This is a genomic window from Pseudomonas sp. RA_5y_Pfl1_P24 (genome assembly GCF_963970945.1).
Lineage (GTDB): Bacteria > Pseudomonadota > Gammaproteobacteria > Pseudomonadales > Pseudomonadaceae > Aquipseudomonas > Aquipseudomonas tritici.
The window spans coordinates 1-56,698 of the sequence record NZ_CAXAOJ010000012.1 but is presented as its reverse complement, the minus strand read 5'-3'; the positions used below and the strand labels follow the sequence as shown (position 1 = coordinate 56,698).

Sequence of the window (56,698 nt, the reverse complement as noted above, 5' to 3'; positions counted from 1 at the left end):
CAGTCCTGCGACATCCTTAAGCCGCCCATCGGTGATCACCAACAAGCGCTGCTGCTCAGTCGGAAACCGCTTACGCCGCACCGCCAGCCAATTCCCAGCCTCAGTCAGCGCAGCGAGCAACGGCGTGCCCCCGCCCGCCCCCAACGGGTCCAACCATCCGGCCAAACCCTTCGCAGCTTTCAGTCCCTGTACCTGCCATTTGGGCGATTGCCCACTGGCCGTCAACAAGGCCATCCGCACGCGTTGGCGGTAGGCGTCATCAAACAACTGGGCCAGCAAACCTTTGGCATCGGTGAGCGCACGATGGCGCCGGGTTGACGCCGACGCATCGACAATCACCAGCCACAACTCATGGGCCGAGCGACTGCGCAGGTGAAACCGTAGATCCTCTCGCGATTGCGGCCGGCCATCGAGCAGAGTGCCGGGCCAATTGATCGAACCCTGTTTCGCACTCCGGACCTTACCGTGCCTGCCTCTATCCAGTCGTCCTGCCTTGGGCCGGGCATCCGCCCCCGCGTCAGGTCGAGGGCGAATGCCTAGGGCTTTTTTGGCCAGGTGGGTACATCCCGGCGTGCGCCCGTGGGCAGGGCCGGTGCGGGCATGTCACCCCATTGGCCTTGACCCGGCGACGTGTCGGAGGACGTTGGCGACTGCCCTTTACTCGGCGCATTGGACGGCGGCGATGGTTCCTGGCGGCGATGGCGCAGGGCAAACTCGGCGACGGCTTCGATGTCTTCCTCGGCGATCGCATCCGCCCCGCGCCATGCCGCGTGCGCCCTGGCGCCGCGCAGCCAAACCAGATCCGCACGCAAGCCATCGACACCGGCGGCAAAGCACCGCTCTGTGATCTGCGCCAGTGCCTGGTCATCCAGTGCGATGGTGTCGAGTCGCGCCCGCGCCTGGGTACAGCGCTCGCGCAGAGCGGCTTGGGGCTCTGCCCAATGCGCGCAGAACGCCGCCGGTTCGCTGTCAAAGTCCAGGCGACGACGGATGATTTGCCCACGCTCGACCGGCAGGGTCTGCCCACTCAAGGCCACGTTGAAACCGAAGCGGTCGAGCAGTTGCGGGCGTAACTCGCCCTCCTCCGGGTTCATGGTGCCGATCAGTACAAAACGCGCCGAATGGCGATGGGAGATGCCGTCACGCTCGATCAGGTTGGTGCCGCTGGCCGCCACGTCGAGCAGCAGGTCCACCAGGTGATCGGCCAGCAAGTTGACTTCATCGACATACAGCACGCCGCCGTCAGCCTTGGCCAAGACGCCGGGGGAAAACTGCGCGCGGCCTTCGCCCAATGCGGCGTCCAGGTCCAGCGTCCCCACCAGCCGCTCTTCGGTAGCGCCCAAGGGCAAGGTGACGAATTGACCACTGGCCAGCAGGTCCGCCAACCCCCGCGCCAAGGTGGACTTGGCCATGCCACGCGGGCCTTCGATCAGCACGCCGCCGATCTTCGGGTCGATGGCAGTCAGGCACAGGGCCAATTTCAAGTCGTCGGCGCCGACCACGGCGGACAGCGGAAAATGCGGAGTATCAGTCATCAGCTGTCTTCTTCTATATCCAGCAACAGGTTTTCCAACGCTTCTTTATAAGCCCCCGGCGCCTGCCACTGGCCACGTTGCTGCGCTTCCAGCATGCGCTCGGTCATGTCACGCAGGGCGTCGGGATTGTGCTCTTGCACAAAGGCCCGTGTGTCAGGGTCCAGCAGGTAAGCGTCGGCGAGCAAGGCGTATTGATGATCGTCGATCAACGCGGTGGTGGCATCGAACGCGAACAGATTGTCCACGGTCGCGGCCATTTCAAACGCACCTTTATAACCATGGCGCTTCACGCCGTCGATCCACTTGGGGTTGGCGGCGCGGGAACGGATCACCCGGTTCAGCTCTTCCTTCAGCGTTCGGATCTTCGGCAGGTCCGGCTGGCTGTGGTCACCGTGGTAACTGGCGGCCTTTTCGCCACTCAGTGTTTCCACGGCGGCGAGCATGCCGCCCTGGAATTGGTAGTAATCATTGGAGTCGAGCAGGTCGTGCTCGCGGTTGTCCTGGTTCTGCAACACCGCCTGCACCTGGCTCAAGCGCTGGGCGAATTGCTCGCGGGCGGCGGTGCCCTCATCGGAGCCGCCATAGGCGTAGCCGCCCCAGTTCAAATAGACCTCGGCCAAGTCTTCGCGGCTTTGCCACAGGCGACCATCGATCGCGCCTTGCACACCCGCACCATAGGCGCCGGGTTTCGCGCCGAAGATGCGCCAGCCGGCCTGTTTCGCTGCGGCCTCTGCGTCCAGGCCCGACTTGAACAACGCCTCACGTTCACTGCGCACTTTGGCCGCCAGCGGGTTCATGTCGTCTGGTTCGTCCAGCGCGGCCACCGCCTGCACCGCCGCGTCGAACAGGCGGATCAGGTTGGCAAAGGCGTCACGGAAAAAGCCGGACACGCGCAACGTCACGTCAACGCGCGGACGGTCCAACAGGCTGATCGGCAGGATTTCAAAGTCATCCACGCGCTGGCTGCCGGTCGCCCACACCGGCCTCACGCCCATCAGCGCCATGGCCTGGGCGATATCGTCGCCGCCAGTGCGCATGGTCGCGGTGCCCCACACCGACAGGCCGAGCTGGCGCAGGTGGTCGCCATGGTCTTGCAGGTGCCGCTCAAGAATCAGGTTGGCCGACTGGAAGCCAATGCGCCAGGCCGTGGTGGTCGGCAAGTTGCGCACGTCGACGGTGAAAAAATTGCGCCCGGTCGGCAGCACGTCCAAACGCCCGCGACTCGGTGCGCCACTGGGGCCGGCAGGCACGAAGCGGCCGCTCAAGGCGTCCAGCAACCCGCGCATTTCTGCCGGGCCACAGGCGTCCAGGCATGGCGCCACGACTCTGCGCAGGCTCTCGATCACCGCCTTCACCTCCTCCCAACCAGGCGCGTCCAATTGTTCAAGCGGCCCTTCCAACGCCTGTTCGATCAGCCGCGCTGCATACAACTCCAGGCGCTCACGGGTATCGCCGGCGGTGCGCCACAACTGCTCATCGATTTTCAGCAACACGTCGGGCCGGCGCCCTGTCCAGGGTTCGGCCAGGGCGCAGTCGAGTGGGTCGAAGTCCAGCTCGAAAGCCTTGGCCAACACTCGCAGCACACTCGATTGCGGACCTCGGCCGTCACCACGCGGGATGCGCAGTAAGGCGAGCAAGGTGTCGATACGCAAGCGGCCTTCAGGCGACTCGCCAAAGATGTGCAGGCCGTCGCGGATCTGCGATTCCTTTAAGTCGCACAGGTAGGTATCGAGGCGCGGCAGCCAGATGGCGGCGTCGGCGTCCTTGTCCAGCTCAAGCTCCTGGTCGATATGGGTTTCGCGCACCAGCGTGAGGATGTCTTTCTGCAACTCCAGGGCGCGGCGTGGGTCGAGCAGTTGCGCCTCGTAATACTCGTCGGCCAACAACTCCAGGTCACGTAACGGGCCATAGGTTTCGGCGCGGGTCAGCGGCGGCATCAAGTGGTCGATGATCACCGCCTGGGTACGCCGTTTGGCCTGGGCGCCCTCACCTGGGTCGTTGACGATAAACGGATAGATATTCGGCAGCGGCCCCAGCAGCGCATCGGGCCAGCAGTTTTCCGAGAGGCCCACGCCCTTGCCCGGCAGCCATTCGAGGTTGCCGTGCTTACCCACGTGAATCACAGCGTGGGCGCCGTAGGTATGGCGCAGCCAGAAATAGAACGCCAGATAGCCATGGGGTGGCACCAGGTCCGGGTCGTGGTACACCGCGTTGGCGTCGACCTGATAACCCCGCGCCGGTTGGATACCGACGAAGGTCAGTCCCAGGCGCAGGCCGGCGATCATCATCCGGCCGTCGCGGCACATCGGATCGTTATGAGGCGTGCCCCAGCGTTCCATCACGGCTCGACGATTAGCCTCGGGCAAGCGACTGAACAGTGTCTCGTAGTCGTCCAGGCCCAGGCTTTGATGGCACGGACGCAGGTCGAGACTGTCCAGGTCGTTGGTGACACCGCCCAGCAGTTGATGAATCAGCGCAGTGCCGCTGTCGGGCAACGTGTCCGGCAGCGGATAGCCTTCGGCCTGCAGGGCACGCAGGATATTCAGCGCCGCTGCGGGCGTATCCAGGCCTACGCCGTTACCGATACGGCCATCGCGAGTTGGGTAGTTGGCGAGGATCAATGCGATACGCTTGTGCGCGTTCGGCACCCGCGCGAGTTCGACCCAGCGCCGCGCCAGCTCAGCCACGAAATCCATCCGCTCGGGCGCTGCTCGATAGCACACCACATCCGACTGGCTGCGCTCGCTGCGCCAGGCCAGGTCCTTGAAGCTGATCGGCCGGCTGATGATGCGCCCGTCCAGCTCCGGCAACGCGATGTGCATCGCCAGATCGCGCGGGCCGAGGCCTTGCTCGCTGGCCTCCCAGCCGGGCTGATTGTCCTGGGCGCAGATCGCCTGGATCACCGGGATATTGCGGCGAAACGGCCGCAAATGCGGCGCTTCGGGGCTGGATTGGGCAAAACCGGTTGTGTTGAGGATCACCGCCGCGCCGACCTCATCCAGCAAGTCCTCGACCACCGTCAGGCAGCCGGGCTCTTTAAGACTGGCCACCGCCATCGGCAACGGGTTCAACCCCGCCGCCTGCAAGCGCTCGCAGAACACATCAATAAAGCCGGTATTGGCGGCCTGCAAATGCGAGCGGTAGAACAGCACCGCCGCCACCGGCCAATCAGCGTTCCAATCCGCCTGCCAATCATTCAGGCGGGCAGTGGCGTTGCGCGGGTGATAAATCGCCGTGCGCGGCAGGGTTTGCGGTTCGGCCCAGGCGTAGTCTTGGCCTAGGTAGGCACTGGCCAGGCAGCGGTAAAAATCCAGCGCGTTAGCCAGGCCGCCCTGGCGCAGAAAGTGCCACAGGCGGTCACGCTCCTGTGCGCCAACAGTGCTCAAGCCGCTGAGCTCAGGGTCCGGGCGATCACACCCCGGCACCAGGATCAGTTGCACGCCGCGTTCCGCCAACGCCACCAGACGCTCGATACCGTAACGCCAATAACCAATGCCACCATGCAGCGAAATCAGGATGACCTTGGCGTGGCGCAGCACCTCATCGACGTACAGGTCGACCGAGGCATGGTTCTGCACTTGCATCGGGTTGGCCAGGCGAAACGTCGGGTAATCGTCCGGCAAGTGCTGGGCGGCTTCGGCCAGCAGTGCGAGGCTCGAATCACCGCTGCACAAGATCACCAGTTCAGCGGGGGTTTGGCCAAGGTCGGCAATATTGTCGTCTGAGACGAAACCACCGGGCTGGGTCCTGAGCAGGTGCATGGGTTAAACGCTGAGGGCAGCGCGCAGTTGCGCTTCAAGGCCCGCTGCGTCCAGTGCCTGGCCGATCAGCACCAGTCGCGTTATGCGGGCTTCGTCGGCGCCCCAGGCGCGGTCAAAGTGTTTGTCGAAACGCGTGCCCACGCCCTGGATCAGCAGGCGCATCGGCTTGTTCGGGATGGCAGCGAAGCCTTTGACGCGCAGGATGCCGTGTTGCACGACCAATTGGTTCAGCGCATCGAGCAGCAGCGCTTCGTCAGCCTGCGGCAGGTCGATGGAAATGGAGTCGAAGGCATCGTGGTCATGATCGTCCTCGCCCTCGTGATGGTGATCGTGATGGCTGTGACGACCGTCGATGTGTTCTTCAGAGCCAGCGCCCAGGCCAATCAGCACGTCCAACGGCACGCGACCGCTGCTGGCTTCAATGATCTTCACCGCTGGCGGCAGCTCTTCGGCGACTTCAAGGCGCACGCGGGCCAGGTCTTCAGGGCTGATCAGGTCGGATTTATTGAGGATAACGAGGTCGGCGCTGGCCAATTGGTCAGCGAACAGTTCGTGCAGTGGCGATTCGTGGTCCAGGTTCGGATCGAGTTTGCGCTGGGCATCCACTTGATCCGGGAATGCCGCGAACGTGCCAGCGGCCACGGCCGGGCTGTCGACCACGGTAATCACCGCATCAACGGTGCAGGCGCTGCGAATCTCCGGCCACTGGAAGGCTTGTACCAACGGCTTTGGCAGGGCCAGCCCGGAGGTTTCGATAAGGATATGGTCAAGGTCACCGCGACGCGCGACCAGTTCGCGCATCACTGGGAAGAATTCTTCTTGCACGGTGCAGCACAGGCAGCCGTTCGCCAGTTCGTAAACACGGCCGTTGGCTTCTTCTTCGGTGCAACCGATGGAGCACTGTTTGAGGATTTCACCGTCGATGCCCAGCTCGCCGAATTCGTTGACGATCACGGCAATACGACGGCCCTGGGCGTTGTCGAGCATATGGCGCAGCAAGGTGGTTTTGCCCGAGCCGAGAAAGCCGGTAACGATGGTGACGGGGAGTTTGGCCAGTGTTTTCATCGGATGCCCTTTGGGGCGGGCATACGGGACGATAGGCCCTGCGACGGCGCGCAGCAGCGGTTTTCGTCACCGGATCACCCCGCCCGGTTGAATTGAAAATCGGTTGCGAGGCAGGTCTCCTGGCTTGGGGCTTGCGGGTCTTGCGACCGGCGCTGGCTGCGCCTTCCCGCCGTATCGGCAGTGGCGTGGCAGTCAGATAAACCCTTCACAGTTGCGGGGGCAGCCGCGGCTTGGACCGCGTTCCCTTCTTAGCTTTGGCCTGGGCCGAAGAACCTCGAGGGTGCAAGGCTACGCAGTGCTTGGGGGATGGTCAATGATGGGGTTGGGTTGGTGTACATATCCGTTTCTGCGGTTACGGCTGCTATTGGTTCCGCCCTTACGGCGGAACCAATAGCAGCCATTACCCAAATAACGGATATGCCCTCCCCAATTGACTCCCCTCCCACCCCCATGCTCTCCTACACACCTTGTTTCGGGTGCCCTTCACAGGGTGAAACGGGAAACCGGTGAGCCATAACATATGGCAAGTCCGGTGCTGCCCCCGCAACGGTAAGCGAGTGAAGCGTCAGATCCACTGTGCCTCTAAGGCATGGGAAGGCGATGCTTAATTAGGCACAATGCCCCTCGCAAGCCCGGAGACCGGCCCGAAATATCAGATAACAAACCCGCGGTGGGCGGGCGCTGTTCAAAACCCTGCGAGCCTGGCTCGCGGGGTGTTCATGCGCTCGTTTCACCCTGATACCTGAAAGGGACGCGCCATGTCGATCATCAGCAGCACTTCGCACTCCGCCAGCAGCACCTCTACCTTGAGCCAACGCCTGACCGCCGCAATCGGCGCGTCGATCCTGGGCGCGTGCCTGGTGTATTTCGCCGGTTTCTCGCACATCGAGGCGGTGCACAACGCTGCCCACGATACCCGCCACAGCGCCGCGTTCCCGTGCCACTGAGACCTGCCGACATGATCAAGCGTATTGCGCAAACTGCCGGTTTCACCGGTCTTCTGGCTGCCCTGCTGCTGACCCTGCTGCAAAGCTTCTGGGTCGCTCCGTTAATTCTGCAGGCGGAAACCTTTGAAAAGGCCCCGGCAGCGACTGAAGTGATGCATGAGCACGCAGCCGGTGCTGCCGCGCATACCCATGACCTCGAAGCCTGGGAGCCGGAAGACGGCTGGCAGCGCGTGCTGTCTACCACCGGCGGTAATCTGGTGGTCGCTGTCGGTTTCGCGCTGATGCTCGCCGGTCTCTATACCCTGCGCGCACCAACCCGCACTGCCCAGGGACTGCTCTGGGGGTTGGCCGGCTACGCAACCTTCGTGTTGGCGCCGACAATGGGCCTGCCGCCTGAGCTGCCAGGCACTGCTGCCGCTGATCTCGCACAACGGCAGATCTGGTGGGTAGGCACCGCCGCCTCAACCGCTGCGGGCATAGCGCTGATCGTGTTCGGCCGCAATTGGCTGCTCAAAACGCTAGGCGTAGCGATTCTGGTCGTGCCACACGTGATCGGCGCGCCCCAGCCGCAAGTGCATTCGATGCTAGCCCCCGAAGCCTTGGAAGCGCAGTTCAAGGTTGCTTCGCAGTTGACCAATGTCGCCTTCTGGCTAGCGCTGGGCCTGATCAGCGCTTGGCTGTTCCGCCGCAATCGTGATGATCAATACCCAGCATGATTTTAGTGGTCGGCCTGGGGTGCCAGCGGGGTTGTGACGTTCACACCCTGCTGGCCCTGCTCGAGAGCGCCCTCGCCGAGGGCGGTATCGAGCCCCAACGGATCACCGCGCTGGCCAGTATCGACCGCAAGCGCGATGAACCTGGCCTTCGAGCCCTGGCCGATCTGTTGAACGTGCCGTTCCAGTGTTTCGACGCTGATCAGTTGGCGGGCTATGCAGAACAGCTGAGCCACAAATCCGCGATCGCGTTTGCCCATACGGGCTGCTACGGCATTGCCGAAAGCGCCGCCCTGGCCCTGGCTGAACACCTCGCCAACGCCCCTGCCCGGCTATTGATTACCCGCAAGCAAACCGCCCAGGCCACCTTCGCATTGGCTTGCGCCGGCTGAAAACCTGATAATCGCCCGTTCCGATCATGAGCGCTCTTCATGCTCGTGCGTTTTTTCATAGGATATTCCCATGACCGTCTACTTCATCGGCGCAGGCCCCGGCGACCCGGAATTGATCACCGTCAAAGGCCAGCGGCTGATCCGCAGTTGCCCGGTGATCATCTATGCCGGCTCGCTGGTGCCGACGGCAGTGCTCGAAGGCCACCAGGCAGAACAGCTGGTCAACAGTGCCGAATTGCACCTTGAACAGATCATCGACCTGATCAAGACCGCCCATGCGAAAGGCCAGGACGTGGCACGCGTACATTCTGGCGACCCGAGCCTGTACGGGGCGATTGGCGAGCAGATCCGTCATTTGCGTGAGCTGGGCATCCCATTCCAGATCATTCCCGGCGTCACGGCAGTGGCGGCTTGCGCAGCGTTATTGGAAACCGAGCTGACCCTGCCGGACATCGCCCAGAGTGTGATCCTGACCCGTTATGCAGATAAAACCAGCATGCCGGATGGCGAGGACTTCGACAGCCTGGCGCGACATGGCACCACCATGGCGATCCATCTGGGGGTCAATCACTTGGAGAAAATCGTCGCTCAACTGCTGCCGCACTATGGCGCGGACTGCCCGATTGCCGTTGTGCACCGCGCGACGTGGCCGGATCAGGATTGGGTGGTGGGGGCGCTGAGCGATATTGCCGGGAAAGTGGCGGCGAAGGGATTTCGGCGAACGGCGTTGATTGTGGTGGGTCGGGTGTTGGGCAGTGAGGGTTTCAGTGAGTCTTCGCTGTATCGCGCAGGGCATGCGCACCTTTATCGATCTTAATAACCTGAATTAGCCTACAGATTCAAAGCACTGATTTAATTGAATAAATTATGATAAGCCCGCGAGAGCGGGTTTGCTCCCACAGTTGATCTGCTTTCTTAGCTAAGTATCTCAAGCCATTGAATTTAAACAATAAAAAACGGCGCTCACGGGGCGCCGTTTTTTTGTCCGCAGTGAACACCTTACTCAGTAGTAGGCGTTTTCTTTCTGCGTGTGGTCGGTCACGTCACGTACACCCTTGAGCTCTGGAATACGCTCCAGCAGGGTCCGCTCGATGCCTTCGCGCAGGGTCACGTCCGCCTGGCCGCAGCCTTGGCAGCCGCCGCCAAACTTGAGCACGGCAATGCCGTCATCCACCACGTCGATCAGGCTGACCTGACCGCCGTGGCTGGCCAGGCCCGGGTTGATCTCGGTTTGCAGGTAGTAGTTGATGCGCTCGTTCACCGGACTGTCGGCGTTGACGTTCGGCACCTTGGCATTCGGCGCCTTGATGGTCAGTTGGCCGCCCATGCGATCGGTGGCGTAGTCGACCACGGCGTCGTCGAGGAAGGCTTCGCTGAAGGCGTCGATGTACGCGGTGAAGCTTTTCAGCCCCAAGGCGGTGTCTTCAGGCTTCTCTTCCCCTGGCTTGCAGTAGGCAATGCAAGTCTCGGCGTATTGGGTGCCGGGTTGGGTGATAAAGACGCGAATACCGATACCTGGGGTGTTCTGCTTGGACAGCAGGTCAGCCAGGTAATCGTGGGCGGCGTCGGTAATGGTTATGGCAGTCATGGAAACTCCTCACAGGCTTGCCGGCAGTTTACGCCAAATCATTACAGAGGTACAAAGTCCTAGTATTTTTGTCGGGAAAGAGCTGCGGGATCATCAATGCCAAACCAACGCTTAAGCGTGCGATAGGTCGGCTTTTCCAGCCATTGGTAGCTCGCAAAGGCGCAAAGCGCCGTTAATACGATGCAAACAGGCAGCATCGCATAGGGATCTATTCCCGTACGCTTGACCACCCACAGGCCAGCGCACAGAGCCAGCACGTGGATCAGATACACCGAGTAAGAGCAGTCCCCCATCAGCTTCAACACGCGTGAGCCTTGGAAGTAAGGCTCCAGTGCCACGCAACTGATGACCAGGATCGCGCTGGGCACGCCCCATTCAAACGCACGGGGCAGATCCGCCCCGCGATAAAACGCCATTGATGCCGCCACAATCCCCAACAACGGCACCCACGCCCTGGCCCGACACAGGCCGCGGCGATACAGCATGCCGATAACCATGCCCATCAGAAACTCCAGGACAATATCATTGCTGTAAAAACCGTCGGCCAAGTCAAGGGCGGGAGCGATGAGGCAGCACACCAGGTACAACAGCACGGCCACCACCCACAACCGATAGTCCCCACGAACCCACAAGGCGACGGCGAACAGGCCATAGAACAGCATTTCGAAGTTCAGGGTCCAGCCGACATCCAGCAGCGGATAGACGCCGTAGCCTGCCGGGTGCTGGGCAGGGATAAAGAGCATCGACAGGAGCACATGGCCCAGCGCGAGTTGAACATCGGGAAACATCGACGGCACAGCCAGGGTCAGGAGGGCCAGCAGCAAGGTATAGAACCAGTACGCCGGAGCGATCCGTGCCACGCGCATGAGCATGAAGCGCCGAGGTGTCAGGGCGTTGTCTGCGGTCGCAAGGAATATCACCAGGCCGCTGATGACAAAGAACACATCCACCCCTGCGCCGCCTTTTTCGACGAACAGATACTCCAGCGCGTTGTGCACCTCAAAGTTGAAAAACAGCTGCATGACATGGTGACCCACCACCAGCCATGCAGCCAAGGCGCGGAGAAACTGCACTGAAATCAACATTATCGGAGTACCTTTTCGAGCGCCGCGCACTGGATATCCGACTGCTTCAACTTCCGCCTGGAGAGATGACTGGATCAATGAGCGTCGTTATAGGTTCTCATAGCGGTTCATGTCCAATACCCCCTCTTCCACGGGCGCGACTTCGTGGAGGTACTGCGACAGATCGTGGAAGTATTGCCAGAACAACGGATGACTGCGCCGCACGCCCCAGCGGTCGACGATCTTTTCGAAACGATCGGCATCTTTGGCCCGCTCCATTTCAGCCACGAACTCGGGCACTTCCTGGGCGGGTATATTGAACATGAAGTTCGGGTAACTGCTTAGTACGCCGGGGTAAAGGGTCAAGGTGTCGAGTCTCGGCTGGTAGCGATAGGCTTCGCCCAGCAAAAACGCGACATTACTGTGGGCGCGGTTGCGCAGCAGGCTGTAGATCTCGCGCTTGCCGCTGGCAGTTTGAATGCGCAACATCGTGGCTTCGGGCAATTGATCGATCACCTTGAGCCCGGCGGCCGGGCGTGAGGTCAAGCGGCTCAACGCCTGCTCCGCATCCTGCAAGACCGGATCAATACCGCTGCGCGAGCAATACGCACTCACACAACGGTTAAATGGGTCCGGGCTGGCGTTCAAGCTGGCATAACGGGTCAACAATTGGTTGGCGAAATCGCGCTTCGGGTCGTTTTGGTTCAGGTGCAAACCCGTGGGTTTTTCATCATCAATGGCCTCATAGTCCAGCCAGAGCTTGATCTTGCCGCTGTTCTGGTACCAGTCGTCGAGGAAGTCTTCACGGGTATCGGCGGGCATCAGGCGCAGGAAGTTCTGCTCGGCGCCGTTACGGATCAGGTCGAAGTACAACCGGGTCTGGGCCTGGTGCGAGACATTGCCGAACACGTCGAAATTCACCGCCAATTGGTAGTACGTACGCTCCAGCAGCGGATAGTCGAACAACCACATCGTCTGCGGCACATCGCCGATCAGGCCTTTGGTCACCGAGGCGCTGTCGAAGTGGCGGAAAATGCTCAGCAAGGCATCGTCATTGCCCGCCCACAGGCTCGACCAGCTTGGCGGCGGCAGGTCAGCATAGCTGTCACGGCGCAGGGCCTCGTATTCATTGCGTTTATCGCGGTAGGCCCGCCACAGGCTGAGCACGCTGCCCACATCGTCATTCTGTCCCGGCATGGCCAGTAATGGCGTGGCCTGGCCGCGATAGCGCGCATCGGTGATGTAGAGGTCGTGGTCCGGGTCTTGGAACAGGGTCCAGAAGTTATCGCGGATCACATCCGTGGCAATCTGCCCGCGGCACACCGGCCCACGAATGAAAGTGCGTACGAAGTATTCGGCGTTATCCAGCATGAACTGGTAACGCGCCTTGGCGGGGATGGCCTCGAAGGTTTCGAATGGATTGGCGCGACGGGCTGGGCCGTAGCCCGGCAAGGCGCTGACCTGCCAGTCGCCGGCGTAGAACAGCGCCTTGATGCGCGCCATTTTCACAGCACTGAAGGGGTAAGTGATGTGGGTTTTGTGCACGATCACGCCCTGCACTGGCCACAGGCGGTAATACACCTGGGTACCAGGGTCATCGTTAGGGCGACGGGTAGTGATCAGATCAATCGGCTGCCCGCTCGGGGTGCGCGACCGCACCCACTGGAAGAAATGCCCCGGCTCGCCATTCTCGAAGTAAATATGCGCCAGGTACAAATGCTCAAATAACCAGCGTGCCACCAAGCTTTCGCGGGCGCCTGGCTTGTTGAACAGGTTCTCCCACTGCTGCACCTGCACGGCTTCGCTGGCAATCGGCGCCAGGCTTTGTTCATCTATAGGCGCGCCGGACGCGAGCCAGCGTTGCAGCGTCTGGTACTGCTGCTCGGTCAGGCCGGTGACGGCGAGTGGCATGCCTTCCTTGGGGTGGGCGCCGGCGTAGGCGTTGAATTCGCCGGGTATTGCGCACATGTTCGCGCGGTTCAGGCCCAGGACGATGCCTTCAGGCAACTTGGCATTGGGTGCCAGTGCAGCGTTGTGCCCCAATTCGAGCATGCGCGCCATCAATGCAGCCTGGCTGCCCTGCGCGTCCAACACCGAGTAAAAGCCCTTCTGCTGCCAGGCCGCCTTGCCAGAAGCATCTATAAACAGGCGGGTGGTCGGCGCCGCCTGGCTGCGCTCGCCATCATACACCGGCATTTTGCTCGCACCGCGCACCGCGCCTTCGGCACTGCCCAGGTTGAGCTGGCAGGCGGAGTCGTAGCAGGCATGACAGGCCACGCATTTCTCGGTGAAGATCGGTTGAATGTCGCGGGTATACGAAATCGCCGGGGCGGATCCGTCGGCCTGAGCAGTGCAGGTAACCAGTGCCAGGACGGCGCTGGCGATGAGGCGAAATGACATGGATCCGGTCCCGATTCAATGCGTGCGGCGAAAAGTGCCGGTGATTCTACCGGGCCATGCCCCCAGCCAACATGAACGATATTCATGTAAAACCCGTACATGCTCCAAATCGGCACAGGTTTGCTATGATTCACGCCCTCCGAAATGCCTGACCAGAGTAGTCCCATGTCCGATCGTAGCGCTCGTCTGCAAGCCCTTCACCAAGCCCTCAAGGACCGCATCCTGATCCTCGACGGCGGTATGGGCACGATGATCCAGAGCTACAAGCTTGAAGAACAGGACTACCGTGGCAAACGCTTCGCCGACTGGCCAAGTGACGTCAAGGGAAACAACGACTTGCTGGTGCTCACCCGTCCGGACGTGATCGGCGGTATTGAAAAGGCCTACCTGGATGCCGGTGCCGACATCCTCGAAACCAACACCTTCAATGCCACCCGCGTTTCCATGGCCGATTACGGCATGGAAGAACTGGCCTACGAGCTCAACGTAGAAGGCGCACGCCTGGCGCGCAAGGTCGCTGACGCCAAGACCCTGGAGACACCCGCCAAGCCGCGTTTCGTTGCTGGCGTGCTCGGCCCGACCAGCCGTACCTGCTCGCTGTCGCCCGACGTGAACAACCCCGGCTACCGCAACGTGACCTTTGATGAACTGGTGGAAAACTACACCGAAGCCACCAAAGGCCTGATCGAAGGCGGCGCTGACCTGATCCTGATCGAAACCATCTTCGACACCCTCAACGCCAAGGCGGCGATCTTCGCCGTGCAGGGTGTGTTTGAAGAGCTGAATATCGAACTGCCGATCATGATCTCCGGCACCATCACCGACGCCTCCGGCCGCACGCTGTCGGGCCAGACCACTGAAGCGTTCTGGAACTCCGTCAGCCACGCCAAGCCGATTTCCGTGGGCCTCAACTGCGCCCTGGGCGCCAGCGAACTGCGCCCGTACCTGGAAGAATTGTCGAATAAAGCCAGCACCCATGTGTCCGCGCACCCCAATGCTGGCCTGCCCAACGAATTCGGCGAGTACGATGAACTGCCATCGGAAACCGCCAAGGTTATCGAGGAGTTTGCCCAGAGCGGCTTCCTGAACATCGTCGGCGGCTGCTGCGGCACCACGCCGGGTCATATCGAAGCCATCGCCAAGGCTGTGGCCGGTTATGCGCCGCGCCAGATCCCGGACATCCCCAAGGCCTGCCGCCTGTCGGGCCTGGAGCCCTTCACGATTGATCGCAGCTCATTGTTCGTCAACGTCGGCGAGCGCACCAACATCACCGGCTCCGCGCGTTTCGCGCGCCTGATCCGTGAAGACAACTACACCGAAGCCCTGGAAGTCGCCTTGCAGCAGGTGGAAGCCGGCGCCCAGGTGATCGATATCAACATGGACGAGGGCATGCTCGATTCGAAGAAGGCCATGGTGACCTTCCTCAATCTGATTGCCGGCGAGCCGGACATCTCCCGCGTGCCGATCATGATCGACTCCTCCAAGTGGGAAGTGATCGAGGCCGGCCTGAAGTGCATCCAGGGCAAGGGCATCGTCAACTCCATCAGCATGAAGGAAGGCGTCGAGCAGTTCATTCACCACGCCAAGCTGTGCAAGCGCTATGGCGCCGCCGTGGTGGTGATGGCGTTTGACGAAGCCGGCCAGGCCGACACCGAAGCGCGCAAGAAAGAGATCTGCAAACGCTCCTACGACATCCTGGTGAATGAAGTCGGCTTCCCGCCGGAAGACATCATCTTCGACCCGAACATTTTCGCGGTCGCCACCGGTATCGAAGAGCACAACAACTACGCCGTCGACTTTATCAACGCCTGTGCCTATATCCGTGACGAACTGCCGTATGCGCTGACCTCCGGCGGCGTGTCCAACGTGTCGTTCTCGTTTCGTGGCAACAACCCGGTGCGTGAGGCAATCCACTCGGTGTTCCTGCTGTACGCGATCCGCAACGGCCTGACCATGGGTATCGTCAACGCCGGCCAGTTGGAGATCTACGACCAGATCCCGGCCGAGCTGCGTGACGCCGTGGAAGACGTGGTGCTCAACCGCACCCCGGAAGGCACCGACGCCCTCCTCGCCATCGCCGACAAGTACAAAGGCGACGGCAGCGTCAAGGAAGCCGAGACCGAAGAATGGCGCGGCTGGCCGGTCAACAAACGTCTGGAACATGCGCTGGTCAAGGGCATCACCACCCACATCGTCGACGACACCGAGGAATCCCGGCAGTCATTCGCGCGCCCGATCGAAGTGATCGAAGGCCCGTTGATGTCCGGCATGAACATCGTTGGCGACCTGTTCGGCGCCGGCAAAATGTTCCTGCCCCAGGTGGTGAAGTCCGCCCGTGTGATGAAGCAGGCCGTGGCCCACTTGATTCCGTTCATCGAACTGGAAAAAGGCGACAAGCCGGAAGCCAAGGGCAAGATCCTGATGGCCACTGTGAAAGGCGACGTGCACGACATCGGCAAGAACATCGTCGGCGTGGTGCTGGGGTGCAACGGCTATGACATCGTCGACCTCGGCGTGATGGTGCCGGCGGAGAAGATCCTGCAGGTGGCCAAGGAGCAGAAGTGCGACATCATCGGGCTGTCCGGCCTGATCACCCCGTCCCTGGACGAGATGGTGCATGTCGCCCGTGAGATGCAGCGCCAGGACTTCCACCTGCCCTTGATGATCGGTGGCGCCACCACGTCCAAGGCGCACACGGCGGTAAAAATCGAGCCCAAGTACAGCAACGATGCGGTGATCTACGTGACCGACGCCTCGCGCGCCGTGGGCGTGGCCACGCAATTGCTGTCCAAGGAACTCAAGGCCGGTTTCGTCGAGAAAACCCGCCTGGAATACATCGACGTGCGCGAACGGACCTCCAACCGTAGCGCCCGCACCGAACGCCTGAGCTACCCGGCCGCCATCGCGAAGAAGCCGCAGTTCGACTGGAGCAGCTACACGCCGGTGGTGCCGACCTTTACCGGCGCCAAGGTGCTGGACAATATCGACCTCAAGGTGCTGGCCGAGTACATCGACTGGACACCGTTCTTTATCTCCTGGGACCTGGCCGGCAAATTCCCACGCATCCTTACCGATGAAGTCGTGGGTGAAGCGGCCACCGCGCTGTACGCCGACGCCCAGGAAATGCTCGCCAAGCTGATCGACGAAAAACTCATCAGCGCCCGCGCGGTATTCGGTTTCTGGCCGACCAACCAGGTGCAGGACGATGACCTGGAAGTCTACGGCGACGACGGCCAACCGATCGCGAAGCTGCACCACCTGCGCCAGCAGATCATCAAGACTGACGGCAAGCCGAATTTCTCCCTGGCCGACTTCGTGGCACCCAAAGACAGCGGTGTAACCGACTACATCGGTGGTTTCATCACCACCGCCGGCATCGGTGCCGAAGAAGTCGCCAAGGCCTATCAGGACGCTGGCGACGACTACAACTCAATCATGGTCAAGGCCCTGGCCGACCGCCTGGCCGAAGCCTGCGCCGAGTGGCTGCACCAGCAAGTCCGTAAGGACTACTGGGGTTACGCCAGGGACGAGCAACTGGATAACGAAGCGCTGATCAAGGAGCAATACAGCGGTATCCGCCCTGCCCCGGGCTACCCGGCGTGCCCGGATCACACCGAAAAAGCCCAACTGTTCCAACTGCTCGATCCCGAGGCCCGCGAAATGCAGGCCGGGCGTAGTGGCGTATTCCTCACCGAGCACTACGCGATGTTTCCGGCGGCGGCCGTCAGCGGCTGGTACTTCGCCCATCCGCAGGCGCAATACTTCGCTGTGGGCAAAGTCGACAAAGACCAGGTGGCGAGCTACACCGCCCGCAAAGGCCAGGACCTGGCCGTGACCGAGCGTTGGCTGGCGCCGAACCTGGGTTACGACAACTAATTGACCGCCCCCCAGGTTCTGTAGTAGCGGGCTTTCCCCGCGCGGGGCAAGCCCGTTCACTACACATCAAAACATCGTCAGCTATGCTGTCCCTCACACACCTTGTGTCGAGGGATTTATGGACGATCCAGTCAACAACAAGCCCCCTACTTTCTGGCAGATGCTGCACAGCGTCTTGGCGGCCGCCTTTGGCGTGCAGAGTGGCAAGAACCGCGCCCGCGACTTTACCCACGGCAAACCCAGCCACTTTGTGCTGCTGGGCATTCTGTTCACAGCGGTGTTTGCCTTGGCGTTGTTCGGCATCGTCAAGCTGGTGCTGCTGCTGGCCGGGGTCTAGCGCAGCAGCAGTTGCAAGCTGAAGGGATAACGGTAGGACGCCGGCTTGCCGACGGCAGACAGCGCACGAAAGTCAACGAGCGCAGTAGCGCCCAGTAAGCGCTGCGCCTGGGCGGCGTCAATCAGCTGGAATAACGCTTCCTGGCGATCACGTCCGCCGAAGGTGCCAATGTCCACACCCTTGGCATCATCATGAATCAACACCATCGCCCACCCGCCCAGGGTGAAATGCCCGGCGACCAGCGTACTCAGCCGATCGTCCAACCGCGCCTGCAAGATCTCCGGCGAACTGTTGGCCGCACTGAACAACACGTGCTTGCCAGGCATTTGCCCGCTGCCCTGCAGCGCCTGCATCGCACCCAGTGCCATCTCATCGTTGGCCGACCACACCAGCGCCGTCTTCGGGTAGCGCTTGAACAGTTGCGTGGCTTGCTCGAACGCGCGCTGACGGCTCCATTCGCCATAGACCAACTGGCGCAGCCGCACCTCGGGGTGCTCGGCCAGGGCGCGATGCAGGCCCTGTTCACGCAGCTGCGCGGCCGGGGTGTTCTTGACGCCGGAGAAGGCCAACAAATCAATGCTCTCGCCAGGCGCGACAGGGCCGTGCTGGCGCAGTAGATCGCTGAACATCAGGTACCCGGCCTGCTCGTCGTCGGGAACGATGCTGCCGAGCCAATCGACGTCGTGGCCGAGCATTTGCACTTGGTCGGCAGTCAGCGCGTTATTCACGATCAGCAGCTTGACCCCACTGCCCTGGGCCATGCGCAGAATCTGTGGGGCAACGTATTGTTCATTCACCAGCACCAGGTAATCCGGCCGCTCGTTGCCTTGCAGCGCCTCACGGGCCTGGATCAGGGTGATTTGGGTATCGCGCTCGGAATAGCGCACGCGTAAATGCAGGCCGAGGTCCTTGGCACCGGCCTGCATGAATTGCGCGTAGCTGACCCAGAAGGTTTCCGTCGACATGCCCGGGTTGAGAAACACCACCGACGTGGCATGGGCCGTTGCCCCATACGCCGACCCCATCAACCAGACACACGCAATCAACACCTTCAACATGGTTATCAAACCTTGAATATTGACCGCCACAATAGTGGCAATGCGACAGTCAATCGAAGCCGTTTACTGGTGGCTCACCCAGAATACGGCAGTTCCCACCACCAGTATGATCAAAAACAGAATGGCCCAGGCATCAACGGTACTGTCGGGTTTACGGGCTTTTGTAGGATTGCTCATCGCATCGCCTCTTGTCGGTTTTATAGGTGATTGCTAGGGGGCGTTCTCATCGATTTTCCCCGCGGTGCCGGGTCTGCTGCTGTGCAGGGCAAGGCGCGAGAAGCATAGTTTGGTCATTCCAAATAAGCTTCGAGCAACGCAGCCCTGCACAGCGGCGGGGAAAATCGATGAGAACGCCCCCTAAACATGCTCACAGTAAAGTTGACGATTGCCCGCATGACAAATGTGGGTATCGCGATAACGGCTCTCATTAGGCAATTTGGTTATTTGCATATACTCAAACATCACTTTTGCGCATAAACGCAAACTGGTATCGTGCGCCGGCTCCGTTGGGAGTGCGCGGCCGTGCGCGCAGATTTGCCGAGAACAGGACCTATATGTACGTATACGACGAATACGATCAGCGCATCATCGAGGACCGCGTCAAGCAGTTCCGTGATCAGACCCGACGCTACTTAGCAGGTGAACTGAGCGAAGAAGAGTTCCGCCCTCTGCGCCTGCAAAATGGCCTTTATGTGCAGCGCTTTGCGCCGATGCTGAGGGTGGCCGTGCCCTATGGCCAACTGACGTCACGCCAGACGCGCATGATGGCCAAGATTGCCCGCGACTTCGACAAAGGCTACGCCCACATCAGTACCCGCCAGAACGTCCAGTTCAACTGGCCGGCACTGGAAGATGTGCCGGACATCCTGGCTGAATTGGCGACCGTGCAAATGCACGCGATTCAGACCAGCGGTAACTGCCTGCGTAACGTGACCACCGACCAATTCGCCGGCGTGGCCGCTGACGAACTGATCGATCCACGCCCTTGGTGCGAAATCGTCCGTCAGTGGACCACCTTCCACCCGGAATTCGCCTACTTGCCACGCAAGTTCAAGATCGCCATCAATGGCTCGACCTCGGACCGCGCGGCCATCGAAGTGCACGATATCGGCCTGGAGCCAGTGCACAACGCGGCCGGCGAACTGGGCTTCCGCGTACTGGTGGGTGGTGGCCTTGGCCGGACCCCGGTAGTCGGCGCCTTCATCAACGAGTTCCTGCCGTGGCAGGACCTGTTGAGCTACCTCGACGCGATCCTGCGGGTCTACAACCGCTATGGCCGTCGTGACAACAAATACAAGGCCCGGATCAAGATCCTGGTCAAGGCGCTGACCCCTGAGGTGTTTGCCCAGAAAGTCGACGCTGAAATGGAACACCTGCGCGGCGGCCAGACCACCCTGACCGAAGCCGAAGTGCACCGCGTGGCCAAACACTTCGTTGATCCCGAGTACAAGGCCCTGACCAATCAGGACGCCGAGCTCGCGGCACTCGACCAGCAGCACCCAGGTTTCGCCCGTTGGCGTACCCGCAACACCCTGGCGCACAAGAAGCCGGGTTATGTCGCGGTGACCCTGTCGCTGAAACCTACCGGCGTTGCTCCGGGCGATATCACCGACAAGCAGCTGGACGCCGTCGCCGACCTGGCCGAGCGCTACAGCTTTGGCCAACTGCGCACCTCCCACGAGCAGAACATCATTCTCGCGGACGTTGAGCAGAGCCAATTGTTTATCCTGTGGGGTGAGCTGCGCGAAGGCGGTTTCGCCACGCCGAACATCGGCCTGCTGACCGACATCATCTGCTGCCCGGGTGGCGATTTCTGCTCCCTGGCCAACGCCAAGTCGATCCCGATTGCCGAATCGATCCAGCGTCGCTTCGAAGACCTGGACTACCTGTTCGACATCGGCGAGCTGGACCTGAACATCTCCGGCTGCATGAATGCCTGTGGTCACCACCACGTCGGCCACATCGGCATCCTGGGCGTGGACAAGAAAGGCGAAGAATTCTACCAAGTGTCCCTGGGTGGCAGCGCCAGCCGCGATGCGAGCCTGGGCAAGATCCTCGGCCCGTCTTTCGCCCAGGAAGCCATGCCCGAGGTGATCGGCAAACTGATCGATGTGTACATCGAACAGCGCACCGAAGATGAGCGTTTTATCGACACCTACCAGCGCATCGGCATTGACCTGTTCAAGGAGCGCGTCTATGCAGCGAATCATTAAGAACAACGAAGTCCTCGACGAAACCTGGCACCTGCTGCCCAAGGACGCGAGCTTCGACGGCATCTCCAATTGCGACGACCTGATCGTGCCGTTGGCGCTGTGGCGCGAACACGGCCACGCCCTAAAGGCCCGCGACGGCGGCCTGGGTGTGTGGCTGGACGCCGATGAAGAAGCCGAAGAGATCGGCGACGACGTGGAACACTTCCAAGTCATCGCCCTGAACTTCCCGGCCTTCACCGACGGTCGCAACTACTCCAACGCGCGCCTGTTGCGTGACCGTTACGGTTACAAGGGCGAGTTGCGCGCCATTGGCGACGTACTGCGCGACCAGTTGTTCTACTTGCGCCGCTGCGGGTTCGATGCCTTCGCCCTGCGCGCCGACAAAGATCCGTACGAAGCGCTGGAAAGCCTCAAGGACTTCTCCGTGACGTACCAGGCTGCAACGGATGAACCGTTGCCGTTGTTTCGTCGTCGCTGAGTCTTAGCGAAAGAAGAAGCCCTGGCATGCCAGGGCTTTTTTATGGATTGTGCTTAATCGACGCCAGCACCTGCTTCTGCCCCATCGAACATGGCACCCCTTCCGGCTGCGCCCGCACCGCTTCGATCACGCCCAGCAACTGCGCCTTGCTGTGGGCCAGTTGCGCCTGCATCGCTTCGATCTGTGCCACTTTGCGCTCCAGCGCGTCGACCAATTCCTCACGCTTGTGCTCCCCCGGCGCCGGCATTAGCGCTTTGAGTTCCTGCAAGCTGAACCCGGCCTGCTGCGCACTCTGGATCAGTTGAAGAGTCTGCAACGCTTGCGGTGCATAGCGCCGATAGCCGTTGGCCTGGCGCCCCACTTGGCTGATCAGCCCTTCGGCTTCATAAAAGCGGATACGCGACGCCGCCAGCCCGCTCTGTTTTGCCAGCTCACCAATATTCATCGCCACGCCCTGCTTGACATTAAAGTTAACTTTAAGCTTAGCCTGAGGCCTCCCCCGTTCAGGAGTCAACCCATGTCCCCCTTTGAAGCCCTGCAACTGCCCAATGGCCAAGTTCTTTCCAATCGTATCGCCAAGGCGGCGATGGAAGAGAACATGGCGGATACTCGGCAAGCGCCTTCGCGCGAATTGAAGCAGCTGTACAAAGCCTGGGCAGACGGCGAACCGGGCCTGTTGATTACCGGCAACGTGATGATCGACCGCCGCGCTATGACCGGCCCCGGCGGCGTGGCCCTTGAAAACGAGCAGCAACTGGCAAGCTTTCGCGAATGGGCCGATGTGGCTCGGGGCAAGAACGTGCACTTCTGGGTTCAACTCAGCCATCCGGGACGCCAGACTCCAGCCAACCTGCGCCAGCAAGCCGTGGCACCCTCCGCCGTCCCGCTCGACCTGGGCGGTTTCTCGAAGATGTTTGCCAAACCCAAGGCTATGACCGAGGACCACATCCAGGACGTGATCCAGCGTTTCGCCACCAGCGCGCGGCTGGCCGAGAAAGCAGGATTTACCGGGGTGCAAATCCATGGGGCCCATGGCTATTTGCTGAGCCAATTTCTCTCGCCGCTTAGCAACAGGCGCACCGACCATTGGGGCGGCTCTCTGGAGAACCGCGCTCGCCTGCTGCTGGAAGTGATCCGCGCGGTGCGTGCCAGCGTCAGTCCTGGGTTTTGTGTGGCAGTCAAACTCAACTCCGCCGACTTCCAGCGCGGCGGGTTCGAAGAGCGCGAGGCGCGCGCCGTGGTCGAGATGCTCAACCCGCTGCCCATCGACCTGCTGGAGTTGTCCGGTGGCAGCTACGAAGCCCCAGCCATGCAAGGCGAGGCGCGAGACGGCCGCACCCTGGCCCGTGAGGCGTACTTCCTGGAGATGGCCACCGAGCTTGCAACCGTCGCCACCATGCCGGTGATGGTCACCGGCGGCATTCGCCGCTTACCCATCGTGCAGCAAGTGCTGGACAGTGGCATCGCCATGGCTGGCATTGCCACGGCCCTGACATTGGAGCCGCAACTGATCCGGCGCTGGCGCGAAGGCCGCGACCACGACCCGCAACTCAAGCCAATCGACTGGAAGCGCAAACCCCTTGCGTCCCTGGCCACTCTCGCCGTGGTGCGTTTCCAGATGCACCGGCTAAGCCGCGGCCATTTACCCAAGGCCAAGGTCGCTCCGTGCGTCGCGCTGCTACGTGACCAATGGTTCATCGCCCGGCGCACACGGCAATACCGCGCGACCATGACGCAATCTTCACATTAAAGGCGGAGCATTCGCCGTGATCGAACTGTCCCCTATTGATCAGCAGTTTTTAACCTCCCTGACGATTGGAGTTCTCCATGGCGAAAATCAACCTGGCCCAGCAATTGGCGAGCACCCTTGAACAGGCGGGCGTCAAGCGCATCTGGGGCCTGACCGGCGACAGCCTCAACGGCCTCACCGACGCCCTGCGCAGCATGGACAGCATCGAGTGGATGCACGTGCGCCACGAAGAAGTGGCCGCGTTCGCCGCCGGTGCCGAAGCCGCGGCCACGGGTGAGCTGACGGTCTGCGCCGGCAGCTGCGGGCCGGGCAACCTGCACTTGATCAATGGCCTGTTTGACTGCCATCGCAACCATGTGCCGGTACTGGCGATTGCCGCGCAGATTCCGTCTTCGGAGATCGGCCTTAACTACTTCCAGGAAACCCATCCTCAGGAACTGTTCAAGGAATGCAGCCACTTCATCGAGCTGGTGACCAACCCCGAGCAGATGCCCCATGTGCTGCACCGCGCCATGCGCTCGGCGATCCTCAATCGCGGCGTCGCGGTGGTGGTGATTCCGGGCGACGTCTCGCTGCTGGAAGTGGAAGACAAGCTCAAGCCCTGGCCCGCTCTGCACGCGCCGCGCACCTTGCCAGCTGAACAAGACCTGCAACGCCTTACCGAAATCCTTGAAAGCAGCCATAAAACCACCCTGCTCTGCGGCAGCGGCTGTGCCGGTGCACATGACCAAGTGGTCGCCCTGGCCGACGCACTTGGCGCTCCGGTGGTGCATGCGCTACGCGGCAAGGAGCACGTGGAGTGGGACAATCCGTTCGACGTGGGCATGACCGGCCTGATCGGCTTCAGCTCCGGTTACCACGCCATGCTCGACTGCGACACCTTGATCATGCTCGGCACCGACTTTCCGTACCGTCAGTTCTACCCGACTGACGCGAAGATCATCCAGGTTGACCGCAACCCGCAGGCGTTGGGCCGTCGTGCCACGCTGGACTTGGGCATCGCCGCCGACGTCAGTGAAACCATTGGCGCGTTGCTACCGCGCCTGACACGCAAGACCGATCGCAGCTTTCTCGAAGCGTCTTTGAAGCACTACGAAAAGGCCCGCCAAGGGCTGGACGATCTTGCTCAACCGTCGAAAGCCGATCGACCAATCCACCCGCAGTACGTGGCGCGCCTGCTCAGCGAGCTGGCTGATGATGATGCGATCTTCACCGCCGACGTCGGCTCGCCCACCGTCTGGGCAGCACGCTATTTGAAGATGAACGGCAAACGCCGGCTGATCGGTTCGTTCAACCACGGTTCGATGGCCAATGCCATGCCCCAGGCCATTGGTGCGCAGGCAGCCTTCCCGAATCGCCAGGTGATCTCGATGTCCGGTGACGGTGGATTCGCCATGTTGATGGGGGATTTCATCTCGCTGGCGCAGTTGAAGCTGCCAGTGAAAGTCATCGTGTTCGATAACTCGTCGCTGGGGTTTGTCGCCATGGAAATGAAAGCATCGGGTTACCTGGATGCTGGCACCGAGCTGAAAAACCCGGACTTCGCCGCCATGTCCAATGCCATGGGCATCCTCGGCATTCGGGTGGAACACTCCGAGGACCTGGAGCCGGCCCTGCGCCGCGCCTTGGCCCATGACGGCCCGGTGCTGGTGGACGTGATCACCGCGACCCAGGAGTTGGTGATGCCGCCGACGATCAAGCTGGAACAGGCCAAGGGGTTCAGCCTGTATATGCTTAAGGCGGTGATGAGTGGGCGTGGCGATGAAGTGATCGAGCTGGCGCGCACCAACTGGCTACGCTGAACCCAATGTGGGAGCGAGCAAGCCCGCTCCCACATTCTGATCTCATTGCCAAATCAAGCGTGCTGTTTTTCCACCCACTTGCCGTAGGCATCAATGAACGCTTGCAGAAACGGCTTGGTCTTTTCCGAGACCTTGCCTGCGTCATCGAACACGCTCCCCGCCCCCCCCAAGTAGGCTTCCGGCTGCTGCATGCACCACACATCGAGGAACACCAGGGATTGGCGCAGATGATGGTTGGCGCCAAAGCCACCAATGGCCCCCGGCGACACGCTGATGATCGCACCCGGCTTGCCACTCCAGGCACTCTGCCCGTACGGCCGGGAACCCACGTCGATGGCATTCTTCAACGGAGCGGGCACGGAACGGTTGTATTCCGGGGTCACGAACAGCACCGCGTCGGATGAGCTCACCTGTTGGCGGAAAGTGCTGTAGGCTGCGGGCGGTGCAGCGCCGTCGATGTCTTCGTTGTAGAGCGGCAAATCGCCAATTTCCACAATGTTCAACCTAAGGTTGGCAGGGGCCAGTTCGGCCAATGCCAAGGCAACCTTGCGGTTAATCGAGTCTTTTCTCAAGCTGCCAACCAGGACGGCTACCGTGTAGACCTTGCTCATTGGGGTTTCTCGACGTCTGACTAAAGGAACGTGTAGTTATAAAGTCTTCGCGGCGTGTTCACCAGAAGGTTTTGCTCATCCCCCGGACGTTTGCATCGCCCTACAACGTGTAGGAAGCGTCCAAAAAGATCAGCGAATAGTATTTTTATTCCGTAAGTAAACTACCCCGCTCCATAACGGTCTACAGAACCGCAAATCGAGTGTTTATCTCCAGAGGTTCTAAACAGATGGCAGCAGTACTAGTCGGACAGTTTCATGCCAGAGACGCAGAAGGACGCGTGTATTCGGTGCATGAGTTCCAGGAATCCAACCCGGCGCAAGGCGACCTGGCTGGCTCGGCACCTACCACCACCTACAAGCTGGCCATTGGCGACCGTGTAGAGAAACTGGAAGGCGACGAATTCAAGCTGATTCAGTCGGGCACCATTCTCGTGCGCGAATCGCAAACCACCCTCGCTTCATAAGATCTCGCCCTATCCACCTGCTCAGTCCTGGCCATTGATGGCATTGACTGGGCTGGGGTGATCACGGGCGGCGGATCTCCGTGACTTCAATGCCCTGCTCCCCCTCGACCTCTTTCAACGTCACCACTACCCGCCCACGCTCGCCTTCCACCGCAAACATCGAACGCTGGTAACCCGCCGAGTTGTAACCGGGATGCGCGACCACCTGCCTGACCAACTCAATGCCAAGGACTGCCCCCACCTGTTCGGCCACCTGTTCCTGGGAACGGATAAACGTTTCAAGTGCCAGCTTTTCCGGCGTGGTTTCGCTTTGGGTATTGAAGAGATAAGCAGCCACGCACCCTACGGTCACCAGAACCAGCAGTTGCTTGGCCGTTACCCCGAGGAATATCGAGGGTAGAGGCATTTGAGACCAGACCTGTTTTTGTTGTTAATGCCGGTAGCCGGCTGTGGTCGTTGATGATCAGCGTAGCCATTCTATTGAATACGCGGCGCGCTGCACATAGACTCCGGCGATGCGTTTACGTCATATCGAAGTGATTCAGGCCATCTTGCAGACCGGACACCCAGGCTTGGCCGCCGAGTGGTTGCAACTCCCCGTGGGCGACGTGGACGCGGCGCTCAAGGAAGCCGAGGCGCAACTGGGCTTTATGCTGTTCGCCAGCATCCGCGGGCGATTGCAGGCGACGCGGGAAACGCTGGAGCTGCAGGCAGAAATCGCCCATGTGTATGAGGCGCTGGAGCCGGTGCAACGCCTGGCCAGTCGCTTGAAACACCATCACGCCCCGACCCTCCGTGCCCTGTGCACGCCGCCCCTGGCCAACCAACTGTTACCGCACAGCATTGCGGTGCTGCGCCGACGTTTCCAGGACACACCTTGCAACCTGTCGAGCCAGCCGACACGGGAGATCGTCAGGAGCCTGCTGCTGCACGAGGCTGACGTCGGTTTAAGCCTGCATGACCCGGAACACCCACAGATCCACAGCACCGTACTGGCCCAGGGCAAGCTGCAATTGCTCGCGCCCCGTGGCTGGCTAAAGCCCAAGCAAAAGTACATCGCGTTGCAGGACCTGGCCGGGCAATCGATGATTGGCCTGGAGGGCCAGGACCCGCTCAGCCGCCAGTTGGACGCCAAGCTGCAAGCTTTGCGACCGCTGCCTGTGGTGCAGACGCGCGTACAGACCTATCAGATGATGCGCAGCATGGTGGAAGCGGGAGAAGGCTTGGCGGTGGTTGACCCGTTCACCGCGTTTGGCGCGCGTGAAGCCGGGCTGGATGCGTGCCCGGTGTCGCCGCCGATCATGGTCAACCTGTATGCGCTGACCCTCAAGGATGGCGTGACTTCCCCGGCGCTGAATGCACTGCTGGAGATCGTGACGCAGAAGGCTGAAGGCCTGTTGGTGGGCTAAGCCTATTCGACTTCGCTTTTGAATAACCGATACCAGAAGATCGCCACTTCGCGGGTTTGCGGATCGATACCGCGATAGCGCAGCTTGTCGATGCCCCCCATCACGTAACCACAACGTTCATACAAACGGCAGGCGCCGAGGTTGTTGTTCTGGGTTTCCAGCATCAAGCCGGGCAGGTTTTTCTTGCGGCTCCAGAACTGCGCCACATCCAGCAATGCCTTCGCCACCCCATGACGCCGCGCGGGCAAGACCACCGCCAGTTCATCGACATGGGCATAGCCGTTCCAATTGGTACTGACCACGATATGCCCCACCGGGCGGTCGTCCAGGTAGGCCATGAAGATCGCGCTGTCGGGCGCATCGCGAAAACTGGCGAACTCTTCCGGATCGATGCCATAGCACTTGCGGTACGGCACGATGCGCTCCACGGGCCATTGATCGACCCGCGTGCCCATCTGCGGCTGCCCATAGCCGCTGACCTCAAAGCTGAAGTCATTACCCCACACGTAGGCATCAAAACCTTCATCAGCGACCCGCACACTGAGCCCCGGATACTTCGGGTTCATTACAGCTTGCATAAACATTCTTAACCCTTGATGCAATCGACGGTGTAACAACGACCACTGCCGTCATCTTCGTGTTGTAACCCATGAACATCGGCGACAAAACCGGGGAAACTGCTATCGAACGTCCGGGCAAAGGCCAGGTAGTCGATGATCGAGCGCGTCGAATCAGTAAACCGCTCGCCCGGCATAATCAATGGAATGCCAGGTGGATACGGCACCAGCATTACTGCTGCGATGCGCCCTGGCAAGGCGTCAATCGACACCGCTTCGACTTCACCTCTCACCAATTGGTCGTAGGCGTCGGCCGGTTTCATCGCAATTTCCGGCAACACCGTGTACATGCGTTTGAGGTGTTTGGCGGTGGCATTGCGGCGGTAACAGCTGTGCAATTGATCGCACAGGTCGCGCAAACCCAGATCCTGATAGCGCGCCGGCCCTTGTGCGAAGACCGATGGCAAACAATTGGCGAGGCTGACATTGGCATCGTAACTGCGCTTGAACTCAAGCAATTCGGTGAGCAGCGTACTCCATTTGCCTTTGGTAATACCCATGGAGAACAGCACGAGGAAGGAATACAACCCGGTTTTTTCCACTACCAGGCCACGCTCCCACAGGAATTTGCTGACCACCGCAGCAGGAATGCCGCAGTCGCTCAGAGCGCCCCCGGCGGTTAGGCCGGGCATCACCAGTGTCACTTTTATCGGGTCCAGCAGCACGTAGTCCTCGGCCACATCACCAAAGCCATGCCAATCGTCCTCAGGATGCAACAGCCAATCGTCGGTAACCACCTGATCGATACCCGCCACCGACGGCGGCTGCCAGATGGAGAACCACCAGTCCTCGGCAGCAATGTGTTGGCGCAGGTTGGCCAGGGCACGGCGGAAACTCAAGGCTTCGTCGAACATTTCCTGCAACAGCGAGCGCCCGGCCGGGCCTTCCATCATCGCTGAGGCCACGTCCAACGAAGCGATAATGCTGTATTGCGGCGAGGTTGAGATATGCATCATGAACGCTTCGTTGAAACGATCACGGTCCAGCTGCCGCGCACCGCCGTCCTGCACGTGGATCATCGAGGCCTGGCTGAAGGCTGCAAGCAGTTTGTGGGTGGAGTGAGTGGTGAACACCAACGGGCTGTCCGGCGTGCGCGAAGTGCCCATGCCGTAGCGCCCGGCAAAGAACTCGTGAAACGCCGCATAGGCATACCAGGCCTCGTCAAAGTGCAGCACCTCGACACTGCCGCCCAATTGCTGCTTGATCAGCTCGGCGTTGTAACACAGGCCGTCGTAGGTGGAATTGGTGACCACCGCCATCTTCACTTTCGGCACTCGGCCACGGGTAAGCGGGCTGGCGTCGATCTTGGCGCGGATCGACTCGGGGCTGAATTCGCTCAGGGGAATCGGCCCGATAATCCCCAGTTCGTTGCGCTCCGGGCACAGGTACAGTGGAATCGCGCCGGTCATGATGATCGAGTGCAATACCGACTTGTGGCAATTGCGGTCCACCAGCACCAGGTCATCGCGACCGACCATGGAATGCCAGACGATCTTGTTGGCGGTGGACGTGCCGTTGATCACGAAGAAGGTGTGATCGGCGCCAAAATTGTGTGCAGCGCGGGCTTCCGCTTCGGCCAAGGGGCCGGTGTGATCCAGCAGCGAGCCCAGTTCCGGCACCGAGACGGACAGGTCAGAACGCAGGGTGTTTTCCCCAAAAAACTGATGAAACGCCTGCCCCACCGGACTTTTTCGATAAGCCACGCCACCGCCATGGCCGGGGGTGTGCCAGGAATAGTTGGAGTCGGCGGTGTGCTGCACCAGCGCCTTGAAGAACGGCGGCAACAAGCCATCCAGGTAAGTGCGGGCCGCGCGGGCGACTTGCCGGGCGAGAAACGGGACGGTGTCTTCGAACAGGTACAGAATGCCGCGCAGTTGGTTGAGTTCGCTCATGGCGTCGGCCGGCGCGTTTTCCAGGGTGACTTGCTCGCCCAGGGCAAAAATCGGCAGGTTCGGCGCCCGTAACCGTGCGAGGCGGATCAGTTCGACCATGTTTTGCAGCAGGTGGGTGTTCTCACCGGCACCTTCGGCGGCAATCAGCATGCAGGCCAAGCCATGATGGGTAGAAGCAACCAGCCGGCCTTCGGCGTAGTCCACGGCGGAAAAGATACTGAAGCCCTCTTGTTCCAACTCCCGGGCGATGCCACGGACCCGGTCACCGGCGACGGTGTCGGCTTTGATGTCGCGGTGCACGATGAGGATGGGAAACTTCAGGTCTTTGTACATAAGGGCATGGCGTCCTGACGGCTATGCACTCAAGGGTAGAAGCTTGGGGGCGATGACGCGAATGAAGATTTTGAAAGCAATGGAGAACCAGTGTGGGCTGTGTTCAGTCTTGGGGTTATTGCTGGGTCAGCTGGGTCCACAACGCCGGCGCACCCGCCGACTTGGCAATCGCCTCCAACCGCGCCGCATGCTCGGCCAGGTCTTGCTCACTGGCGCGGATAATCGGGGTCGGCTTGCGATCCGCCGGCAGGCGGCGGATTTCCGAAGGGCGGTTACCCGAGCCTTCCGCCGAACCATTGCCATCGGACGCATTGCCGGCCAGGGACAGGCTGGTCTGCCCGCCGGTCATGGTCAGGTAAACGTCGGCGAGGATCTCGGAGTCGAGCAAGGCGCCGTGGAGTTCACGGCCGGAGTTATCGACGCCATAACGTTTGCACAAGGCATCGAGGCTGTTGCGTTGGCCCGGGTGACGCTCTCGGGCCATCATCAGGGTGTCGAGGATCGAGCAGTGCTTGGAGATGTCGGCGCGATCCGTCTGCCCCATCAGGGCAAACTCGTTATTGATGAAGCCGACGTCGAACGCTGCGTTATGGATGATCAGCTGGGCGCCATTGATGAAATCGAAAAACTCATCGGCGACTTCGGCAAAGCGCGGCTTGCCCTTGAGGAATTCGTCAGTGATGCCGTGGACGCCGATCGCGCCTTCGTCACTGTCCCGGTCTGGTTGCAGGTAGACGTGGAAGTGACGCCCGGTGAGGCGGCGACCCATCAGTTCGACACAGCCGATTTCAATGATCCGGTGGCCGTCAGTCACCGGCATGCCGGTGGTTTCGGTATCGAGTACAACAGATCGGATGGCCATCAGGGTTCAGCTCTCAACGGTGTGGTGTGAATCAAAGGGCGCGATGTTAACACGTGAGCCGGCATCAGCTCTGCTTGTAGCCGCGCACTTCGTCCACGCCACGGTTGGCCAGTTGGTCGGCGCGTTCGTTGCCAGGGTGGCCAATGTGACCACGCACCCACTTCCAGGTGATGTCGTGGCGATTGCATTGCTCATCGAGCAGTTGCCACAGGTCAGCATTTTTAACCGGTTCCTTGGCCGCGGTCTTCCAACCACGCTTCTTCCAGTTGACCATCCACTCGTTGATGCCCTTCATTACGTACTGCGAGTCGGTCACCAGCAGCACGTTGCAGCGGCGCTTGAGTTCTTCCAGGCCGCGAATGGCACCCATCAGCTCCATGCGGTTGTTGGTGGTGTTGGGTTCACCGCCCCACAATTCCTTCTCCACGCCCTTGCACACCAGCAATGCGCCCCAGCCGCCAGGGCCCGGGTTGCCCTTGCAGGCGCCATCGGTGAAGAGTTCTACGCTATCGGTCATCGGTTGCTCGGTCTGAATTCAAAAAAGAAGTTACGTATCGACTTGCTCACGGTTGACCTTGGCCAGCGGCATCGGCAGCAGCTTGCCGATAGGCTCGCGACGTACCTGACGCACCGGCCGCAGCCCGACCGCGATCTTGCGTGCGACCAATAAATAGAAGCCGCCGCCCGACAGTTGCCAGGCACCTGCGCGCCGCTCCCAGCCAGCCAGGCGGCCTTGCCACTTGGTCGAAGCAAGCGGCGGACGATAGCATCCGAAGCGGCGTTTCTCCAGCGCGAAGCCCAGCAGGTTCAGCCAGTCCCCCACCCGTTGCGGCGAGATGCAGCGCGCCTGGCGCAGGCCGTCATGCGCAAACACATGGCGCAGCCCCCAACTACTCCAGGGGTTGATGCCCACAATCAGCAAATGGCCACCTGGGCGCACACTGCTCGCCGCTTCGCGCAACAAACCGTGGGGTGACAGGCAGAAATCCAGCCCATGTTGCAACACCACCACGTCGGCGGCGTGCTCGCTCAACGGCCAGGCTTGTTCCTCGCACACGATCTCAACCCCCGGCAACGGTGCGCCCAAGCGTACATTGCGTTGCACTTGGGGCGCGGCGGGTGGCGTTTCGGCTGATGGCCCGTAATGCACCAGGTAGCCGCCAAAGAACCGGCCCAACTCGTCTTCGAGCATGCGCCGTTCTTCGTGCAGCAGAAATTGCCCGATGGGTCCGGACAGCCATTCACGGGCTGCGCTGATCAGGGCCAGCCACTCAGGATCGGCCTGGGCGAACGCTTTATCAGTCATTGCATTCTCCAACTCGCCTAGACGTTCTAAGATGCACCAATGTGTTCAGCTTGGCGAATCGAAGAATGATACAGATCACTGCCCTGCCCGCCTTCACCGATAACTACATCTGGTTGTTACAAGACCCCCGCACCCAGCGCTGCGCCGTAGTCGACCCCGGCGACGCCGCGCCCGCACTGGCCTGGCTCAAGCAAAACCCTGGCTGGGCCCTCAGCGACATCCTGATTACCCATCATCACCATGATCATGTCGGCGGTGTCGAACAACTCAAAGGTGCTACCGACGCCAAGGTCTACGGCCCGGCCAACGAGATGATCCCGGCGCGGGACGTAGCGTTAATCGATAATGACCGCATCACGGTGCTCGGCTGGGACTTCGACATTTATACAGTGCCTGGCCATACGCTGGGCCATATCGCCTTTTATCACCAAGGCGTGCTGTTTTGTGGCGACACCCTGTTCGCCGCCGGTTGCGGGCGCCTGTTCGAAGGCACGCCGGAACAGATGTACGCCTCTCTTGAGCGTCTGGCCTCACTGCCTGCCGATACCTTGGTGTACTGCACCCACGAATACACACAAAGTAACCTCAAGTTTGCCCAGGCGGTGGAACCACACAACGCCGATATCGCCGAACGCGTGGAAAACGTCCTTCAACTGCGGGCCCGCGGCGAGATCACGTTGCCTTCCAACCTGGCCCTGGAAAAGCGCACCAATCCCTTTCTGCGCACCTCTGAAACATCCGTTAAACAAAAAGCGGACGAACGGAATGGGCGCGACAACCGCTCTGGGGCCGAGGTGTTTGCTAGCTTGAGGGCCTGGAAAGATAAGTTCTAACGGAAAACAATCTGATACGTAATTTCTGAATGGTTGACCGGAACCAATGCGCTTTCTAGAATCGCCCGACATTTTTGCCCGGAACTTACTTCCAGCCAATGTCGTCATCTATTCGTAAATCCAACCATTCAGACGCATTGACCCGCCTGGCTCAAGCTGTGGCGGTGGCTGTTTCCGCCACGCTGGCGGGCTGCCAATCAAACAATTTCACCGCACAACCCACCGTGCAACCCAAGCCAAACCTTACCGCCAAGATCAAACAGAAACCCGTCATCTGGCTTTCAGAGAAGCCGGCTCCCGACGTCCCACAAGACGTCTGGGAACGCATGCGACGTGGCTTTCAATTGCAGGACGACGTAGGCGTCAACCCGCGCATCGAGCAACAGCGCCTGTGGTTCGCCAGCAACCCCTCCTTCCTGGAAAACGCCGGCGAACGCGGCAGCCTCTACATTCATTACATCGTCGAACGCCTTGAAGAACGCAACATGCCCCTGGAGCTGGCGCTGCTGCCAGTGATTGAAAGTGCCTATAACCCAATGGCCTACTCGCGCAGCAATGCGGTCGGCCTGTGGCAGTTCATTCCCTCCACCGGGCGCTACTTCAACCTGCGCCAGACCCGCGCCTACGATGGCCGCCGCGATATCACCGCTTCCACCACCGCCGCCCTGGACTACCTGACCCGCCTTCACGACATGTTCAACGGTGACTGGTTGCTGGCCCTGGCTGCCTATAACGCCGGCGAAGGTACGGTGAGCCGGGCAATCGAGCGCAACGAGAAGCTCGGCCTGCCGACTGACTACTGGAACTTGCCCCTGCCCCAGGAAACCAAGGACTACGTGCCCAAGTTCCTGGCGCTGTCCCAGGTAGTGCTGGCGCCGGAAGCCTACGGCGTCAACCTTAACCCGATTGCCAACACGCCGTACTTCAAAGTGGTTGAAGTCAAGCAAAGCATGGACCTGTCACGGGTTGCCGCGCTGGCCGAGATCGACGAAGACGAATTGTTCCAGCTCAACCCGGCCCTGAAACAACGCACCACCTTGGACGGCCCGCAGCATTTGCTGGTGCCAAGTTCCAAAGCGCAACTGCTCACCAGCACCCTTTCGACGATGAAGCCGGAAGAACTACTGGCGATGCGCCCCAAAAAACAGGTGTTCCACGAAGTTGAGACTGCACGGGTTACCGGGCGTACCCGCAGCTACAAAGTGCGTAAGGGTGACAACCTGACGCTGATTGCCAAGGCCAACAAAGTCAATGTGCATGACCTGCAACGTTGGAACCAGCTCAACGGCCAGGCCCTCAAGGTCGGCCAGACCCTGGTGATGCAGGACACCCGCCGCGCGGTAGCCAGTCGCAAGAAGCCGGTGCAGTACAAGGTCAAGAAAGGCGACTCGCTGTACATCGTCGCCAAGCGCTTCAACGTCGAGATGCAACATCTCAAGCGTTGGAACCCACGCACTGGCCAGGCGCTCAAACCGGGGCAGATGCTGGTGGTTTCCGGGCCAAGATAAGCCGCATGAGAGCTGGCTTGTGTGGGAGCTGGCTTGCCTGCGATGCAGACACCGCGGTGTATCAATGACACCCAGGTGATGCTATCGCATGAGAGCCAGCTCCCACATTTGATCTTCACACCATTCAATACCGCGCCAGCCCTCAAAGGGCCTTCCCAACGGCCTTTTTCCAACCGGAACAAGCTGTTACTGTACCGATCATAAAGCCCAAGCCGCCTGGATCGGATCTCTGACTTGAAGCGTCCCCTCCTTCTACTAATAAGTCTGGCCTTGAGCTTTGGTGCGAACGCGACAATTACCGAGAGCCACGGGTATACGCAGTTCGGCAGGCTCAAGTACCCGGCCAAATTCACCCACTTCGACTGGGTAAACCCTGCAGCGCCGAAAGGCGGCACATTGCGGGTGATGGCCTTTGGCACCTTCGATACGCTCAACCCCTATACCTTCAAGGGCTCCAGCCCGGTTTCCACCCCCAATTTCCTGCAATACGGCGTCAATGAGCTGAACGAGCCATTGATGGTCGGTACCGGCCAGTACGCGCCCTCCGGCGACGAACCCACCTCCAGCTACGGGCTGATCGCCCAGTCGGTGGAGTACGGCGAGGATCGCAGTTGGGTGGTGTTCAACCTGCGCCCGGAAGCACGCTTCCACGATGGCAAGCCGATCACCGCCTATGATGTGGCGTTTTCCTATCGCACCCTGCTCACCGAAGGCCACCCGCAATACCGCACCAACCTGCAGGAAGTGGCGCGGGTGGACATCCTCAATCGTCACCGCATCCGCTTTGTGTTCAAGCGCGCCGGCAACCCGCTGCTGATCCTGCGCCTGGGCGAGTTGCCAATATTGCCCCAGCACTACTGGAAAAATCGCGACTTCAAGGCCACCACCTTCGAGCCGCCGCTGGGCAGCGGGCCGTACCGCATCAGCAAAGTCACGCCAGGCCGGCAACTGGTGTTCGAACGGGTCAAGGATTACTGGGGCAAGGACCTGCCGGTCAACCAGGGCTTCTATAACTACGACAAGGTCGAAGTGGAGTTCTATCGCGACAGCGATGTGGCGTTCGAAGCCTTCAAGGCCGGTGAGTTTGATATCTATATCGAACACCAGGCCAAGAACTGGGCCAATGGCTACAACTTCCCGGCGGTGAACCGTGGCGATGTGATCAAAGCGCAGATTGCCCACCAGATCCCAACGCAAAGCCAGGGCCTGTTCATGAACACCCGTCGGCCAACCTTCAGCCAGACCAAGGTGCGCGAAGCACTGGGGCTGATGTTCGACTTTGAATGGACCAACCGCACCCTGTTCAGCAACGCCTACAAGCGCACATTGAGCTACTACCCCAACAGCGAATTCGCCGCTACCGGTGTTCCAACCGGCCGTGAGTGGCTGATGCTCTCACCGTACCGCGAGCAGTTGCCGGCCAGCCTGCTTACCCAGCCGTTCAGCCTGCCGCAGACCGATGGTCGCGGCATCCCCCGCGAGACGATGCGCCATGCGCTCACCCTGCTCGGTGAAGCCGGCTGGAAGCTATCGGGTCAGCGCCTGCTGAACAAGGATGGGCAACCGCTGCGCTTCGAAATCCTGTTGGTCAACCCGAACCTTGAGCGCATCCTGCAGCCCTATGTCGAGAACCTGATCAGCATCGGTATCGACGCGCGCCTGCGCACCGTCGACCGCGCACAGTACAAGCAGCGCCTGGATCAATTCGACTTCGACATGATCCTGATCACCCTCAACCAGACCCTGAGCCCGGGCCTTGAGCAGTGGCAGTACTTCCACTCCAGCCAGGCCGCGATCAAGGGCAGCAAGAATTACGCCGGCATCAATAATCCGATTGTCGATCACCTGCTGGAACAACTGCTGGCGGCGCAGACCCGCGAAGAGCAACTGGCCGCCGGCCGTGCCCTGGACCGTGTGTTGCTGTGGCAGCACTACAGCATTCCCAATTGGTACCTCAACTATCATCGCCTGGCCTACCGCAACCGGTTCGCCTTTGTCACCACGCCGCCCTACAGCCTGGGCCTGAGCGCATGGTGGCTGAAAGCTTCGGAGAAAGCCCAATGATGTATTTGCGCAACGCACTGCTCGGCAGCCTGCTGCTGTGCACCGCAGCCCATGCCGCTCCGCAACACGCACTGACGCTTTACAACGAACCGCCGAAGTACCCCGCCGACTTCAAGCACTTCGACTACGTCAACCCGCAAGCGCCCAAGGGCGGCACGTTCCGCGAGTCGGCCATGGGCGGTTTCGACAGCCTCAACCCCTACATCAGCAAGGGCGTGCCGGCCGACAACCTGGGCCTGATCTACGACACCCTGGCCATGCAAAGCCTGGATGAGCCAATCACCGAATACGGACTGGTCGCCGGCAAGATCGAAAAAGCCCCGGACAACAGCTGGGTGCGCTTCTACCTGCGTCCCGAGGCGCGCTTCCACGACGGCCACCCGATCCGCGCCGAAGACGTGGTGTTTACCTTTCAGGAGTTGATCAAGGACGGCTCGCCGATCTACCGCACCTATTACGCCGACGTCGACGAAGTGATCGCCGAAGCCCCACTGAAGGTGTTGTTCAAGTTCAAGCGCACCAACAACCGCGAACTGCCGCTGATCCTCGGGCAATTGCCGGTATTGCCCAAGCATTGGTGGGCGACCCGCGACTTTGCCAAGGGCAACCTCGAGGTACCACTGGGCAGCGGGCCGTACAAAGTGGCCGAGGTCAAGGCCGGGCGTATGATCCGCTACGAGCGGGTCAAGGACTACTGGGCCAAGGACCTGCCGGTCGCCAAAGGTTTCTACAACTTCGATAACCGCATCACCGACTACTACCGCGACAGCACCGTGTCCCTGGAGGCCTTGAAGGCCGGGCAGTTCGACTACTGGCTGGAATTCAGCGCGAAGAACTGGGCCAACGCCTACAACACACCGGCAGTCAAAGAAGGCCGTTTGATCAAGGAAGAGATCCCCAACGGCAACCCTACCGGCATGCAAGGGTTTGTGTTCAACATGCGCAAGCCGATGTTCCAGGACGTGCGCGTGCGCAAGGCCATCAGCCTGCTGCTGGATTTCGAGTGGAGCAACAAGCAGCTGTTCAACGGCGCCTACACGCGCACCCGCAGCTACTTTGAAAACTCGGAGATGGCGGCCACCGGCCTGCCCGGCCCGGATGAGCTGAAAATCCTCGAGCCCCTGCGCGATAAGATCCCGCCCGAAGTTTTCACCCAGGCGTTTGAGCCGGCCAAAACCGACGGCAGCGGGATGATCCGTAAACAGCAGCGCGAAGCCTATCAACTGTTGCAGGAGGCCGGCTGGCGCATTGTCGATGACAAGATGGTCGACACCACCGGCAAACCGGTGACCATCGAGTTCCTGCTCGCGCAGACCGAGTTCGAACGTATCCTGCTGCCGTTCAAGCGCAACCTGGCCGACCTGGGCATTGAACTGGTGATCCGCCGGGTTGACGTCTCGCAATTCGTCAACCGCATTCGCTCGCGGGACTTCGACATGCTGGTGGGCAGCTTTCCGCAATCCACCTCGCCGGGTAACGAACAACGGGAATTCTGGAAGTCTTCAAGCGCCGACAAACCCGGCAGCCGTAACTACATGGGCCTCAAGGACCCGGCTGTCGACCAATTGGTGGAAGAGCTGATCGACGCCGACTCGCGCAAAAGCCTGGTGGCCCATGCCAAGGCCCTGGACCGCGTACTGCAGTTCGGCTACTACGTGATTCCCAACTGGCACATCAAGACCTTCCGCGTGGCGTACTGGGACCATCTGGGTCACCCCAAAGTCGCGCCTCGCTACGACGTCGGCACCGCCACCTGGTGGGAAAAACCCGATGTCAAACCGGCTGTCACCCTAGACACAAGCACAAACACGAGCGCCGATTCGGCGAGCGGAGGCGATTAAATGCTGGCCTATATTCTTCGTCGCCTGTTGCTGATCATCCCCACGCTGTTCGGAATTCTGCTGATCAACTTCGTCATCATCCAGGCCGCTCCCGGTGGGCCGGTGGAACAGATGATCGCCAAGCTTGAAGGCTTTGAAGGCGCCACCAGCCGCATTGCCGGTGGCGGCGCCGAGGTCTCGGTGGCCGGCTCCAACAGCTACCGCGGCGCGCAGGGCCTGGACCCGGCGCTGATCAAGGAAATCGAAAAGATGTACGGCTTCGACAAATCGGCGCCGGAACGCTTGTGGATCATGGTCAAGAACTACGCCACGCTGGATTTTGGCGACAGCTTCTTCCGTGACGCCAAGGTCATCGACCTGATCAAGGAAAAGATGCCAGTGTCGATTTCCCTTGGGTTGTGGAGCACGCTGATCATGTACCTGGTGTCGATCCCCCTGGGGATCGCCAAGGCCACGCGGCATGGCAGCCATTTCGACGTGTGGACCAGTTCGGCAATCATCGTTGGCTACGCAATCCCGGCGTTCCTGTTTGCGATCCTGTTGATCGTGGTGTTTGCCGGGGGCAGTTATTTCAACTGGTTCCCCTTGCGCGGGCTTACGTCGAACGACTTTGACGAGCTGAGCTGGGGCGGCAAGATCATCGATTACTTCTGGCACCTGGCGTTGCCGATCACAGCGTTGGTGATCGGCAACTTCGCCACCATGACCCTGTTGACCAAGAACAGCTTCCTCGACGAGATCAACAAGCAGTACGTGGTCACCGCCAAAGCCAAGGGCCTGACCAACCACCGCGTGCTCTACGGCCATGTATTCCGCAACGCAATGTTGCTGGTGATCGCCGGCTTCCCATCGGCGTTTATCGGTATTTTCTTTACCGGTTCGCTGTTGGTGGAGGTGATCTTCTCCCTCGACGGCCTGGGTCTGATGAGCTTTGAAGCCGCGATCAACCGCGACTACCCGGTGGTGTTCGGCACGCTGTTTATCTTCACCTTGCTGGGGCTGATCGTAAAACTGATCGGCGACCTCACCTACACCCTGGTCGATCCGCGTATCGACTTTGCCAGCCGGGAGCATTGAGATGAACCTGTCCCCCCTCAATCGCCGCCGGTATGAGCGGTTCAAGGCCAACAAGCGTGGCTGGTGGTCGCTGTGGCTGTTCCTGGTGCTGTTCGTGCTGAGCCTGGGCGCGGAGCTGATTGCCAACGACAAGCCGCTGGCCGTGCACTATGACGGCGGCTGGTACTTCCCGGCGCTCAAGCGTTACCCGGAAACTGCGTTCGGCGGTGAATTCCCGCTAGAGGCCAACTATAAGAGCCCATACATCCAGGGACTGCTCAACGCCAAGGATGCCTGGACCTTGTGGGCACCGATCCCATTCAGCTACCAGAGCATCAACTACGACCTAAAAGTGCCAGCTCCGGCGCCCCCCTCTAGCGTCAACCTGCTCGGCACCGACGACCAGGGCCGCGACGTGTTGGCGCGGGTGATCTACGGCTTTCGTGTGTCGGTGCTGTTTGCCCTGACACTCACCGTGCTCAGCTCAATCATCGGCGTGATCGCCGGCGCGTTGCAGGGCTTCTACGGCGGCTGGGTCGACCTGGCCGGGCAACGTTTCCTGGAGATCTGGTCCGGGTTGCCGGTGCTGTACCTGTTGATCATCCTCGCCAGTTTCGTGCAGCCCAACTTCTGGTGGTTGCTGGGGATCATGCTGCTGTTTTCCTGGATGAGCCTGGTGGACGTGGTGCGCGCGGAGTTCCTGCGCGGACGCAACCTGGAATACGTGCGCGCGGCCAGGGCCTTGGGCATGCAGAACGGCGCGATCATGTTCCGGCATATCCTGCCCAACGCCATGGTGTCGACCATGACCTTCATGCCGTTCATTCTTACCGGCGCCATCGGCACCCTCACCGCGCTGGACTTCCTTGGCTTTGGCTTGCCCGCCGGTTCGCCGTCGTTGGGTGAACTGGTGGCTCAGGGCAAATCCAACCTGCAAGCGCCGTGGCTGGGCATGAGTGCCTTTGCCGTGCTGGCGATCATGTTGAGTTTGCTGGTGTTTATCGGCGAGTCCGCTCGCGATGCCTTCGACCCGAGGAAATGAGATGAATCAGGACAATCTGATCGAAATCCGCGACCTCTCTGTCGAGTTCGTCACGGGCGAACATCACCACCGCGTGGTGAACAACGTCAGCTTTGATATCAAGCGCGGCGAAACCCTGGCCTTGGTCGGCGAAAGCGGCTCGGGCAAATCGGTGACCGCCCACTCGATCCTGCGCCTGCTGCCCTACCCGCTGGCGCGGCACCCATCCGGCACCATCAACTACGCCGGGCAAGACCTGCTGACGCTCCAGGAAAAAAGCCTGCGGCACATTCGCGGCAACCGCATTGCGATGATCTTCCAGGAGCCAATGACCTCGTTGAACCCCCTGCACAACATCGAAAAGCAGATCAACGAAGTGCTCGGCCTGCATAAGGGACTCACCGGCAAAGCCGCCACCCTGCGCACCCTGGAACTGCTGGAGCTGGTGGGCATTCCCGAACCGCACAAGCGCCTCAAGGCCCTGCCCCACGAACTGTCTGGCGGCCAGCGCCAGCGGGTGATGATTGCCATGGCGCTGGCCAATGAGCCGGAGTTGCTGATCGCGGACGAACCGACCACCGCCCTCGACGTCACGGTGCAGTTGAAGATCCTCGAATTGCTCGAAGCGTTGCAGGCACGCCTGGGCATGGCGCTGTTGCTGATCAGCCATGACTTGAACCTGGTGCGGCGTATCGCCCATCGCGTGTGCGTGATGCAAAAGGGCTGCATCGTTGAGCAGGCCGATTGCGAGACACTGTTCCAATCACCTCAGCATCCGTACACCCAGGAACTGCTCGCGGCTGAACCCAGCGGCGGGCCGGCGACCAATGAAGTCGGCCCCCCGTTGCTGGAGGTGGATGACCTGAAAGTGTGGTTCCCGATCAAGAAGGGCTTTTTGCGCAACACCGTCGATTACGTCAAGGCGGTGGACGGCATTAACTTCAGCCTGCCTCAGGGGCAAACCCTGGGCATCGTCGGCGAAAGCGGCTCGGGCAAATCCACCTTGGGCCTGGCGATTCTGCGGTTGATCGCCAGCAAGGGCGGGATTCGCTTCGAAGGCCAGCAACTGGACACGCTGACCCAGCAACAGGTGCGCCCGTTGCGCCGGGAAATGCAGGTGGTGTTCCAGGACCCGTTCGGCAGCCTGAGCCCGCGCATGTGCGTCAGCGAGATCGTCGGCGAAGGCCTGCGCATCCACAAGATGGGCACAGCCGCCGAGCAGGAAGCGGCGATCATCGCGGCGCTCAAGGAAGTGGGCCTCGACCCGGATTCCCGGCACCGCTACCCCCACGAGTTCTCCGGCGGCCAGCGCCAGCGCATCGCCATCGCCCGCGCGCTGGTGCTCAAGCCTCGCCTGATCCTGCTTGACGAACCCACCTCCGCGCTGGACCGCACGGTGCAACGCCAAGTAGTGGAACTGCTGCGCAGTTTGCAGGCCAAGTACAACCTGACTTACTTGTTTATCAGCCATGATTTGGCGGTGGTGAAGGCGTTGAGTCACCAACTGATGGTGGTTAAGCACGGGCAGGTGGTAGAGCAAGGCGATGCACGGGCGATTTTTGCTGATCCGCAGCATGCTTACACGCGGCAACTGCTGGAGGCAGCCTTCCTCGTACCCGCCTGACGTACACAGGCTGACGACCCTGGCGGTCTGTGCAATGATCGTCCCCCGGTCTCTAAAGGGATGGAACCACCGCCATGTCGTTGAACAACACCGCGCAACCCGCACACGCACCACGCTTTTGGCGTGATGAGCGCTTGCCGTTCATTGAAGCACGTACCATCGATGATGGGCGCAAGGTGACCTACACCCGGCACGCGCACGAGCATTTTTCGATTGGCGCAGTGACGACGGGGCGCAGCTACTACCACTACGGCGCGCAAACCTTTGAGATCAGCGCGGGCACCGTGGTGTTGATGAACCCCGGCGACGTTCACGCGTGCAATCCCATCGAGAATGAACCGTGGTCCTACCAGATGCTGTACCTCGACACGCCGTGGCTGGCCGACTTGCAGCACCAGTTGGGTTTCAGCACGGACCAGGGTTACCGGCCCTTCGACACGCCTTACACTCGGGACACGCTGCTGTACAACGGCCTGCTGGCGTTGTATCGAATACTGGTGGACGAACAAGCTGAACACCTGCAAAAACAGAGTGCGCTGGTGAGTTACTTCACTGAGGTGCAACAACGCCTCAACCCCTCCGACACCCCGGTACGCGAGGTCAACCACAAGCTGGAGCGCGCTGCCGAATACATCCGCGTCCACTGCACCCAGGCGTTGAAACTGGAAGATATCTGCGCGGCGGCCGAGTTGTCGCCGTCTTACCTGATCCGCGCCTTCAAGCAGTATTACGGGCTGACGCCCCATGCATTCCTGGTCAACCAGCGCATCCAGTTTGCCCGGACGCAATTGCGTCAGGGCGAGTTGATCGCCGATGTGGCCCAGGCCGCAGGTTTTGCCGACCAGGCGCATTTCCAGCGCACGTTCAAACAGCATTTCGCCGCCACGCCGGGGCAATACCGCGACCGGCTCACGCCATCAGCAAATAACCCACACTGGCCACCAGCAACGCGGCCATTGAGCGGTTGAACAGCCGCACGCCCTGGGGGTTGCTGAGGTAGCGGCGCAGGAACGTGCCGGCGTAGGCCCAGCAAGCGACCGACAGGTAACAGATCACCAGATAAATCGCCGCAAACAGCCAGACCTGTGCGGTATCGCCATCCGCCACAAACAACCCCATCCCCGCCACGCAGGCCAGCCAGGCCTTGGGATTGAGCCACTGCATGATCGCGCCATAGAGCATCGACGGCGCAATGGCCGTGCGGTCGGCGTCCAGCCGGCCGTTGTCCACCGCCAGTTTCCAGGCCATGTACAGCAAAAACGCCACCCCACCCCACTGGATCAACTGGGTCAGGATCGGCCAGCGCAGCAGCACTTGATGCAAGCCGAGGCCAATCAACACCAACAGCAACGTAAAGCCCACGGCGGCGCCGAGCACGTGTTTCTGGCTGGCGGCAAAACCGAAGCGCGCGCCTGTACTGAGCGCGACGACATTCACCGGCCCCGGTGTGATGGAGGTCGCCAGGGCGAAGGCAGCCATGGAAATGATCAAGCTCATGGGGGGTCCCTTTTAGGGTGATGGGTGCAGATGGCTTCACGGTAAAGGGCAAAACGGCGGCGGTATTGAAGAAAATGCCCTCCGCAGGCTTATTTGACAAACAACTCCCAATTCCGGGCTTTCACGTGCCCGGCGCGGCAGTAGGCGTCGAACCAAGGCTGGGGTCCAGGGGCAGCGCGCAATCGGCATGGGGCGCGAAGCACAGTGACACCCTGGAGCCTGGCTCGTCGCGTACCACCCACCACTGTTGCGACAAGGGGTTCTTGCGAAAAGTCGTGGGCTGAGTTGTTCCAAGCGACGCAGGATGTCCGGTTCCTTACTTTCGCCATCAAGCCAGTGCCGTCTGGGCGCCTCAACCGTCGATCAACGAGAAGTGCGCGCCCACGCCGGCACGCACGCCCTCGGCCACGGCCAGCGCGACGGAACCGGCGGCAAGGGAGACATCACCACCAGCAAACACACCGGGCACGGAAGTCTGGCGCATTTCATTGGTGTGCAGATAACGGCCGGCCGGGCCATCGACCCGCTCACCGCGGATGCGCCGTACAGCGCCGTGTTAGACGCTGACCCTACGCTCTTCGAGGCCTTCGATGTCAGGCAAGTCGTCGACCACGCCGGGGGGTGGTGCGGCGCACGCTCGGACGTTGCTGCTGGAACGTCTGGTAGAGGTCACGCTGGCGCAGTTGGCCGAGGATTTTGACGAGCGCTATCGCGTCGCGATGATGCCCTAGCGCTGGGCGGGAATGCGGATATCGCCGTCGCGGCACTGGGTTTTGACGCTGCGCGGGCAGCCGGCGAAGGCCAGGTCCTTGGTCAGGCACACGCGCACTTCCGATAACACGTTGCCTTTGCAGATCACCGCCAGCCCATGGCTGCCCATGCGCGGGTTGCTCTCACGAAACAACGCCTCGATCTCACGGGCTTGTAACGACGGCGGCGTATTGAACGGCTGCAGTTGCTGCGCAATGTTCACCACACCCAGCGCCTCGTCGGTTTTTTCCAGATACGCCAGTGGCTCCAGCCCGCTGCAGGTGCCATGCTTGGCCCATTCGTGCCGAAGCAGTGAACGGGTCGGGAACAATGCAGCACCTTTTTCGATTTCTTCGCGACTCAACTGCGATCGCGCTGAGCACGAAGCCGGCCACCCACCCCGTGCGTACTGCGGCCATAAGCCATGCAGCACAAAGCCGTAGCCCTTGCCCGAACACTGTTCATTGGCCGGGTGCGTGAGGCAGAAGGTTGGCGACCATGACAACGACAGCACATAGAAATCAAACTCTCCAGGCGTGCCTTGGCTACGCGGGGCCGCCACTGCACTTGTGGCGAGTACCAGCCACACCATCATCCAGTATTTCATTGGTCTGTTCCTTGGAAAAAGAAAACCCTATCGCGACTACCCAGGATGATGGGGGTTACGTTGTAGCACCTTGTCCAGGATCCGATCGGTCTTCAACGCTTCGATGGCCAATGACGGATGCTCGGCTTCGCCACGGATATGCGCATTCATGGCCAATACGTGATGCCACTGGATATGCGCGTGACAGGGTACTTCCAGCACCTCATGGGTCTCGCCCTCAAGGTGCAGGGGCTGGTCCTCGAACACCGAGAACCGGATGCGCCCACGACTGCCGATCATCTCGACCACATCTTCACGCCGGTCCGCGACGAAGCTCCAGCAGCCCATACCCAACGCGCCGGAGCTGAACGTCCAGCACGCCGTCACTGCATCCTCGGCCGCATAGCGCCCGGCCTGGCGCGCGGTGAAGCCCGAGACTTCGATGATGTCCCCGGCCAGGTACTGGAACAGGTCGAAGCCATGGCTGGCCAAGTCGGCGAAATAGCCGCCACCGGCAATCGTCGGGTCGGTACGCCAGTTAGCGGCGCTGGCGTCGTCGACTCCCGCAGGTTTGCACAAGGTCCAGGTCAGGTGACGCAGCTCACCGATGCGCCCGTCCAGCAGCCAGTCACGCACTTGCTGGAAGCGCGGCAGCGAGCGGCGGTAGTAAGAAACAAACAGATGCAGCCCGGCACGCTCGAACGTGCGCTGCATCAACGCGCTCTGCTCGGCATTCAGCGACATGGGCTTCTCGACGCAGCAATGTTTGCCGGCTGCGGCCACCATCAGGCTGTATTCAAGGTGGCTGTCGGGCGGCGTGGCGATGTACACCGCGTCAACGTCGGGGTCGTTGATCAGTGCCTGGGCGTCGGTATAGAAGCGCGCGATACCGTGGCGTGCCGCATAATCACGCACAACAGTTTCACGGCGCCCCATCACGGCCACCAGCGCAGAACCTGGCGCTTTGTAGAAAGCCGGTCCACTCTTCAATTCAGTGACACTGCCACAGCCGATCATGCCCCAGCGTACGGTGCTCATCTGCTCTCCTCGTCCGTTTTGATCAATCGGGCAGTATCCACATCCCCACACGTCAGCGCTATAACCACTTAGCATGACAATTGAATTACAATTTTATGACACTCATTCCGCTGCGGGGCTAAACGATGAAAATACGCGCAACGGTCATCTGCGAACACGAGGGGCATATCCTCTTCGTGCGTAAGGCCAGGTCAAAATGGGCCTTGCCGGGCGGCAAGGTAGAACGCAACGAGCGCCCGGTCGGCGCCGCCGAACGCGAGCTGCAAGAAGAAACCGGGTTGAACGTGGACGGCTTGCTCTACTTGCAAGAGCTGAAAGCCCGCGACACCGTTCACCACGTTTTCGAAGCGTCCGTTGTGAACATTGCCGATGCAAAACCTTGCAACGAAATAATCGATTGCCAGTGGTATCCCTATGGCGCGATGGAAGAACTCGACACCACCGACGCTACCCGACACATCGTTAAATCCTTCCTACGTCGCCTGTAGTTCAGCGCTCTGCCCGCTGGCGACCAATCCTCGCTTCACCAAACCATTCTCTTTCTGCCGTTCGACAAAGGATCTGACGAACGCGGCAGCGGCTGCGTGCGCAATCGGTACTGCCATGGCCTGGCGGATGGTCATGAAGTCCTCTACCAGCCGCCATTGCTCGGTAAGCCTGGTTTGCGCAGCACGCCGTTGGGGGCCAGTTGTTGCAGTACCTGGAGGTCAATCATTGAGCGGTCCTTGCGAATCAGGTTTTTAGAGAGTGGCCACGCCGCCCAGGTAATAACCGCGAACCTCTAAAGGAAGCAAGTTTAATGCTCAAGACCGAGGTTTTTTCCCGGCCATCTGCCCACGCACATACAACGCCTCCACCAACGTCTGCCGCTCCTCCCGAGGCAATGTACTGGCAAACTGCGCCAATGTCGTATCCACCAGCGCCCGCAGCGCCATATCCGCCTCACGCGCCTTGGCCAATTCAGTCACCAGCACATCCCGGTCCAACGTCGGCGCTTCCAACTGCTTGATCACCCCGAACCGCGCCTCCCGGCCCGCCATGACCAGCGGCTGGCTGTCAGCGCTGTTACGGCGCAACAGCTGACGCAACTCCCTGCGCCGCTCCGGCGGTAAGTTGACCATGGCCTGGCGCAGGCCGTGCTGGCTGACCATCGCTACGGCGGGCTTGGCGTTGACCCTCCAATGGTAGAGGCCTCCGCCCACGCCGCCGATCAAAAATACATTGAGCAATACCGAGACAAACAACCACGGTTTCAGGGATTTAGCGGTCATTGCTCGGTGTCCTCGGCGTTGACGGTAAAGATGACTTGCGCATCGCCCTGATCGAAGACACTGGGCAACACTTCGGATGACAACATCGGCAGCGGCACGCTCATCGACGCAACCAGCATCCCGGTAACAATGCCGGCAATGCTCACGCCCACCAGGCCCACAGGCGACAACCAGTTGGCGTAGCGCGACCAGAACGACCTGCGGCGCGGCGCGAACTGGCGGATCTGCCTCGCCAGTGCCGGGTCGGTAAGCGCCAGTTGATAGCTGTTCAGCTGGGCGTCGAGCCAACCGGCCTCCTCCAAGGCCGCGCGGGCACTGGGATGAGCACTTTCAAGCAGTGCCTGCGCTGCGCCTTGCTCCGCCAGAGGCCAGCGCTTTAAATCGGCCCCATAGGCGTCGGCCAGATACGCAAATCGTTCGGGTGTCATGTCTTTCCCCTTCCTGGGCGGCCAAGCCCGGGTGTGTCGGCAAGGCTGCTGCGCAACTGGCGTCGGGCCCGCGACAGCAGGCTCTCCAGTGCCTCGACGCTGATGTTCATCAGGGCCGCGGCGTCGATGTTCGACAGCTCCTGGTAGTACTGCAACACAATGGCTTCGCGCTGGCGCTCGGGCAATGCCGCCAAGGCGGCGGCCATGCGTTCGCTGCGGTCGGCGGTTTCCAACTGTTCATCCAAGGACGGTGCGCTGTCGGCCAATTCCAGCGCTTGCGCGTCGCTCAGAGGGCGCTCCTTGCGCCGGCGCAGGCGGTCATGGCAAAGGTTCAGCGCGACCCGATGCAACCAGCTGTCGAAGCGCGCTTCGCCACTGCGCCAACTCGCCGCCTGGCGCCAGATGCGCAGGAAACTTTCCTGGGCCACGTCCCTGGCTTCATCGGCATCCCCCAGGATCCGGCTGGCAAGCGCCAGCAGACGCGGCAGTTTGCGCGTCACCATTTCGTTGACGGCCGCGGGGTCGTTGTTGCCGATGCGTGCAAGCAGTTCAACGTCCGGATCAGTGTCTTTCAATCGGGCAACTCTCAGTCCGGGTGGCTGATTCAGCGGATCCAATGCCCCTCACGCCAGTACCAATTGGGGCCGTGGGCTTCCCAATGGCCAGGCTCCCAGCGCGCATTGCGCATCACAGGCTGCCAGTGGCCGGGCTTCCAAGCGTAGCCGCGTCCCTCCCAGCGCCAGTGTCCACGGTCCCAGACGTAACCCGGGCGCTCCACGGGGATCATTTCCACGCGCTCCGGCGGCGGCGCCTGGCGGATGATGATTTCGGTCTGGGCAAACGTGGGGGTGCTGACAAACGCGGCGAGCGCCAGCGGAGCAAGCAAGGCAACACGCAATTTGGCCAGGGGTCTCATGGCAACTCCTTCATTCAACGCGCGAAAGTGCGGGTTGCTGATGGGTTGAACGGTGGGTGCAAAAAAATCCGTCGAAGAATGTGCAGGTTATTTGCGCAGGCAGTATTGCCCGGGGGATGGCGGCGCTTGATGAAATGTTTGAAAGCTTCGCGACGGATTTACGCCGCTGGCAGCGTTGAAGGATTAACGCCTATCCACCCAAGAGGACACACCATGTACCGTCGACTTTCCATGCTGGTTGCCGCGTTGCTGATCGTCAGCCTCAGCGGCTGCGTAATCCTGCCGGAGCACCGCCATTGCTGCTGGCGCTATTACGGCGCGCTCGATACGCCGACCCACACCGTCAACGGCTAGCCGACCACCGCAAACCCAAGGCGCCCGGCCGTGATCTCGGTGCGCAACTCGCCAATCAGGTTTGAGATGGAGCGGATGCTGTCCAAACCCTCGGGGGACACGCCGGTCAGCAGCAGGTCGACCCGGCCGGAAACCGCTCGAAGATGTCGATTCGCTGACGTCAAAAAACCCTGCCTGCGACCTCTCGTCTGCTGTTTCGGAGGGCACTTGACTCCACGCGTCGATCACAAGAGGCTCTCGGCCTTTCGCCATCATTCTGAGCAAAGCCCCTATGAGCATCGACCCTCCCAGCCAGCCCGACAGCGATGTGTACAAGACATTATTGGAGTCGACCAAGGCCATCCCCTGGCGCATTGATTGGCAGAGCATGGCCTTCAGTTATATCGGCCCGCAGATCGAGACCTTGCTCGGTTGGAGCCCGCAAAGTTGGGTCAGCGTGGACGATTGGATCGAGCGCATGCACCCGGACGACCGTGAATACGTGGTGAATTTCTGCGTGTCGCAATCCCGCGCAGGGGTCGACCACGAGGCGGATTACCGGGCGCTGACCACGAAGGGCGACTACGTGTGGATTCGCGACGTGGTGCACGTGGTGCGCAAGGACGGTGAAGTCGACGCGCTGATCGGCTTTATGTTCGATATCAGCGAGCGTAAGAAGACCGAAGAACACTTGGTGCGCCTGCAAAAACAACTTGAGGAATATTCCTACCAGGATGGACTGACCGGCATCGCCAACCGACGCATGTTCGACACGGTGCTGGAACGGGAATGGGCCAGCGCCCAGCGCAGTCAGTTGCCACTGTCGCTGATCATCCTGGATATCGATTTTTTCAAGCAGTACAACGACCACTATGGCCATATCAAGGGCGACGAATGCCTGCGCCAAGTCGCGCACACCCTGTCACAGGCCGCCAACCGGCCACGGGATTTCATTGCGCGCATCGGCGGCGAAGAATTTGTGTGGTTACTGCCGGAAACCGATGCGGCGTCGGCCAGGCAAGTGGCGCAACGCTGCCTGCACCTGATTCGCCAAAGGCAGATCGAGCATGGTTTTTCGCCGGTATCGAACCTTTTGACCTTGAGCCTGGGCGTCGGCACACACATCGTAAAACCCGATAGCCCGATGCTGGGGTTTGTCGAAGAGGTCGATAAGTTGTTGTACCAGGCCAAACGCAATGGGCGGATGCGTGCAGCGTTCGCCACAGGTGAAGTTTGACGTTGAGGTCAAATTGCAGGCAAAAAAAATCCCAAGTAGCTGATGGAAACTTGGGATTTAAAAATGCATAAACCGTGGGAGGTGAACGCCCGGCTATAGTAGCGACTGTAAAAAGCTGTAACAAGATTATTTTAATCCTTTCGTCGGATTAAAAGCGCTGTAAGTCATTCAATAACCACACATTTTTTAAGGTGGCGGACTCTATGAATGCCACTTTTTGGTGCAAATACCGCCAAAATTCCCCCTTATAAAAAAGGGTTATTGAATTAAGGCGGCGTCACACTTTTCGACATACGCTCGTTCAACGGCTCACATGTCTCGCGTGTATCAAGGCTATTAGGCAGTAGTGAACGCGCGATACTTTCCACCTGCCGACAGAGTGCCAAGCGCTCGTTGGCGGCTTGCCTCGCGCGATCAACCTGGGCGTTGAGCTGGACAAAATAAATCCCCAGCAATACGGCAACGCAAAGCACTCCGAGCACGAAGTAGCGCACGCTGTTAGAAGACGACGGCTCGGGCGCGTTCATTAGACTACTGCGTCCTGCTCTTCTCGTATCGCACATCATCGCCGTCAACCTGACCGACCACGACCCAACCGAGCCGCTGATAAAAACCGTTGGCGCGTATTTCGTCGCGGCCATCGGTGATCAGATACAGCCGGTCATGGTGTTCAAACAGCGCGGCTTCGGCGACCGCCATCAGCTGACGGCCCAGGCCCAGGTTTTCGTGAGTGGGCCGTACGAACATCGCAAATACCTCGCCTTCGGCCAGGTCGACCATGGCAAAGGCGACGGCCCGGCCATCCACTTCAGCGACCCACACGCAGGGCGCTGCCTCGATGCTCTCGGCCAACACCTGCGGCGTGATGCCCAGCCCAGCCATCTGTTCGACACTCAAATGGTTCTGCACCACCGACGTGCGGATGCTGAACAGCGTGTCGATATCGTCCTGCGTCGCCGTGCGGATTAGCGTTTGCATACTGGCCCCCCTGATAGAGGACGCAATTGTATGCAAATAGAAACACAGTGAATGTCGTGGATTTGTAAAGCGCTCTGCAGGCACTTGTCATGCTGCTTTCGCGAATAAGGAGAGCAGCACGGGGACGAAATAGTCCAGGCCAGCGTGCGTTTCAACACTGCCCTGGAAAGCAGCTTTGGCCCGCGAGTGATTACCGCTACCCGCAAGGGCATGGGCGTATCGCCCCTGCTGCGTTCAGTGCTGTATTTCCAGGAAGATGCCAGCCCAGCGCCGTCGCACTAAGCGGTTATTTGCGGGCAACTTTGTAGCGCACACAGTCCTGATAGAAACTCTGGCGAATCGCCTCGGGTTTCAGCCGTGAGCCGCTGTCGTAGGTCTGTTCAGTGATGCCCATGGCCATCATGCGCATCCAGGATTTATTGAATTTGATGGTTTGGATTTTCTGCCGCGCGGCGTACAGCGACACCCCCGACAACTTGAGTTTCTGGGCCCTGGCGGCGGTGCCTGCGCCCCAACTGCACATATACTTGTCACCCTCGCGCAGCTCCCGTGCCTGCACGGCAGCTGCGCCGCCGGCCAGGGAGCAGGCGATCAGCATGATTCCAACAGTGCGCATTTGCATCCCCACCTAACCACCTGAAAATAAACGCGATTCTGGCGAGGATTTTGTTACAAAGGGGCCATTAAATTGCCTTATTGCGTGCCATCACCACTGGTAAGTGGCGCTCGCCTGCACGGTCCGCTGCGAGCCATACCAGCACCACGAGTAGGAGTAGCAGGAGGCGACGTACTCTTTATTCGCCAGGTTGGTTGCGTTGAGCGCCAGGCGCAGGTTGTCCTTAAGGCTGGTGAGGTTTGGGATGTCGTAGTGCACCGCCGCATCGAACAAGGCGTAGCCCGGCACTTTCAGGGTGTTGGCGGTATCGCCCCAGGACGAGCCGATGTAACGTGCGCCCGCACCCGCGCCGAAGCCCTTGAGGTGGCCATCGTGGAAGGTGTAGTCGGCCCACGCCGACGCAGTGTGGCGCGGTACGGCGTAGGTGGTGGTGCCTTCGGCGGCGAGGTTCGGGCCTACGCCGATATCGCCGATGGGCGAATAGCGCACGGTGTTGTTGGACTGGCTGATGCGGTTGTCCAGATAGGCGTAGGCCGCAGTAATGTCCAGATTATCGTTGAGGCTAGCCTTGCCCTCCAGCTCAAAGCCACGCGATTGCACTTCGCCGTCCTGGCTCTGGCAGCGCCCGCTGCCGCACAGGTGGGTGGGGTCCGGGTCGGTGGTCAGTACGTTGGTCTGGCGCAGGTCGAAGATCGCCGCCGTAATAAAGCTGTTGCTCCCCGGCGGCTGGTACTTGATGCCGACTTCATACTGCTTGCCTTCAGTCGGCTTGAACACCGAGCCGCCATACCCGGTACCCGATTGCGGGTTGAAGGACTCCGCGTAGCTGGCATACGGTGCCAGGCCATTATCGAACAGGTAGACCAGGCCGATACGGCCAGTAAACGCCTTGCTGTCCAACGAAGATTTACTCTTGGCGCCGCTGCGCAGGGTCTGGGTGCTGTTATCGGTGCTGGCCCAGTCATAGCGACCGCCCAGCAGCAATACCCACTTGTCCCACTTCATCTGCTCTTGCAGGTAGACGCCGGTTTGTTCGCTGCGCGAGGTGCCGTCGGTGGTATAGGCCGGCACGGGGACCGCCGCGCCGTAGACCGGATCAAAGATATCCAGGGTAGGTCCGGCCTTGTACACGCCTGAGCCGGACAGCGTATCGGTGCTGGTGTTCTGGTAATCGAGCCCCATCAACAAGGTGTGCTGCAACGGCCCCGTCTCAAATTTGGCCTGCAACTGGTTGTCGAGGGTGTAGGCATCCATATCGACATCACTGGCAATGGTCGAACGCTGGATGGTGCGGTAATCCGATAACAGGATGTTGCTGTAGAGGCTGCGGTATTGGCCTTCGGTGCGCAGGTAACGGGCATTCTGGCGCACGGTCCACACGTCATCGACATGATGCTCGAACGCCCAGCCGATCGAGTAATACTCGCGGTCGCTTTTCTCGAACTTCTTTTCGCCATCGTAGAGATCCACATCGATGCTGCGCCCGGTCGGGCTGTGCAGCACCGAGCCCCAGGCCGGCACCGAGCCGTAAGACGCGCCTTTGGGGTCCTTCTGGAAATGCCCGAGCAGGGTCAACGACGTGGCGTCATCCGGGCGCCAGGTAAAGGCGCTGGACAATGACTGACGGCGCGTCTCGGTGTGTTCCACCTGGCCATCGGCATCGTCGAAAAGCCCGGCCACGCGGTACGAATACACACCCTGATCATCCAGCGGGCCGCTCAAGTCAAAAGTGGTGCGCTTCTTGTTGAAGGTGCCGTATTCCACACCCACTTCATGAAACGGCGCGTCTAACGGGCGCTTGCTGACCATGTTGATCACCCCGCTCGGCGTGCCCTGCCCATATAACACCGACGCAGGGCCGCGCAGCACTTCGACGCGCTCCAGGTCAAACGCGTCCTTTTGCGGCAAGGCGTCACGGCTCGAAGGCATGCGCAAGCCATCGAGGTAAGTGGCCGGGGCAAAACCGCGAATGGTCAACTGATCCAGACGCGACGCGGTGGCGCCACGGGTTTCCGGGATAACAGCGGCGCTATAGCGCAGGATCTGGTTAAGGCTCTCGGCGTTTTGCGCACGCATCTGGTCTTTGGTGACGATGGAGATCGACTGCGGGGTTTCGATCAACGCGGTATCCGTTTTGGTGCCCGACAAACTGCGCGTGGCCACATAACCCGACACCGGACCGGTCGGGCTTTCGGCTTGGTACGCACCGCTGATGGTGGTGGCCTGCAGCTCCATGGCCGCGCCGTTATCCGGGATAGCTTCCAGGCGGTAGCGATCGGCGGAGAGTTTCATCGCCTGCAGGCCGCTGCCAGCGAGCAGTTGGTTCAGCGCAACTCCGGTGTCGTATTGCCCGCTCAACCCCTTGCTGCGCTTGCCCCGGGTCAAGCTCGCATCGAAGGCCAACACCAGGCCCGCCTGCTCGGCCAGGCTATTGAGCGCCTGGCTCAGGTCACCGGCAGGAATCGAGAAACCGCGCACGGCGCTGCTGCTTTCTTCGGCGAAGACGGTTTGGGCAGTCAGCAACGGCACGGCGGCAAAAGCCATCGCCACTGACAGGGTCAGTGGGTGCAAGGGACGAGCAAGGCGCGACATGGGAAATCCTGCGTAAGGGAGGTTCTATTAACCATGACGGCCATGTCGGGGAATCGGGCAAGGATGAGAGCGATTTTTATTTGAGAGTGGTTGCTGCAATCAGTTTTATCGCTTTTTTGTGTAGCTCTTGGGGTTGGTATTGCGCGGTTATTTCCCCTTTGTAGTGGGCCTTTTCTGAATTTCTCAACCGTTCATCCAGCCGCTTTTTGCTCCGGCATGCTCCGACGCCTTGCCCTTTGTCGAGCCGTCACGGATGACCCACGCTTCCCACATCAGCCTTATCGAATTTGAGCTCGATGGCTTTCATCAGAGCGTGGAGATTTATCGCCAGCAGATGGGCGCTTGGTATTCGCGTGCGCTGGATTCGGTGAGCCACGGGTTGGACATGCCGTCGTTGCTGGGGATGGATCGGGTGTTGCGGGTCGGGGGTTCGCAGCGGTCGGTGAGCATGGCAGATACGGGCTTTGCGACCGTGGCCCAATGCCCGATGGGCGGCGAGCTGAAAATCGAGAGCCTGTTCGAGTCGGTGTATGACGTGCCGATCGGCGATATCCCGGTGGAGGTGGTCGGGCTGGATGACGGCAGCTCCACCGTGATCATGCTGGATGAACAGGGTAAAGGCTCACACCACTGCGCCGCCGGCGGGCGGTATCAGGTGCGGGTGCAGGGCGGCGTTTCTGCGGAGCAGGTAGACGCGCTATTTGCCTCTTACGCTGGGCTGATGGCGGATCTGGAGCAGTGGCTTCGGTCGCAGTGGGCTGGGTTTAAGCCGCATTGGGAGCGATCTACTGCCAGCGCGATTGGCAGCGGCCTATTGGCGGGCAGTTGGGCGGCGCTCCGTGATGTGTGGGACAGCATCAAGCTGGTGCAGGCAATTCTTGAAGACCCGCTGAAGTTCGTCGAGCAACTGGGTGATCAGGCCGACAAGTTGGCACAAATCGCCACCGACGCCCCCAAGGTCATGGAGCAGGCGATGTTGCTGGCCAGTGATGAGGCGGCGCTGTTCCTGTTGGTGCGCACGGCGATGATCTGGCTGGACGCGTTACCGCCCGGTGAAATGGCCGAGGTGGCGGCTGGGTTCGTGGTGTCGTTGCTGGTTGATCTGGTAATTGGCGTGGTGTTGACCATCGCATTGCCAGCGGCGGGCGTGGCGTATTTGAGCTTGCGGTTGGTCAAGTATGGCGCGCAGATCCTCGAGGCGGCGGTGAGCTTTGTCAGGGGGCTTCTGGCGATTCTGAAGAAGTTTATGCAGGCCATGGATCGCTACAAGGCGGTGGCCGTTCGCGGGGTGGTTGGCGGGCTGAAGCAAGGCACGATGCAGATGCGCTGGAAGGCCCGGCAAAACGCGGTATTGAAGCAGACAGAGCATGTAGATGACGTGCCTGCTGGTTCGAAAAATCCGGCGGGAGATGCGACGCCTGCTTCGGATAAGACCGCGACCAATGGCTGCCCGGTGTCGATGGTCACCGGGGAGGAATTGCTGACGCTGACCGATGGTGCGCTCGATGGGATTTTGCCGTTCGAGTGGACTCGGTTGTACCGCACCAGTGCGGTGGAAGTGGATTGCGGGCTGGGGTTTGGCTGGAGTCATTCGCTGGCGCATCGGCTTGCTGTTTCTGGTGACTCGGTGGTGTGGACGGATCATGAGAATCGGTCGACTACCCTGCCCTTGCCTTCTGTTTCTCGGCCAGCAATCACCAATAGCTTGGCTGAAGTGGCGATCTACCTGGGGTCTTTGCCTGATGAGTTGGTGCTGGCTCAGGCATCGCGTTTCTACCATTTTCGCGACGGTGTGCTGACAGCGATCAGCGATGCGTATGACAACCGGTTACGCATTTTCCGTAACTACCTCGGGCAGATCGAGCGGCTGGACAACGGCGTCGGGCGCTCGTTTTTTTTGCGCTATGCATCGGGCCGCATTGTCGCGGTGGATTACCAAGTTGAACGGGCAGTGGATGACGGTCCGTTTGTCTGGGTGACGGAGCAGAAGGTTGTTTCCTACGCCTATGACGCTGCCGGTCGGTTGGTTTCAGCGA

General features: G+C 60.6%; 51 protein-coding genes, 3 pseudogenes and 2 riboswitches (1 of these 56 cut by a window edge). Of the genes and pseudogenes, 26 read left to right on the top strand and 28 right to left on the bottom strand.

Annotated features, from left to right (window positions below; genetic code table 11):
- The 4 genes in view from AACY30_RS20435 to cobW are tightly spaced (at most 53 nt apart) and all read right to left on the bottom strand, a layout consistent with a single transcriptional unit that may run on beyond the window.
- On the bottom strand, positions 1-483 hold the 5' portion of the coding sequence (locus AACY30_RS20435; RefSeq protein WP_339470951.1) for a vWA domain-containing protein. 120 nt of this gene lie to the left of the window's left edge; the window shows 483 of its 603 coding nt (coding positions 1-483); the start codon lies at positions 481-483; the stop codon falls past the left edge of the window.
- A 53-nt stretch (positions 484-536) separates the two neighbouring features.
- Positions 537-1,535 (bottom strand): ATP-binding protein, encoded by a 999-nt coding sequence (locus AACY30_RS20430; protein ID WP_339470819.1) that lies wholly within the window; start codon positions 1,533-1,535, stop codon positions 537-539.
- Positions 1,535-5,296, bottom strand: a complete 3,762-nt coding sequence (gene cobN / locus AACY30_RS20425) for a cobaltochelatase subunit CobN (protein WP_339541030.1) — start codon at positions 5,294-5,296, stop codon at positions 1,535-1,537. The genes AACY30_RS20430 and cobN overlap by 1 nt, the downstream gene beginning before the upstream one ends.
- 3 nt (positions 5,297-5,299) lie before the next feature.
- Positions 5,300-6,361 carry a cobalamin biosynthesis protein CobW gene (gene cobW, locus AACY30_RS20420; RefSeq protein WP_339470817.1) on the bottom strand — a complete coding sequence of 354 codons (1,062 nt, stop codon included), beginning with the start codon at positions 6,359-6,361 and terminating at the stop codon, positions 5,300-5,302.
- Between the two features lie 92 nt (positions 6,362-6,453).
- A riboswitch (cobalamin riboswitch) is annotated at positions 6,454-6,653 on the bottom strand.
- A 165-nt stretch (positions 6,654-6,818) separates the two neighbouring features.
- Positions 6,819-7,023: riboswitch (cobalamin riboswitch) on the top strand.
- A gap of 96 nt (positions 7,024-7,119) precedes the next feature.
- Between cobW and AACY30_RS20415 the strand changes: the two genes are divergently transcribed.
- The 4 genes from AACY30_RS20415 (at position 7,120) to cobM (ending at position 9,230) form a co-directional block, all read left to right on the top strand.
- Entirely contained in the window at positions 7,120-7,308 is a 189-nt protein-coding gene (locus tag AACY30_RS20415) for a CbtB domain-containing protein (RefSeq protein ID WP_012723860.1), read from the top strand.
- A gap of 11 nt (positions 7,309-7,319) precedes the next feature.
- Positions 7,320-8,024: a CbtA family protein gene (locus tag AACY30_RS20410; RefSeq protein WP_339470816.1), complete on the top strand. Its 705-nt coding sequence runs from the start codon at positions 7,320-7,322 to the stop codon at positions 8,022-8,024.
- On the top strand, positions 8,021-8,413 hold the full coding sequence (locus AACY30_RS20405; protein WP_339418348.1) for a cobalamin biosynthesis protein: 393 nt from the start codon (positions 8,021-8,023) through the stop codon (positions 8,411-8,413). Before AACY30_RS20410 ends, AACY30_RS20405 begins: the two co-directional genes overlap by 4 nt.
- A 70-nt stretch (positions 8,414-8,483) precedes the next feature.
- Complete coding sequence (cobM, locus tag AACY30_RS20400; RefSeq protein WP_339418346.1) at positions 8,484-9,230, top strand: precorrin-4 C(11)-methyltransferase; 747 nt, start codon at positions 8,484-8,486, stop codon at positions 9,228-9,230.
- Positions 9,231-9,416: 186 nt separating this feature from the next.
- On the opposite strand, the gene nfuA is transcribed toward cobM, so the two are convergent.
- The 3 genes from nfuA to AACY30_RS20385 form a co-directional block, all read right to left on the bottom strand.
- The gene (nfuA, locus tag AACY30_RS20395) at positions 9,417-10,001 is read right to left on the bottom strand and encodes a Fe-S biogenesis protein NfuA (protein WP_003190728.1); all 585 of its coding nucleotides are present in this window, start codon (positions 9,999-10,001) and stop codon (positions 9,417-9,419) included.
- Positions 10,002-10,060: 59 nt separating this feature from the next.
- Positions 10,061-11,086 carry an acyltransferase family protein gene (locus tag AACY30_RS20390; protein ID WP_339541029.1) on the bottom strand — a complete coding sequence of 342 codons (1,026 nt, stop codon included), beginning with the start codon at positions 11,084-11,086 and terminating at the stop codon, positions 10,061-10,063.
- An 87-nt stretch (positions 11,087-11,173) separates the two neighbouring features.
- Positions 11,174-13,465 (bottom strand): fatty acid cis/trans isomerase, encoded by a 2,292-nt coding sequence (locus AACY30_RS20385; protein ID WP_339541028.1) that lies wholly within the window; start codon positions 13,463-13,465, stop codon positions 11,174-11,176.
- Positions 13,466-13,630: 165 nt separating this feature from the next.
- Between AACY30_RS20385 and metH the strand changes: the two genes are divergently transcribed.
- Together metH and AACY30_RS20375 are read left to right on the top strand one after the other, a co-directional pair.
- Positions 13,631-17,341: a methionine synthase gene (gene metH / locus AACY30_RS20380; RefSeq protein WP_339470813.1), complete on the top strand. Its 3,711-nt coding sequence runs from the start codon at positions 13,631-13,633 to the stop codon at positions 17,339-17,341.
- A gap of 118 nt (positions 17,342-17,459) precedes the next feature.
- Positions 17,460-17,678 carry a DUF2970 domain-containing protein gene (locus AACY30_RS20375; RefSeq protein WP_339418339.1) on the top strand — a complete coding sequence of 73 codons (219 nt, stop codon included), beginning with the start codon at positions 17,460-17,462 and terminating at the stop codon, positions 17,676-17,678.
- Here the strand turns inward: AACY30_RS20375 and AACY30_RS20370 are convergent.
- Positions 17,675-18,736, bottom strand: a complete 1,062-nt coding sequence (locus tag AACY30_RS20370; protein WP_339541027.1) for an ABC transporter substrate-binding protein — start codon at positions 18,734-18,736, stop codon at positions 17,675-17,677. The genes AACY30_RS20375 and AACY30_RS20370 overlap by 4 nt on opposite strands.
- A gap of 554 nt (positions 18,737-19,290) precedes the next feature.
- Here AACY30_RS20370 and AACY30_RS20365 point away from each other — a divergent pair.
- Positions 19,291-20,949 carry a nitrite/sulfite reductase gene (locus AACY30_RS20365; protein WP_339418337.1) on the top strand — a complete coding sequence of 553 codons (1,659 nt, stop codon included), beginning with the start codon at positions 19,291-19,293 and terminating at the stop codon, positions 20,947-20,949.
- Entirely contained in the window at positions 20,933-21,427 is a 495-nt protein-coding gene (locus AACY30_RS20360) for a DUF934 domain-containing protein (RefSeq protein ID WP_048727764.1), read from the top strand. Before AACY30_RS20365 ends, AACY30_RS20360 begins: the two co-directional genes overlap by 17 nt.
- Before the next feature lie 40 nt (positions 21,428-21,467).
- On the opposite strand, the gene AACY30_RS20355 is transcribed toward AACY30_RS20360, so the two are convergent.
- A complete protein-coding gene (locus AACY30_RS20355) occupies positions 21,468-21,872 on the bottom strand; it encodes a MerR family transcriptional regulator (RefSeq protein WP_339470811.1) in 405 nt (134 codons plus the stop codon).
- A gap of 72 nt (positions 21,873-21,944) precedes the next feature.
- On the opposite strand from AACY30_RS20355, the gene AACY30_RS20350 reads away from it, so the two are divergent.
- Positions 21,945-23,177 (top strand): NADH:flavin oxidoreductase/NADH oxidase family protein, encoded by a 1,233-nt coding sequence (locus AACY30_RS20350; protein ID WP_339541026.1) that lies wholly within the window; start codon positions 21,945-21,947, stop codon positions 23,175-23,177.
- 77 nt (positions 23,178-23,254) lie between these two features.
- Complete coding sequence (gene poxB / locus AACY30_RS20345; protein ID WP_339541025.1) at positions 23,255-24,979, top strand: ubiquinone-dependent pyruvate dehydrogenase; 1,725 nt, start codon at positions 23,255-23,257, stop codon at positions 24,977-24,979.
- Positions 24,980-25,032: 53 nt separating this feature from the next.
- Here the strand turns inward: poxB and AACY30_RS20340 are convergent, their stop codons facing one another.
- Positions 25,033-25,590, bottom strand: coding sequence for an NADPH-dependent FMN reductase (locus AACY30_RS20340; RefSeq protein WP_339541024.1), 558 nt, complete (start codon positions 25,588-25,590; stop codon positions 25,033-25,035).
- Between the two features lie 227 nt (positions 25,591-25,817).
- On the opposite strand from AACY30_RS20340, the gene AACY30_RS20335 reads away from it, so the two are divergent.
- Complete coding sequence (locus tag AACY30_RS20335) at positions 25,818-26,054, top strand: hypothetical protein (RefSeq protein WP_016979714.1); 237 nt, start codon at positions 25,818-25,820, stop codon at positions 26,052-26,054.
- Positions 26,055-26,115: 61 nt separating this feature from the next.
- Here the strand turns inward: AACY30_RS20335 and AACY30_RS20330 are convergent, their stop codons facing one another.
- Positions 26,116-26,460: a hypothetical protein gene (locus tag AACY30_RS20330; RefSeq protein WP_339541023.1), complete on the bottom strand. Its 345-nt coding sequence runs from the start codon at positions 26,458-26,460 to the stop codon at positions 26,116-26,118.
- A gap of 109 nt (positions 26,461-26,569) precedes the next feature.
- On the opposite strand from AACY30_RS20330, the gene AACY30_RS20325 reads away from it, so the two are divergent.
- Complete coding sequence (locus AACY30_RS20325) at positions 26,570-27,463, top strand: LysR substrate-binding domain-containing protein (protein ID WP_339418331.1); 894 nt, start codon at positions 26,570-26,572, stop codon at positions 27,461-27,463.
- A gap of 2 nt (positions 27,464-27,465) precedes the next feature.
- Here the strand turns inward: AACY30_RS20325 and AACY30_RS20320 are convergent, their stop codons facing one another.
- The 5 genes from AACY30_RS20320 to AACY30_RS20300 all read right to left on the bottom strand — a co-directional run bounded on the left by AACY30_RS20320 (position 27,466) and on the right by AACY30_RS20300 (position 32,473).
- Positions 27,466-28,041, bottom strand: a complete 576-nt coding sequence (locus AACY30_RS20320) for a GNAT family N-acetyltransferase (RefSeq protein ID WP_339436738.1) — start codon at positions 28,039-28,041, stop codon at positions 27,466-27,468.
- A gap of 8 nt (positions 28,042-28,049) precedes the next feature.
- A complete protein-coding gene (locus AACY30_RS20315) occupies positions 28,050-30,305 on the bottom strand; it encodes an Orn/Lys/Arg decarboxylase N-terminal domain-containing protein (RefSeq protein ID WP_339470805.1) in 2,256 nt (751 codons plus the stop codon).
- 115 nt (positions 30,306-30,420) lie between these two features.
- Positions 30,421-31,161: a DNA polymerase III subunit epsilon gene (gene dnaQ, locus AACY30_RS20310; RefSeq protein WP_175403081.1), complete on the bottom strand. Its 741-nt coding sequence runs from the start codon at positions 31,159-31,161 to the stop codon at positions 30,421-30,423.
- A gap of 70 nt (positions 31,162-31,231) precedes the next feature.
- Positions 31,232-31,684 (bottom strand): ribonuclease HI, encoded by a 453-nt coding sequence (rnhA, locus tag AACY30_RS20305; RefSeq protein WP_010210917.1) that lies wholly within the window; start codon positions 31,682-31,684, stop codon positions 31,232-31,234.
- Between the two features lie 30 nt (positions 31,685-31,714).
- On the bottom strand, positions 31,715-32,473 hold the full coding sequence (locus AACY30_RS20300; RefSeq protein WP_339470804.1) for a class I SAM-dependent methyltransferase: 759 nt from the start codon (positions 32,471-32,473) through the stop codon (positions 31,715-31,717).
- A gap of 65 nt (positions 32,474-32,538) precedes the next feature.
- Between AACY30_RS20300 and gloB the strand changes: the two genes are divergently transcribed.
- The 8 genes from gloB (at position 32,539) to AACY30_RS20260 (ending at position 43,388) form a co-directional block, all read left to right on the top strand.
- On the top strand, positions 32,539-33,306 hold the full coding sequence (gene gloB / locus AACY30_RS20295; RefSeq protein WP_339541022.1) for a hydroxyacylglutathione hydrolase: 768 nt from the start codon (positions 32,539-32,541) through the stop codon (positions 33,304-33,306).
- A gap of 98 nt (positions 33,307-33,404) precedes the next feature.
- Positions 33,405-34,814: a transglycosylase SLT domain-containing protein gene (locus tag AACY30_RS20290; protein WP_339541021.1), complete on the top strand. Its 1,410-nt coding sequence runs from the start codon at positions 33,405-33,407 to the stop codon at positions 34,812-34,814.
- Positions 34,815-35,048: 234 nt separating this feature from the next.
- Positions 35,049-36,878, top strand: coding sequence for an extracellular solute-binding protein (locus AACY30_RS20285; protein WP_339541020.1), 1,830 nt, complete (start codon positions 35,049-35,051; stop codon positions 36,876-36,878).
- Positions 36,875-38,719, top strand: coding sequence for an extracellular solute-binding protein (locus tag AACY30_RS20280; RefSeq protein ID WP_339470799.1), 1,845 nt, complete (start codon positions 36,875-36,877; stop codon positions 38,717-38,719). The genes AACY30_RS20285 and AACY30_RS20280 overlap by 4 nt, the downstream gene beginning before the upstream one ends.
- Positions 38,720-39,796, top strand: coding sequence for a microcin C ABC transporter permease YejB (locus AACY30_RS20275; RefSeq protein ID WP_339470797.1), 1,077 nt, complete (start codon positions 38,720-38,722; stop codon positions 39,794-39,796).
- A 1-nt stretch (position 39,797) separates the two neighbouring features.
- Positions 39,798-40,817: an ABC transporter permease gene (locus AACY30_RS20270; protein ID WP_339470796.1), complete on the top strand. Its 1,020-nt coding sequence runs from the start codon at positions 39,798-39,800 to the stop codon at positions 40,815-40,817.
- Position 40,818: 1 nt separating this feature from the next.
- Entirely contained in the window at positions 40,819-42,420 is a 1,602-nt protein-coding gene (locus tag AACY30_RS20265; RefSeq protein WP_339418321.1) for an ABC transporter ATP-binding protein, read from the top strand.
- 74 nt (positions 42,421-42,494) lie between these two features.
- Positions 42,495-43,388: an AraC family transcriptional regulator gene (locus AACY30_RS20260; RefSeq protein ID WP_339541019.1), complete on the top strand. Its 894-nt coding sequence runs from the start codon at positions 42,495-42,497 to the stop codon at positions 43,386-43,388.
- Here the strand turns inward: AACY30_RS20260 and AACY30_RS20255 are convergent.
- Both AACY30_RS20255 and AACY30_RS20250 read right to left on the bottom strand, forming a co-directional pair.
- Positions 43,330-43,917, bottom strand: coding sequence for a LysE family translocator (locus tag AACY30_RS20255; RefSeq protein ID WP_339541018.1), 588 nt, complete (start codon positions 43,915-43,917; stop codon positions 43,330-43,332). The genes AACY30_RS20260 and AACY30_RS20255 overlap by 59 nt on opposite strands.
- Positions 43,918-44,269: 352 nt before the next feature.
- A pseudogene (locus AACY30_RS20250) lies at positions 44,270-44,440 on the bottom strand (thioredoxin reductase); the annotation flags it as partial.
- Between the two features lie 112 nt (positions 44,441-44,552).
- Between AACY30_RS20250 and AACY30_RS20245 the strand changes: the two are divergent.
- Positions 44,553-44,648: pseudogene (locus AACY30_RS20245) on the top strand (transcriptional regulator); the annotation flags it as partial.
- Here AACY30_RS20245 and AACY30_RS20240 read toward each other — a convergent pair.
- A complete protein-coding gene (locus AACY30_RS20240; RefSeq protein ID WP_339541017.1) occupies positions 44,645-45,274 on the bottom strand; it encodes a ribonuclease T2 in 630 nt (209 codons plus the stop codon). The pseudogene AACY30_RS20245 and the gene AACY30_RS20240 sit on opposite strands and share 4 nt — an antisense overlap.
- A 36-nt stretch (positions 45,275-45,310) precedes the next feature.
- Entirely contained in the window at positions 45,311-46,291 is a 981-nt protein-coding gene (locus AACY30_RS20235; RefSeq protein WP_339541016.1) for a Gfo/Idh/MocA family protein, read from the bottom strand.
- A 125-nt stretch (positions 46,292-46,416) separates the two neighbouring features.
- Here AACY30_RS20235 and AACY30_RS20230 point away from each other — a divergent pair, with 125 nt between their 5' ends.
- Positions 46,417-46,779, top strand: a complete 363-nt coding sequence (locus tag AACY30_RS20230; RefSeq protein WP_339541015.1) for an NUDIX hydrolase — start codon at positions 46,417-46,419, stop codon at positions 46,777-46,779.
- Positions 46,780-47,094: 315 nt separating this feature from the next.
- On the opposite strand, the gene AACY30_RS20225 is transcribed toward AACY30_RS20230, so the two are convergent.
- The 4 genes from AACY30_RS20225 to AACY30_RS20210 are packed head-to-tail and all read right to left on the bottom strand — an operon-like array spanning position 47,095 to position 48,906.
- Complete coding sequence (locus AACY30_RS20225; RefSeq protein WP_339541014.1) at positions 47,095-47,562, bottom strand: periplasmic heavy metal sensor; 468 nt, start codon at positions 47,560-47,562, stop codon at positions 47,095-47,097.
- On the bottom strand, positions 47,559-47,990 hold the full coding sequence (locus tag AACY30_RS20220) for a hypothetical protein (protein WP_339470786.1): 432 nt from the start codon (positions 47,988-47,990) through the stop codon (positions 47,559-47,561). The genes AACY30_RS20225 and AACY30_RS20220 overlap by 4 nt, the downstream gene beginning before the upstream one ends.
- A complete protein-coding gene (locus AACY30_RS20215; protein ID WP_339541013.1) occupies positions 47,987-48,565 on the bottom strand; it encodes an RNA polymerase sigma factor in 579 nt (192 codons plus the stop codon). Before AACY30_RS20215 ends, AACY30_RS20220 begins: the two co-directional genes overlap by 4 nt.
- Positions 48,566-48,594: 29 nt before the next feature.
- Positions 48,595-48,906, bottom strand: a complete 312-nt coding sequence (locus AACY30_RS20210; protein ID WP_339470783.1) for a YXWGXW repeat-containing protein — start codon at positions 48,904-48,906, stop codon at positions 48,595-48,597.
- 213 nt (positions 48,907-49,119) lie between these two features.
- Here AACY30_RS20210 and AACY30_RS20205 point away from each other — a divergent pair, with 213 nt between their 5' ends.
- Positions 49,120-49,260, top strand: a complete 141-nt coding sequence (locus AACY30_RS20205) for a hypothetical protein (RefSeq protein WP_167345841.1) — start codon at positions 49,120-49,122, stop codon at positions 49,258-49,260.
- Here AACY30_RS20205 and AACY30_RS20200 read toward each other — a convergent pair.
- Positions 49,257-49,391: pseudogene (locus tag AACY30_RS20200) on the bottom strand (DUF1652 domain-containing protein); the annotation flags it as partial. The gene AACY30_RS20205 and the pseudogene AACY30_RS20200 sit on opposite strands and share 4 nt — an antisense overlap.
- A 140-nt stretch (positions 49,392-49,531) precedes the next feature.
- On the opposite strand from AACY30_RS20200, the gene AACY30_RS20195 reads away from it, so the two are divergent.
- Positions 49,532-50,476 carry a sensor domain-containing diguanylate cyclase gene (locus AACY30_RS20195; RefSeq protein WP_339470781.1) on the top strand — a complete coding sequence of 315 codons (945 nt, stop codon included), beginning with the start codon at positions 49,532-49,534 and terminating at the stop codon, positions 50,474-50,476.
- A 531-nt stretch (positions 50,477-51,007) separates the two neighbouring features.
- Here AACY30_RS20195 and AACY30_RS20190 read toward each other — a convergent pair.
- On the bottom strand, positions 51,008-51,454 hold the full coding sequence (locus AACY30_RS20190) for a GNAT family N-acetyltransferase (protein WP_339418314.1): 447 nt from the start codon (positions 51,452-51,454) through the stop codon (positions 51,008-51,010).
- A gap of 144 nt (positions 51,455-51,598) precedes the next feature.
- Between AACY30_RS20190 and AACY30_RS20185 the strand changes: the two genes are divergently transcribed.
- Positions 51,599-51,736: a hypothetical protein gene (locus AACY30_RS20185; protein ID WP_445261447.1), complete on the top strand. Its 138-nt coding sequence runs from the start codon at positions 51,599-51,601 to the stop codon at positions 51,734-51,736.
- A gap of 4 nt (positions 51,737-51,740) precedes the next feature.
- Here the strand turns inward: AACY30_RS20185 and AACY30_RS20180 are convergent, their stop codons facing one another.
- Positions 51,741-52,070, bottom strand: a complete 330-nt coding sequence (locus AACY30_RS20180; RefSeq protein ID WP_339470776.1) for a hypothetical protein — start codon at positions 52,068-52,070, stop codon at positions 51,741-51,743.
- A 90-nt stretch (positions 52,071-52,160) separates the two neighbouring features.
- Positions 52,161-54,662: a TonB-dependent siderophore receptor gene (locus AACY30_RS20175; RefSeq protein WP_339541012.1), complete on the bottom strand. Its 2,502-nt coding sequence runs from the start codon at positions 54,660-54,662 to the stop codon at positions 52,161-52,163.
- A gap of 253 nt (positions 54,663-54,915) precedes the next feature.
- On the opposite strand from AACY30_RS20175, the gene AACY30_RS20170 reads away from it, so the two are divergent.
- Positions 54,916-56,698: DUF6531 domain-containing protein (locus AACY30_RS20170; RefSeq protein ID WP_339541011.1), on the top strand; the 1,783-nt coding region annotated here is incomplete at its 3' end.

Excerpts from the sequence above, each read along its gene's own strand:
- AACY30_RS20430 (WP_339470819.1), bottom strand. The coding sequence starts at position 1,535 with ATGACTGATACTCCGCATTTTCCGCTGTCCGCCGTGGTCGGCGCCGAC.
- cobN (WP_339541030.1), bottom strand. The coding sequence starts at position 5,296 with ATGCACCTGCTCAGGACCCAGCCCGGTGGTTTCGTCTCAGACGACAAT.
- cobW (WP_339470817.1), bottom strand. The coding sequence starts at position 6,361 with ATGAAAACACTGGCCAAACTCCCCGTCACCATCGTTACCGGCTTTCTC.
- AACY30_RS20415 (WP_012723860.1), top strand. The coding sequence starts at position 7,120 with ATGTCGATCATCAGCAGCACTTCGCACTCCGCCAGCAGCACCTCTACC.
- AACY30_RS20410 (WP_339470816.1), top strand. The coding sequence starts at position 7,320 with ATGATCAAGCGTATTGCGCAAACTGCCGGTTTCACCGGTCTTCTGGCT.
- AACY30_RS20405 (WP_339418348.1), top strand. The coding sequence starts at position 8,021 with ATGATTTTAGTGGTCGGCCTGGGGTGCCAGCGGGGTTGTGACGTTCAC.
- cobM (WP_339418346.1), top strand. The coding sequence starts at position 8,484 with ATGACCGTCTACTTCATCGGCGCAGGCCCCGGCGACCCGGAATTGATC.
- nfuA (WP_003190728.1), bottom strand. The coding sequence starts at position 10,001 with ATGACTGCCATAACCATTACCGACGCCGCCCACGATTACCTGGCTGAC.
- AACY30_RS20390 (WP_339541029.1), bottom strand. The coding sequence starts at position 11,086 with ATGTTGATTTCAGTGCAGTTTCTCCGCGCCTTGGCTGCATGGCTGGTG.
- AACY30_RS20385 (WP_339541028.1), bottom strand. The coding sequence starts at position 13,465 with ATGTCATTTCGCCTCATCGCCAGCGCCGTCCTGGCACTGGTTACCTGC.
- metH (WP_339470813.1), top strand. The coding sequence starts at position 13,631 with ATGTCCGATCGTAGCGCTCGTCTGCAAGCCCTTCACCAAGCCCTCAAG.
- AACY30_RS20375 (WP_339418339.1), top strand. The coding sequence starts at position 17,460 with ATGGACGATCCAGTCAACAACAAGCCCCCTACTTTCTGGCAGATGCTG.
- AACY30_RS20370 (WP_339541027.1), bottom strand. The coding sequence starts at position 18,736 with ATGTTGAAGGTGTTGATTGCGTGTGTCTGGTTGATGGGGTCGGCGTAT.
- AACY30_RS20365 (WP_339418337.1), top strand. The coding sequence starts at position 19,291 with ATGTACGTATACGACGAATACGATCAGCGCATCATCGAGGACCGCGTC.
- AACY30_RS20360 (WP_048727764.1), top strand. The coding sequence starts at position 20,933 with ATGCAGCGAATCATTAAGAACAACGAAGTCCTCGACGAAACCTGGCAC.
- AACY30_RS20355 (WP_339470811.1), bottom strand. The coding sequence starts at position 21,872 with ATGAATATTGGTGAGCTGGCAAAACAGAGCGGGCTGGCGGCGTCGCGT.
- AACY30_RS20350 (WP_339541026.1), top strand. The coding sequence starts at position 21,945 with ATGTCCCCCTTTGAAGCCCTGCAACTGCCCAATGGCCAAGTTCTTTCC.
- poxB (WP_339541025.1), top strand. The coding sequence starts at position 23,255 with ATGGCGAAAATCAACCTGGCCCAGCAATTGGCGAGCACCCTTGAACAG.
- AACY30_RS20340 (WP_339541024.1), bottom strand. The coding sequence starts at position 25,590 with ATGAGCAAGGTCTACACGGTAGCCGTCCTGGTTGGCAGCTTGAGAAAA.
- AACY30_RS20335 (WP_016979714.1), top strand. The coding sequence starts at position 25,818 with ATGGCAGCAGTACTAGTCGGACAGTTTCATGCCAGAGACGCAGAAGGA.
- AACY30_RS20330 (WP_339541023.1), bottom strand. The coding sequence starts at position 26,460 with ATGCCTCTACCCTCGATATTCCTCGGGGTAACGGCCAAGCAACTGCTG.
- AACY30_RS20325 (WP_339418331.1), top strand. The coding sequence starts at position 26,570 with ATGCGTTTACGTCATATCGAAGTGATTCAGGCCATCTTGCAGACCGGA.
- AACY30_RS20320 (WP_339436738.1), bottom strand. The coding sequence starts at position 28,041 with ATGCAAGCTGTAATGAACCCGAAGTATCCGGGGCTCAGTGTGCGGGTC.
- AACY30_RS20315 (WP_339470805.1), bottom strand. The coding sequence starts at position 30,305 with ATGTACAAAGACCTGAAGTTTCCCATCCTCATCGTGCACCGCGACATC.
- rnhA (WP_010210917.1), bottom strand. The coding sequence starts at position 31,684 with ATGACCGATAGCGTAGAACTCTTCACCGATGGCGCCTGCAAGGGCAAC.
- AACY30_RS20300 (WP_339470804.1), bottom strand. The coding sequence starts at position 32,473 with ATGACTGATAAAGCGTTCGCCCAGGCCGATCCTGAGTGGCTGGCCCTG.
- gloB (WP_339541022.1), top strand. The coding sequence starts at position 32,539 with ATGATACAGATCACTGCCCTGCCCGCCTTCACCGATAACTACATCTGG.
- AACY30_RS20290 (WP_339541021.1), top strand. The coding sequence starts at position 33,405 with ATGTCGTCATCTATTCGTAAATCCAACCATTCAGACGCATTGACCCGC.
- AACY30_RS20280 (WP_339470799.1), top strand. The coding sequence starts at position 36,875 with ATGATGTATTTGCGCAACGCACTGCTCGGCAGCCTGCTGCTGTGCACC.
- AACY30_RS20275 (WP_339470797.1), top strand. The coding sequence starts at position 38,720 with ATGCTGGCCTATATTCTTCGTCGCCTGTTGCTGATCATCCCCACGCTG.
- AACY30_RS20270 (WP_339470796.1), top strand. The coding sequence starts at position 39,798 with ATGAACCTGTCCCCCCTCAATCGCCGCCGGTATGAGCGGTTCAAGGCC.
- AACY30_RS20265 (WP_339418321.1), top strand. The coding sequence starts at position 40,819 with ATGAATCAGGACAATCTGATCGAAATCCGCGACCTCTCTGTCGAGTTC.
- AACY30_RS20260 (WP_339541019.1), top strand. The coding sequence starts at position 42,495 with ATGTCGTTGAACAACACCGCGCAACCCGCACACGCACCACGCTTTTGG.
- AACY30_RS20255 (WP_339541018.1), bottom strand. The coding sequence starts at position 43,917 with ATGAGCTTGATCATTTCCATGGCTGCCTTCGCCCTGGCGACCTCCATC.
- AACY30_RS20240 (WP_339541017.1), bottom strand. The coding sequence starts at position 45,274 with ATGAAATACTGGATGATGGTGTGGCTGGTACTCGCCACAAGTGCAGTG.
- AACY30_RS20235 (WP_339541016.1), bottom strand. The coding sequence starts at position 46,291 with ATGAGCACCGTACGCTGGGGCATGATCGGCTGTGGCAGTGTCACTGAA.
- AACY30_RS20230 (WP_339541015.1), top strand. The coding sequence starts at position 46,417 with ATGAAAATACGCGCAACGGTCATCTGCGAACACGAGGGGCATATCCTC.
- AACY30_RS20225 (WP_339541014.1), bottom strand. The coding sequence starts at position 47,562 with ATGACCGCTAAATCCCTGAAACCGTGGTTGTTTGTCTCGGTATTGCTC.
- AACY30_RS20220 (WP_339470786.1), bottom strand. The coding sequence starts at position 47,990 with ATGACACCCGAACGATTTGCGTATCTGGCCGACGCCTATGGGGCCGAT.
- AACY30_RS20210 (WP_339470783.1), bottom strand. The coding sequence starts at position 48,906 with ATGAGACCCCTGGCCAAATTGCGTGTTGCCTTGCTTGCTCCGCTGGCG.
- AACY30_RS20205 (WP_167345841.1), top strand. The coding sequence starts at position 49,120 with ATGTACCGTCGACTTTCCATGCTGGTTGCCGCGTTGCTGATCGTCAGC.
- AACY30_RS20195 (WP_339470781.1), top strand. The coding sequence starts at position 49,532 with ATGAGCATCGACCCTCCCAGCCAGCCCGACAGCGATGTGTACAAGACA.
- AACY30_RS20190 (WP_339418314.1), bottom strand. The coding sequence starts at position 51,454 with ATGCAAACGCTAATCCGCACGGCGACGCAGGACGATATCGACACGCTG.
- AACY30_RS20180 (WP_339470776.1), bottom strand. The coding sequence starts at position 52,070 with ATGCGCACTGTTGGAATCATGCTGATCGCCTGCTCCCTGGCCGGCGGC.
- AACY30_RS20175 (WP_339541012.1), bottom strand. The coding sequence starts at position 54,662 with ATGTCGCGCCTTGCTCGTCCCTTGCACCCACTGACCCTGTCAGTGGCG.